The sequence below is a fragment of the Pseudoalteromonas rubra genome, from assembly GCF_000967655.1.
Lineage (GTDB): Bacteria > Pseudomonadota > Gammaproteobacteria > Enterobacterales > Alteromonadaceae > Pseudoalteromonas > Pseudoalteromonas rubra_A.
In genome coordinates this window covers 115,344-173,014 of the sequence record NZ_JXYA01000001.1, presented here as the reverse complement: position 1 = coordinate 173,014, position 57,671 = coordinate 115,344, and the positions used below count along the sequence as shown (strand labels likewise).

Below are 57,671 nucleotides of genomic sequence, written 5' to 3'. Positions count from 1 at the left end.
GCACCCAGACAGACCACTGACCATAGTAGTATCGGCGCACATTGTGAACGACTATGTGCACTTTTATTTTAAAGACGACGGACAGGGTATCGACAAGGAGTTGTTGCCAGTGATCTTTGAGCCTTTTGTGACGTCAAAACGGCACTCAGGTGGCACCGGGTTGGGTCTCAGCATTATTTACAACCTGGTGACGCAAAAATTAGGTGGGGAAATTAAAATACAAAGCCCCGCACATGGCGGGGCTTGCTTGCACATTATTCTGGCGAACACGCCGTTTAAGACAGTATCACCAGAGTAAAGTTACGGACGGTGGGTTAAGCTTTTTTGCTGGCAACCCACTCGTTCACGAACTGTTCCAGTACATTAAGTGGTACAGGACCATTCTTCAGCACTACGTCGTGGAACTGGCGGATATCGAACTTATCGCCCAGCTCTTTCTTCGCATCTTCACGCAACTTAAGAATTTCCAGCATACCAATCTTATAAGCCGTTGCCTGAGATGGGATAACAATGTGACGCTCTACCATTTTCACAGCATCGGACTTAGCGTTTGGCGTATTGTTTACATAGTAATCAATGCCTTCCTGACGCGTCCACTTCATGGCATGGATACCGGTATCGACGACCAGGCGACAAGCACGCCACAGTTCCATCGCCAGGCGGCCAAAGTCAGAATACGGGTCTTCGTACAGGCCCATTTCTTTTGGTACCAGCTCAGAGTACAGTCCCCAGCCCTCGGTGTAAGCGGTATAGCGACCAAACTTACGGAACTTAGGCATGTTTTCTAATTCCATCGCAATGGCGATTTGCATGTGGTGGCCAGGAATACCTTCGTGGTAAGCCAGCGCTTCCATTTGATAGGTTGGCATGGCTTCCATGTCATAGAGGTTGGCATAGTAGATGCCAGGGCGCGAGCCATCCGGCGCAGGCTGTTGATAGAAAGCTTTACCCGCTGATTTTTCACGGAAGGCTTCTACGCGTTTAACTATCATGTCAGCCTTTGGCTTGACGATAAACAGCTCATCAAGGCGGCCTTTAAGGTTGTCTATCATGGCCGTTGCATCTGCCAGGTACTTAGCCTTACCTGCTTCGGTGTTAGGCAGATAGAACTGCTCGTCGGTGCGCATAAACTCCATAAAGGCTTTTAGGTCGCCCTTAAAGCCGACTTTTTCTTTGATTTCACGCATTTCGTCGTGAATACGCGCTACTTCAGACAAGCCAATTTTATGGATCTCGGCAGCTGTTAAGTCTGTGGTGGTAGTGCGAGCCAGGGCATTATTGAAGTATTTCTCACCGTCAGGGAACTTCCAGGCACCATCGCGGGTATCGGCACGCTTTTCAAGCTGCTGAAGGTAGCCGATCAGCATGCTGTAGGCTGGCTTAACCGCAGTTTTAAGGGCGTCAGTGGCTTCACCGATCAGTGCTTGTTTTTCGTTGTCTGCAATATCCAGCTTCTCGACTTTACGCTTAAAGTCAGCCATTAAGGTAGAATCTTCACCTTCAACGAATGGAGCACCTTTAATGATATTCTTGCTTGACTCAATCACGTGAGGGAAGACAAATTTAGGCGCAATGATGCCTTTGTCAGCACGGATCTCCAGGTCTTTTACCAGCTGATCGAATACCGCAGGCACACCATTGAGACGTGAAATATACGCTTTGGCGTCTTTAACGTCGGTGATTTGGTGCTGGTTGATCAAAAATGCCGGGACCATAGAGTGCGTACCGTACATCTGGTTAACCGGGTAGTTGTGGAAACGCCACTGGAAGTCGGCAATTTCATTTTCTATGCCTTGCTTAAACAAGTCGTAGCTGACCTGGGTCTGTGCATCCAGTTTGCTGCGATCAATGGCTTGCAGGGCAACCAGGTCTTTTTTAGCCAGTTCAAGATCTTCAATGGCGCGTGCTTCCGACTGGTCATCCCATTTGTCGTAGTCTTGTTTAATGCCAAGGTAAGTCTGATATACCGGGCTGCGCATCACACCTCGCATAAAGACTTCATCAAAAAAGGCGTTGGCCTTTTCAACTTCGCTTTGTACCACTTGTTGTGTTGTCGCCGTCTTGGCGGTGTTGTTTGGTTGTTCTGCTGTTTGCTGACAACCTGAGAGGAGCGCTGCTGCCACGGCTGCGGCAAGGAGTGTCATTTTACGCATGGGTTACCTTTTTTATTGTGTTCCACTTGGATTTGGGTGCTAGTGCAATGCCACCAACAAAAATAGTCTCCTGGCAGACGATTTTGCATCTGCCGGGGAGTTTTCCTGCACCATCTTAACTTATGAGCAGGTATCAAACGAACAATTCTAGCAGGTCATTGAGATATCTGTGGCCCTTAATTGTTACCAACCATGAATCGCCCTGATCTGTCAGGAGCTTTTTTGCAATCGCCTGGTTAATGGCAGGCTCAATATCATTCAGCGACAAGCCGGTATAATCACAAAAGTCCTGCTTTTTGCACGGCGTGTGCAATCGAAAGCAGTTCATAAAGAACTCAAACGGACGATCCGACGGCGCTACCTGCCAGCTGTCGTATAAGTACGATTTAGTCAGATCCATATAACCACGCGGGTGTTTGACCTTAACGGTACGCAGGATCTGATTGCTGTCTGGTTGGGTTATTTTGCCATGTGCGCCACAGCCAATGCCCAGGTAATCGCCGAACTGCCAGTAATTCAGGTTGTGTCGGCACTGATAGTCTGTTTTGGCATAACCTGAGATTTCATATTGCTGATAACCGTGTTTGGCAAGCAGTGCCTGGCCTTGCTCCTGAATGTCCCACAAGATTTCGTCCTGAGGCAGTGTTGGAGGCTTAGAGGCAAACTGGGTGTTTGGCTCAATGGTGAGCTGATACCAGGACAGATGCGGCGGATTGAGATCAATCACCTGTTGCAGGTCGCTCAGTGCGTCTGCAACGGATTGGTCTGGCAGCCCGTGCATCAGGTCCATGTTAAAGCTATTAAGACCTGCGTCATGGGCTTCCTGAGCTGCATGGCGGGCTTCTTGCTCACCATGAATGCGCCCCAGAGCCTTAAGTTTATCTGCCTGTAGACTCTGCACGCCGATGGAAATCCGGTTGATCCCCGCTGCGACATAGTGCTTAAACCGATCGGTTTCCACGGTCCCCGGATTGGCTTCCAGGGTGATTTCTATGTCTTCAGCAAAGCCAACCAGGGTTTCAATTTCGCCCAGCAGTTGCGTGTAAGCCGCGCCACTGAGCAAGCTGGGCGTGCCGCCACCAATAAAAATACTATGCAGTTTACGACCCTGTACCAGGTGCAAATCTGCGCGCAAGTCTGCGAGCAGGTGCTGAATGTATTCCTGCTCGGGGATCTCGCCCTTTTGACCATGACTGTTAAAGTCGCAGTAAGGGCATTTTTGCACGCACCAGGGGACGTGAATGTACAAACTTAATGGAGGGAGTTTCACAGCTGGCCTTTAAAATGTGCCAGCAGTTGCTGTAATGCCTGACCACGATGGCTGAGGGCATTTTTCTGCGCTTTGCTCAGTTGTGCTGAAGTGCACTGGTCGCTTTCAACCCAGAATACCGGGTCATAACCAAAGCCCTGCAAGCCTTGTTGATCTTCGGTAATACGTCCTTCCCAGCTGGCCTGACAAATAACAGGAGTAGGGTCGTCGGCGTGGCGCATATAAACCAAAACGCACCAAAAACGTGCCGTGCGCTGCGTTTCACCAGTCATCGCATCAAGCAGTTTGTCGATATTATCCTGATCGCTGGCATCTGCACCGGCAAAACGGGCAGAGTAGACGCCCGGTGCGCCCTTAAGCGCGTCAACCTCCAGGCCTGAGTCGTCCGCAATCGCCGGTAAACCTGTGATTTTCGCCGCGTGGCGCGCCTTGATAATGGCGTTTTCTACAAAAGTAGTGCCTGTTTCAGCCACTTCACCAACATTAAACTGGCTTTGTGGCAGGACTTCGATATTCAGGTCTTTAAGCATACTGCCAAGTTCGGCCACTTTGCCCTGGTTGCCGGTGGCAAGAACAATTTGTCTGGTCATATTAATCTACATAAAATTTTTGCTGAAATTTAAGCACGTGTCGGGTATTACCCTGGCGGATGGTCACTTCGAAACGGTAGGTGTCTTCATGATCTACGTCCATTTGCGCCAGGTAATACACCGCGTCACCCTCAACCACTTCTTTAAACGTTAAGTTGGTTTTGGTGCCGATAAGGCTGCGCGCATGTCCGCTTAATGTTGCGCGCTGTGCGGTGTTGCTGGCATCGTCTGCCAGCACAGAAATATTGATGATGGCTTTGCTATTGCTGCGCGTTAAACCATAGGCGCTGGCAATGTTGGGTTGAATAAAGGTCGACGGAAAGGCGATGTAATGCACCTGCCAGTCGCCCAGTTGCTTATACTGACCACCCTGCGGATTATTGGCATGTGCAGGCTGAGTGAACATCAGCACCGCCAGCAAAGACATCAGTGAGAATAACGTTTTCATTATGACTACTCCAAAGACTTAACGTAGCAGGTCCATCACCAGGATCTGCAAAAACTGCATGCCGATCAGCACGACTAGGATCGACAGATCCAGCCCGCCCAGCGGTGGAATAATTTTACGAATAGGGCGCAGCATAGGTTCAGTAAGCTGATCAAAGACTGCAGCGATGGGGTTATAACCCTGCGCGACCCAGCTCAAAATGGCACGGATAATCAGGATCCAGAACACCAGCGAAAAGGCTTCTTTGACCACAGTCAGGGCACCAGAAATGGCCGCACCCATGGCATCCCAGTAGCCGCCAAACATCAGCATCAGTACCGACATTTTGGCAAAGCCGACCAGCAGCGCTAATACCAGCGACGCCAAGTCAAACCCGCCAAAGCCCGGAATGATTTTACGCAGTGGGTTCACCGCGAAAGAAGTCGCTTTGATCACGGCCTGGCTCAGCGGGTTATAAAAGTCTGCTTTGACCAGCTGTAGCCAAAAGCGCAATAGTACGACCATTAAAAACAGGTCAAAAATAATCCCTACCAAAAATTGCATGGCGTTCATTGTGTGTCCTCTAGATTTGTTGTTCCATTTCCTGTGCCCGGGCAATGCAGGCATCCATGGCATCAGCCACGGTTTGTGGTAACTGGTTGGCTTTTAAATGTTCAACGGCTGCGTGGGTCGTGCCGCCTTTAGAGGTGACGTTGGCACGCAACTGTGCAATGCTGATATCCTGCTGAGACAGCGCCATTTCAGCGGCACCAAGCGCGGTTTGTTGTACCAGCGCACGGGCCTGCTCAGGTGAAAAGCCCAGTGCAACGGCTTTTTCTTCAATCGCTTCCATAAATAAGAAAAAATACGCTGGCGAGGAGCCCGTGACGGCAATAACATCGTTAATTTGTGACTCTTCGTCCAGCCAGATGGCGATGCCGGTTGATGAAAAGACCTGTTCAATATAAGCCTTTTCTTCTTCACTGATGTCTGCGGCAAACAAGCCAGACACACCACGTCCAAGCAATGACGGTGTGTTGGGCATACAACGTACCAGTTTGACATCCTGTGCTAGCATCTCGCGTAAGCGTTTTACTGTGATACCTGCGGCAACAGACACAAACAGCTTATCGCTGATATCCAGCCCAGCATCGACAAAGGTCTGGCACAACTCGGCCATCATCTGTGGTTTAACAGACAGTACGATGACATCGGCTTGTTGCACCGCTTTGAGGTTATCCTGCTCGGTAAGGACCCCGAAGTCGGCGTGAGCCTTAGCCAGCTTTTCAGCGTTGCGATTGGTTGCAATGATACTTTGCGGGGCAAATCCGTTTTTGATCATGCCGCCGATGATGGCATAGCTCATATTACCTGTGCCGATAAATGCAATCGTTTTATTAGCCATTGGGATTGTGTCACCTTATTGTCGTTTGCCAAAAATGTCCGTGCCGATGCGTACCATGGTTGCACCACCCTGAATGGCCATTTCCAGATCGCCACTCATACCCATCGACAAGGTATCCAGCTGTTGATATTGAGCCTTTAGTCTATCAAAGCAAGCCTTCATTTGGCGAAAATATTCCAGCTGCTGGTGTGGATCATCGGTTTGTGCGGTGATTGTCATCAGTCCTCGTAGCTCCAATTGGCGCGCATCATCGATATAAGCGGCCAGTTCGTCCAGTTCACTCAGGGCGCAGCCAGACTTTTGCTCGTCATCACTGATATTGACCTGGATCAGGACCTTGAGCGGCATCAGGTTATTGGGCCTTTGCTCATTCAAGCGGCGTGCAATTTTCAGGCGGTCGACGCTTTGTACCCAGGAAAAATGCTCGGCAATCTGACGTGATTTATTCGACTGAATGGGGCCGATGAAATGCCATTCAATGTCTTTTTGCTGGTTAAAGTGGCGGACCTTGTCGACCGCTTCCTGAACATAAGACTCACCAAATAACCGCTGACCCGCAGCATAAGCTTGTTCGATGAGTTCGACAGGTTTGGTTTTAGACACCGCCAGCAATGCAACCTCCTGCTCGGTGGCATACTTTTGCTGTGCTTTTGCAATGCGATCATAGGCGTTGTTCAGCCGTTCTGCTATTGTAACCATATTATTATTTGCTCGTTGTGGAGTCTGAGATGGATATTACTGAATTATTGGCCTTTAGTGTGCAACACAAAGCATCGGATTTACACCTTTCATCGGGCGTTTCGCCGATGATCCGCGTTGATGGCGATGTGCGCCGGGTAAACATTCCTGCACTGGAAGCGAAGGACGTTAACAGCCTCGTTTACGATATTATGAATGATAACCAGCGCAAGGACTATGAGCAAAATCTTGAGGTAGATTTTTCTTTTGAAGTACCAAACCTGGCCCGTTTTCGTGTTAATGCGTTCAATGCCAGTCGCGGTCCTGCGGCGGTGTTTCGAACCATCCCCAGCTCAGTGCTGACGTTGGAAGACTTGGGCGCACCGGAGATTTTCCGCAAAATCTCCGATTGCCCGCGTGGCTTAGTGCTGGTGACAGGCCCAACCGGGTCGGGTAAATCCACCACCCTGGCGGCCATGGTGGATTACATTAACAGTAATAAGCACCACCATATTCTGACCATCGAAGATCCCATCGAATTTGTCCACGATAACAAGTTGAGCCTGATCAATCAGCGTGAAGTACATCGCGATACCCATAGCTTTAACGCCGCGCTGCGCAGTGCTCTGCGTGAAGATCCCGACGTGATCCTGGTCGGTGAGTTGCGCGATCTGGAAACCATTCGCCTGGCCATGACCGCAGCCGAAACCGGTCATTTGGTGTTTGGCACACTGCACACCACCTCAGCGCCTAAGACCATCGACCGTATTATTGACGTTTTCCCGGGTGAGGAAAAAGACATGGTGCGCTCTATGTTGTCTGAGTCTCTGCAGGCGGTTATTTCACAAACTCTGGTGAAAAAAGTCGGTGGCGGCCGGGTGGCAGCCCATGAGATCATGATGGGGATCCCGGCCATCCGTAACCTCATTCGCGAAGATAAAATCGCGCAAATGTACTCGTCGATTCAGACCGGTGCAATGCATGGTATGCAGACCATGGATCAGTGCCTCACTAACCTGGTTAACCGCGGTTTGATCACCAACCAGGATGCACAGGCGAAAGCCCATGATAAGAACCAGTTTGGCACCTCATATTAAGTCCGGGAGCGCATGATGGAACTTGTACACTACCTGCAAACGATGAAAGACAAAGGCGCATCGGACTTGTTTGTGTCTGCCGGTTTGCCCGTCAGTGCCAAAATTGATGGTGAGCTGCGGGCGCTGGACGATGAGGTGCTGGATGCTGAGGCATCACTGGCCATGGTCGAGTCGGCCATGAGTGAGAAACAAAAACAGCAGTTTCATGGTGAGAAAGAATGTAACTTTGCGGTGGCGAACGAGATTGGTCGCTTCCGGGTATCGGCGTTCTGGCAGCGAGACTGTGCGGGCATGGTGATCCGTCGTATCGTGACGGATATCCCGGAAGTCACTGACCTGGGCCTGCCCTCTGTGCTGACCGACGTGATCATGTCTAAGCGTGGTCTGGTGTTATTCGTCGGTGGTACGGGCACGGGTAAGTCAACGTCACTGGCGGCGTTACTGGGTTATCGTAATCGCAATCAGCGTGGCCATATTCTGACCATAGAAGATCCGATTGAATTTGTGCATCAGCATCGCAAGAGTATTATCACTCAGCGAGAAGTCGGGCTGGATACGGAAAGCTTTGAGTCGGCGCTGAAAAGCTCGCTGCGCCAGGCACCGGATGTGATCCTGATCGGTGAAATTCGCTCGCGCGAAACCATGGAATATGCACTGAGCTTTGCCGAAACCGGCCACCTGTGTGTGGCAACTTTGCACGCCAACAATGCCAACCAGGCCATAGACCGGATTATGCACCTGGTGCCGAAAGAAAAGCACGATAAGCTGAAATACGACTTGGCGCTCAACCTCAGAGCCATTGTGGCGCAGCAACTGGTACCCTCGGCCAAAGGGGAAGGGCGTGTGGCGGCCATTGAGGTGATGCTGAATTCTCCAATGGTGGCGGAGCTGATTAAAAAAGGCGACATCGGCTCGATTAAAGAAACTATGTCTAAGTCGAAAGAAATGGGCATGCAAACCTTTGATCAGGCGTTGTTTGATTTGTATAAACAGCAAAGGATCAACTATGCCGATGCGCTGCATCACGCTGACTCTCCAAACGATCTGCGTTTGATGATCAAACTGCAGAATAACGAGCAAAAAGGCGCAGGCTTTTTGCAAGGGGTGACCGTTGACGGCCTGGATGATAAAAAGCGTTAATCGGGCTCTGCACCGGGCGCTATTGTGCCTGTGCTGCCTGGTGGCAAGCCCCGCTGCGCTGGCGGCGGAGGCTGCTGCTGAGCAATCGGTCGGCCATGATGTGGTGGATATGTATATCCGCGATGATGTTTATGCCGACTATCTGCGTTTTTTGAATGGTCGTGAGCCACTCGAAGTCACTCAGTTCTCGGGCGATTATGTGCGCAGAGATGTGGTTGATATGGTGCTGGTGCAGCAAGCGCTGGCGCTGGGAGGCTTCAGAAAATCCTTTACCTACCGGCCTGGTAATATCAATTTTCGTCATTCGAACTTGCTCGAGCAGGGTAAACTGTTATTAAGTTTCGACAGTTACTGGTATGCAGATGCCAAAGCCAAGGCAGATAAACTGTTTATCAGTGATGCGGTGATCCGCCGTGGCGAGTATTTTGCCGGCATATTCTATGCCCCGGATAATCTGGCGGTTGCACGCATCACCGGGCTCAGTGAGTTACGCGAGCTGAGCGCTGTCTCTACCAGTCGCTGGCGCACGGACTGGCAAACCCTGGCTAGTCTGGGTCTCAAACATGTGATGAATGAACCGGTCTGGGCGTCGCAGGCGCAAATGGTCAATCGCCAGTGGGTCGACTTTATGCTGATGCCGCTCATGCCGAGTCTGAATAACGAATTCAGGCTGGATGAGATTGTGCTGGTCGCGCACCCGAATTTAGTGGTGCAGTTTGATGGCAGCCGCCACTTTGTGGTGTCGCGCCTGCATCCGGATGGAGAAAGGGCATTTAAGGCATTGCAAAGTGGCTTAAAGCAGCTCAGGGCGCGGGGGACGATCCGCCTCGCCTATGAGCAGGCCGGATTTATCCCCGATCTGAAACGCTACCGGGTGCTTAACCCCATTGCGCCTCAAAAAAACTCTCCAGAATAATAATGGCTGACATGCCATCGACCTTATCTTTGGCCAAAGAGCGATAGCCGCCTTGCTCAAACAAGCGGGCTTTGGCATCTGCTGTGGTGAGGCGTTCATCCTGAGTTTCGACTGGTAATCTGAATTGGTTGTGTAGCCGGTTGGCAAACTTTCTGGCGCGAAAGGTCAGGTCCTGATTTGTACCGTCCATGTTCAGTGGCAGGCCAACAACCAGCAGATCAGGTTGCCACTGTTCGATATAGGGGGCGATATCCTGCCAGTCGGGGATACCGTCGCGGGCTTTGACTGCGCCCAGACTGCTGGCTGTGCCAGTCATTTCCTGTCCTACGGCCAGGCCAATGCTGCGGGTGCCAAAATCAAAGCCAATGACCGTACGCTGGCCTGGGGCTGCTTTTTCGTTATTACTCATGCTGTGTTTCTCGTTAGAATACAGGCGGCCACCAACATGTGTCGTGGCGACGCGCTGTTAATGGGGTTGGTTGGCTCAGGCGTGGCCCGCCTCGGTGCTTAGTTGTCCTGCGTCTATACCAAGCATTTCTACCGCTTTTTCCCAGCGTTTTTCTGGTGGCGTATTAAAAATAATGGCCGGATCGGCTTCAATGATCAGCCAGGAGTTTTCCAGGATCTCTTTTTCCAGCTGCCCCTGCTCCCACCCGGAATAACCTAACGTAATGATAAAGGCGTCCGGACAATTGTGTGAGGTCAGTGACGCCAGTACATCTTTTGAGGTGGTGATCATAATGTCTGAGCTGAGCTCGCGGCTGGATGCGTAGCCGGGTTTGGGCGTGTGCAAGACAAAGCCGCGGTCGGTATGAACGGGCCCGCCGGCAAACACTGACTGGCTGGCAGCCGTGCTGGATTTATCGTTGTCTATTTCTATCTGGTCGAGCAGCTCACCCACAGTAACGTTAATGGGATGATTGACGACCAGGCCCATTGCGCCTTCTTCGTTATGCTCACAAATGTAGGTGACTGTGTGCTTAAAGAAGGGATCTTGCAAATTTGGCATGGCGACCAAAAAATGATTGGCGAGTGATTGCATAGCGAGACCCCCTTTTAGTTACTCTTTAGTATGGTCGAGTTTTGCCGCAATGGCATCAAAAAACTTGTCCATAATCGAAATATCATAGGCCGCTTCGATTTCTTTCACACAGGTTGGTGCTGTGACATTAATCTCGGTGAGCTTGTCTCCTATGATGTCCAGGCCCACAAAGATCAGCCCTTTTTCTTTTAAAACCGGCGCAACAGCTTCGGCAATTTTACGGTCACTGTCGCTGATTGGGCGCGCTTCACCACGGCCACCTGCGGCCAGGTTACCGCGTGTTTCGCCCCCTTGTGGAATGCGTGCCAGACAGTAAGGCATAACCTCGCCATCGACCACCAGTACGCGCTTGTCGCCGTCTTTAATGGCAGGCACGTAGTTTTGTGCCATGGCAAAGCGGCTGCCATGTTCGGTGAGGGTTTCGCAGATCACGCCAATATTAGGGTCGTCCTGAGTCACCCGGAAAATCGAGGCGCCACCCATACCGTCCAGCGGCTTGAGGATGATGTCGCCATGCTTGGCCAGAAACTCACGGATCTGCGCACTTGAGCGCGTCACTAAGGTATCCGGCGTGTGCTCGCTAAACCAGGCCGTAAACAGTTTTTCGTTGGCATCACGTAAGCTTTGCGGCTTGTTGATCACCAAAGTGCCGGCTTGCTCAGCGCGCTCCAGAATGTAAGTCGCGTAAATGTACTCAGTATCAAACGGCGGATCTTTGCGCATCAGGATCACATCCAGCTCGCTCAGTGCAATGTCGTCTTTGTCGGCCAGCTCATACCAGTGATTTTCATCGTCAAACACGGTTGCCTTGGCGGCGGTGGCCCGGGCTTCACCTTGGTATAAATACAAGTCCTGCATTTCCATGTAGTAAAGCTCATAACCACGTGCCTGCGCTGCCAGCATCATGGCGAAGCCAGTATCTTTTTTGATATTAAAGCCACTGATTGGATCTGAGATGATCCCGAGTTTCGCTGCCATTGGGGTAACCTTATGTAAAGTGAATCAATTCAACTGCTAAGTGTCTGCTTAGGATATAAGGGCGAAACTGGCTTTTTAAAGGGCCAGATCGCCAAACTCAAGCTGCAATGCACTGAGTACGGTCAGGGCAGCGGTTTCTGTGCGTAATACGCGCGGGCCGAGGCGAATATCAACAAACCCCTGCTGTTTGGTGGCGGCCATTTCTTCATCGGTAAACCCCCCTTCAGGGCCCACCAGGAAACGTACGCCGTGCTCAGGCTTTGGCAGGGTTTTAATTGAGTGCTCTGCTCTGGGGTGCAGAGTCAGCTTAAGTGCTTCACTGCTTTGCACCAGCCACTCATCGAGTGAAATCGGCGGGTGGATAGTCGTAATGGTGTTGCGGCCAGACTGCTCAGCGGCCGCAATGGCGATTTTTTGCCATTGCTGATGTTTTTTTGCCAGTCGCTCACCACTGAGCTTAACGCCACAGCGAGTGGTGAATAGCGGCGTGATCTCAGTGATCCCAAGCTCTACGGACTTTTGAATGGTAAAGTCCATCTTGTCGCCTCGCGAGATCCCCTGACCAAGGTGAATGGACAGCGGCGATTCAACCTGTTTATCAATAAACTGCTCAGGGATGACCTGAACTTTCTTTTTACTGACGGCACTGATGGTGGCCAGATACTCGCCGCCCTGGCCATTAAACAGGCTGAGCTTATCTCCTTCACCCATACGCAGCACACGGGCAACATGGCCGGCAGCATCATCGCCAAGGTCGATAGCGTCGCCAATAACAAGGTCAGAAGGCTGGTAAATATGAGGTATGCGCATGGTGGACTATTCCGCTGTTAAATAGCCGTAATGGTAAGGGCTTATGTACAGCGAGTCCAGCACCTATTCGGCTTTGTCGGTGTGATGTTGGGCGAAGTCGAGGACAGAATCTTGCGTGGTTGCAGAGACGGTAGAGTGGCAGGTCAGGTGGTTGTTGTTAAAGGGATCTCGTAGCGGATGATAGACGTATCCCCGCTCACTTTGTTCAACGGTGATACGCTGGCGGTGCAGCGAGTTAAAAATAAACCGCTGAGCTTCGTCGGCCAGATGATAGTCGAGCGCGTAAATCAGCACGCCTTTCACTTTGTGATGTTCATGCAGGTAGGAAGCCAGCTCCGAGACGCTGATTTCATTGGCAAAATCGCAGTAACAGTAGTCTTTAACCTGCTCCTGAAACATCATTTTCAGCATCTGCTTGGTGTTGTCACCGGCTATTAATAACTCACTGGGCACATCAGGGCGTTGCGCCTTGAGGTGCGCAGCGAACTCTCTGCTGAACTCCCAGTTGCTGTCGACCAGCAAAAAGTTTTCTAGGTTTAAACGCACTAACAGACCTGGTTACATTGAGAACATGTTAATAAGTAAATAGCCTATTGCGCAGAAAACAGCAAACTCCAGACAGGCAATACCGATATTATCCTGATGGTCAACTTCCAGTCCAATGTCCACTCTGGGCAACGCCAGCTGGAGTAGTAAATGGCTGATCCCGTACAGCAGCAGCCACATCACGCCGCAGTGCATCACAATCACAAAGAGGTTTTCGACGACCTTGGCACCATGATAGGGCGCACTGTGCAGGCCCGCATAAATGGCCAGTGCCAGGCCAATACTTTTACCGGCATAGCGGATCCCGATGGAGGTGTTGGCCAGATTAAAGTTCTGCTGTAACGACGCGCCCTGGTTGTAACGGGCAAAGCGCCATTCACGAATTTTACTGTCCAGTGCGCACATTAACTGCACCACCAAAAAGCTGAGTGTCACAACCAGTAAGTTGCCAAAGCCCTGCGGGTGGATCCAGTGATACAGCCCCAGTACCAAAATGGTGTTGCCGATCAGCATGCCCGAGTCAACCACGGCGGCGCAGACATTTTGCTTCAAAATCGCTTGCTCCTCGTTGAACTGAGAGAGGATCCATTTACGATGAATATGCTGACCAAAATAGATATACACCAGGATCAGCAGCAGAATAATGCCGCTGCGCAGCGACTCGGCCTGTAACACCATCATGCCGGTGTCATTTAACACATACGCACAGCAGATCACAACCACGGCCAGATGTGTGGCGTAGCTGATCCCCAGTGCAAAGTTATCCCGCTTGGCCAGTTCATCCTGCAACATTTGTCGGGCGCTGAACTGAACGTATAAACGCAGAGCGATGGTGAACACGCAGATCACAACAAAACTCACTAAGATGGCGAAAAAGTTGATATTGGCTAAAGACAAATAACTCATGCTAAGTGTAAGGTGATGGCAATTACGTTTACTATAACACCGCTTTTTGCAATTGCACTGGAGATTTTTCTATGGATTTCGGTGGCTTGCCCCAGGCACTCGGGCAGCTGGCAGAGCAACGCTGTCAGGCACTGTTTGCCCAACACACAACTAATCCGGCCGTACTCAGACTGCTGGGATTGAGTGATTTTGCGTATCGTATTTTGCAGCGTCATCCACACTGGATTGATTGGCTGCTGGACAGCGAACAGATGCAACAAAGAACTTGTCCGGCACCGCTGACACAGCCGCTCTCGGAGCTGGATGAAGCGAGTTGCTTCAGGCAGCTGCGTGAGTATCGTCAGCGTTACTGGCTCAAGCTAATGTGGCTTGACTTGGTCGAGGGCAATCCGATTGCCGACAGCATCGCTTATCAGTCGCGTCTCAGTGAAGTGCTGATTGACTGGGCCAATCGCTGGGCACACGCCTGTGTGGCCAAAAGTAATGGTCAGGTCTGTGATGAACATCAGACGCCAGTGCCTATGCTGGTGTTGGGCATGGGTAAGCTGGGCGGCGGCGAGCTGAACTTTTCCTCGGACATCGACCTTATCTTTACCTATCCGTTTGCCAAACCCACCGAAGGCGGGCGGCGCAGCATAGAAGCGCAGGTGTTTTACACTAAGGTGGCACAAAAGCTCATTGCTGCGCTCGACCAGTGTACTGCCGATGGTCAGGTGTTTCGTGTTGATATGCGCCTGCGCCCCTTTGGCGACAGCGGCCCGCTGGTGATGAGTTTTGCCGCGATGGAAGATTATTATCAGGATCAGGGCCGGGAGTGGGAGCGTTATGCCATGCTGAAGGCGCGTCTGCTTGGAGAGGAAAATCGCTACTGGGATGAGTTTAAAACCTTGATCCGCCCCTTTGTGTTTCGCCGTTATATCGATTTTTCTGTGATTGAATCGCTGCGGAAAATGAAACATATGATCGCGCAGGAAGTCAGGCGCAAAGGGCTGACCAATAACATCAAGCTGGGCGCCGGCGGGATCCGCGAAGTCGAATTTATTGTCCAGGCATTGCAGATGATCCGCGGCGGCCGCGAGCCGGAATTGCAAACACCGTCGTTACTGTCGGCTTTAGCACAGTTGCAAAACTTGTCTTTGATCCCCGCAGAAGTCGGCGAGGTGTTGTCTATGCAATACCTGTTACTGCGCCGAACCGAGCAGTATTTACAGGCGTTTGACGACTGTCAGACGCAAACCCTGCCAGAGGATGAGCTGGGGCAGCAACGCCTGAGCGTGTTGCTGGAATGCGCCAACTACAGTGAAGTGCTGGCTTTGTTAGAGCAGGCGCAAAAGGCTGTACGGGCTGAATTTACTCAGGTGATAGGTGAAGAGCCCGAGCTGGGCGAGGCGCTGGCACCAGAATACGTCTCTGCCTGGGAGCAGCGTGATATCAGTTATCTGGAATCTCCGCTGCCAGAGGCCGTCAGTGCTGCCTGGCAGCAGTCTCTTGATGCGTTCCATCTGGGGTTGAGTAAAACCCAGATGGGCACGCGCGGCAGAGATGTACTGGACAAACTGATGCCAGCTTTGCTGAGTGAAATTACCCGTGCACCGGGCGCTGAAATTCTCGAGCGGGTGCTAAAAGTGATCCTGAAAATTGCCTCGCGCACCGCTTATCTCGAATTATTATTTGAAAATCGGGGAGCGCTGCAACAACTGATCAAGTTGTGTGCGCACAGTGTCTGGATTGCAGAGCAGGTGGCCCGTTACCCTATCTTGCTGGATGAGCTGATCGACCCTGCGGTGCTGTATCGGCCACTGCCACTGAGTGCCTATTACAGCGAAGTACAACAGTATTTCTTGCGTATCGACAGCGAAGACCTGGAGCTACAGATGGAAGCGCTACGCCAGTTTAAGCAAACGCAGGCACTGCGCATTGCCGCAGCGGATGCCACCGGCGTGCTGGATATTATGAAAGTAAGCGACCACCTGACCGCACTGGCCGAAGCCATTATTGCTAAAGCCGTCGACATTGCCTGGCAGCAAATGGTGAGCCGCTACGGGGCACCTGAGGGGGCCGATGCCGAGCATAAAGGCTTTGCCGTGGTGGCGTATGGTAAAGCGGGTGGGCTGGAGCTAGGCTATAACTCAGATCTTGATTTGGTATTTGTTCACAACCGCGATGGTAACAGTGTTACCACCGGGGAGAAGTCGATTTCATCCCGCCAGTTTTACCTGAAGCTGGCACAACGGCTGATGCATCTGTTTAACACCCGTACCAACTCCGGCATTTTGTACGAGCTGGATACCCGATTGCGACCGGAAGGCAATTCTGGGCTGCTGGCCATTAATATCGAAAGTTTTTACCAATATCAGCAGCAGCAGGCCTGGACCTGGGAGCATCAGGCATTGGTGCGCTCGCGCATGGTACTGGGAGAACCTGACCTGGTAGCGCGCTTTAATGATATTCGCCACGAGATACTCAGCCTGCGCCGTGACAGCACTGAGCTGTGTAAAGACATTGTGGCAATGCGCCAGAAGATGCGCGGGCACCTGGATCAGAGCAACGAGGTGGAGTTTGATTTAAAACAGGGCGTGGGCGGGATGACAGATATTGAGTTTATTGCCCAGTATCTGGTGCTTAACTATGCCCTGGCTCACCCAGAACTGGTGCGCTTTCCCGACAATATTCGGATCTTCGAAATGGCCCATCACGCCGGTGTGATAGACAACGCCACTCAGGCGGCGCTGACCGAGGCATATTGCGAGTTCCGCGACCGTTATCATTTGCACAGTCTTAATGCAGGCGGGCGCTGTGTGGCAATGCATGAGGTGGCAGAACTGGTGAATTCAGTGAAAGTCGCCTGGCAAAATTTACTGGGTTAACAGTATCGGAGCAAGGTGACTTGCTCCGGCTGACGCTATTACTTGGTCAGGCGTCGACAGTTTTCACGGACAAAACGCGAAGGTTTTTGGGTGATGACTGCAGCGCGCTGGCGATGACAAAAGAAGGTGTAGACCTCGAATTCAAAGTCATCATTAATGGCGGTGCCAACCTGATACAAGGTAGATACAAAGTTAGTGTCGACACGGAAGTTGTGTTTCACCACATAATCTTTGTCCAGATACCAGAACAGCTCGACGTCTTCTTGCTTGGCATAGTTAGTCAGTACACCACGCAGGGTCTCGCCGCTGTCAAAGCGCCGAGGTTGGATCTCTCCGGTCCAGCGCTGCGGTGCGGGTTTGACCACCAGGCCGCGTTGTGCGATGGCATCGTCCAGGGGGTAAGTGGGCTTGCCCAGATCCAGGACGTATTTTTCTCGCTCGGTGTTACGCTCTGTATAATTACGTTTAAACCCTTCGTAAAATTGGGTAAACCCGCGAGCGGCGGCATTGGTGGTATCACGAAACTCCATCGACGGAATGTTGCCATACAAAAAGTAATATGCGGCCCACACCAACAACACACCTAAAGATAAGTGCTTGGCCCAGAACCACAGGTTTGATAAGCGTTTTGAACGTTTTTTAGCCATACTGTCACGACACACTTTATACTAACGATTGCTAATTCTACTTGTAATACGATGGCGCGTGCTCATCCGGACGTGTTTTAAAGCGCCGGTGCAACCACATATACTGTTCCGGGGCCTGCTCAATGGCTTGCTCCATACGCTGATTGACCCGGGTGACATCGCTACGCGGATCGTCACTCGGGAAGTCTGCCAGCGCCGGTTGGATCTCAATATGGTATTTACCACGGGCATCCCGGACGCCATGTAAGCTTAATGTCTCACAATTTTTGCTTCCTGCAAAGAGCAGCGTACCGGTTGTAGAGGCAGCGTCGGGCACCGCAAAGAAAGGCACAAATTCGCAGCGGTTGCGGCCATAGTCCTGATCGGGCAGGTAATAGCAGAGTTTTTTGTTCTTCAATGCCTGTAACAAGCCTTTGACATCGCGTTTGCCAATCAGATACTCATTGGAGCGCAACCGGCCTTTGGTCATAAAATATTCCATCAGCGGGTTGTTATGCGGGCGATAAAACCCGATCCCCATTTGTTCAGTACCCAGTACGCGACTTAGCATTTCCAGGTGCAGCATGTGGGGCACCAGTAAAAGTACGCCTTTGCCATTGGCCTGCGCCTGTTCAATGTGCTCTATCCCTTTAACTGAGCCGACAACCCGGTTCAGGCGCCACTGAGGCCACCACCAGGCCATAGAGGTTTCGAAGGTAGCGATGCCGGTATTTTCCATGTTTTTTAACACCATATCGGCACGTTGCTGTGCGTCCATGTCGGGAAAACACAAGCGTAAATTGACCTCAGCAATGTGGCGGCGCTTTTTTAACAGGCGGTGCACCAGGCGGCCGAGCATTTTCCCCAGCCACAGCTGAATACCTTGTGGCAGCCAGGACAGGGCATACAGAAAAAATACACTCAGCCAGGTTGGCCAGAATTTTGGGGCTAAAAATGCCAGCTTAAAGGTGGGGTTGTTAACCAAAGGTGCGCTCTCGTTCAAACTTCAAAGGGTTAGTTTAGCGATATCGGCTGAGCAGCTCAAGAGAGCGATGATGAGTGCAGACCTGGTGCGACCTATCTGCCGGGGTAAATTACAGGCAGAAAAAAACCGGTTTGCACCGGTTTTTTGTTCGAGCGAAATTGGGGTTAACCTGCGACCAGGCCTTTGTTGATGGCCTCCAGGTCGCTGCGGCTTAGTGTACCCGCTGCTTGTTTCAGCTTCAGTGTTGATAACACATACTGATAACGCAGGTCAGCCAGGTTACGCTTAGCACTGTAGAGGTTTTGGGTGCTTATTAGTACGTCAACAATGGTACGAGTACCCACTTCAAAGCCTGCTTCTGTTGCCTGTAGGGCGCTTTCTGCTGAAACAACCGCTTGCTCCAGTGCGCGGTAAGTTGCCACGTCAGACATCACCTGGTTATAAGAGGTGATCACCGAGCGGGTAACGTTACGCATAGACGCTTCTAAGTCTTCGCTGGCGGCAACATAAAGAGCGCGTGCTTGGTCGGTTGCTGCAACCGTTTTACCACCTGAATAGATAGGCACATTGAGTGACAGGCCGATGCTGGTGCCATCGGTACGAGGCGACAATTCTGCGCCTTCAGTGTTACCCAAAGAATCAGAATACGACGCTTGTAAACTCAGCGTTGGATAGTGCCCTGCCTGTGCCAGGTCAATCTGGTCTTGTGCAATGTCCAGCGCAGATTTAGCGACCTGTAGCGACAGGTTTTTCTCTTTCGCTAAGGTGATAAAGTCGTTGGACTGTCTGCTCGGCTTCACGGTTGAGAAGCTGTCGGTGTTGAGCTTATCCAGTTTGGCATGGTACTTACCTGTGATGGTACGCAGGGTTTCACGGGCCGTCTCAACGTTGTTCTGTGCCACAATTTCGTTGGCCACAGATTGGTCAAACTGCGCCTGAGCTTCGTGTACGTCTGTGATGGCGGTCAGGCCCACTTCGTAGCGCTGCTTGGTTTGCTCCAGCTGACGCTCGATAGCGCGTTTTTCTGCCTGCACAAACTCCAGGTTGTCCAGGGCACTTAGTACATCAAAGTAGCCTTGTGCAACACGAACAATCAGGTCTTGCTGCTGCTGCTCATAGCTGGTCAGCGCCTGCATCGCTTGTTTCTCGGCGATGGTCAGGTTTTGCCAGGTCGCCATGCTAAAAATAGTCTGGTTCAGTGTGATACTGCGAGACAGTGAATCGCTCCAGGTATCAACAACAGTGTAGCCTGATGCATCGTTCTGACCGGGTAATGTAGACTCACCGTCGTTATCGGTGTAGCTCATTGAAAAACCCAATGAAGGCAATAGATCGCCTAATGCAGAATCCTGGGCATACTTTTGTGCGTCAGCCTGGGCCTTAGCTTTTAATACCGTTGGGTCGTTTGCGGTGGCAATTTCGTACACTTGCAACAGATCTTCTGCCTGTGAGGCTGTGCTGGACAGGGCGCAGGCAACACCGATAAACAGAGATAGAATGCTTTTTTTCATTTTTTGCTCAGTCCTTAGACAATTTTTATTGTCGGCATGTTACCTTGTTTTCGTCAATTCCCATATAAGGAAAGGGGTAAATCAATCAGAACAAGTGTAACAGAATATAAAACTGTGCCACCTGACGCTTGAGGCAGGTAACGAGCAGTAAAATAAGATAAAATTCGAGAACACTTATGATGGGGGTTTAGGGTTAAAAATTAAACCCCGATCGCGAAAAAAATGAGATGAACTATGAAACCGGTTGCACAATTTAATCATCAGGACGTGGTGTTAGATGAGCCTGAACGCTGCTATAACAAATTCTTTAAGATTGACTTGTATCGCTTTAAACATGCGCTGTTTGCCGGTGGTCAGTCGCAGACTATCCAGCGTGAGATTTTAGAGCGCGGCCATGCTGTGGCTGTATTGCCTTACGACCCTGCCACCGATCAGGTTTTACTGATTGAGCAGATCCGTATCGGGGCGCTGGCAACCAAAGATTCGCCCTGGTTGCTGGAGTGCATTGCAGGTATGGCTGAGGGTAGCGAGGATTACGAAGGGGTGGTGCGCAAAGAAGCGATGGAAGAGGCCGGTCTGGCACTGGATGAGTTGCATTACATGACGTCGTATTTATCCAGCCCGGGCGGCTCAACGGAGCGTTTATACCTTTACCTTGCTAAAGCCGATCTGAGCCAGGCGGGAGGGATCTATGGTTTGCCCGAAGAAGGCGAAGACATTAAAGTACATGTAATGCCGTTTCGCGATGCCTTGGCGCGGCTCGAAAATGAGGAAATTGATAACGCTGCGACGGTGATTAGTCTACAATGGTTGGCGTTACACAAAGCCAAAATGCTGGCGCAGTGGCACGCTCAGCCGATTTAAAGTGAGGTTGTTTTACACCCGGTTATGCAAAAAGAGTACATCCAGTCATTACCCAAATATATCACCCTGTGCGAGCGCAATTATTTGCGAGCGCTAAAACTGCTACCTGAGGAATCATTGGGTAACAGTCGTGAGCTGCACCTTGGCGCGGCCAGTTACCAGATCCGCATTGATGGTATTGCCCGCTACACCACAGATATTGCCGTGGTCCAAAAGCAACAGATCAGTGCCCATCTGGATGATTTTGCTTTGTCTGTACGCTTGTATCACGATGCCAAAGTGGCAGAAGTGATCCACCACGATTTTCATCAGCGCATCAAACCGTCTTATCGCTATCCAAATCCGGATATGCACCACAAAGACGAAAAATATCAGCTCAACGCCTTTTTGGCCGACTGGTTAATGGCTTGCCTGGAAAGCGGCCGGGTGCCACTCAACTGGGACGTCAATAATGGCCTGGTTTAAGCAATCACATCAGTTTAGCGCTGCACAGTTACGCCTGGCGCACATCACAGACAGCCACCTGTTTGGCAGCCGTGAGGGCTGTTATTTTGAGGTCAATACCGCCGCACACTTTGTCAGCGTGCTCGATGCACTCGCCGGGGAAGGGCTTGATGGTGTGGTGTTTGGTGGCGACTTAACTCAGGACCACAGTGCTGAGTCTTATGCGCTGTTTGCCGAGCTGGTGGCGCAATCGGCGCTCGACTGCCCACTGTTTTGGGTGCCGGGTAATCACGATGACCTGACCTTGCTGGCGCAGATCAGCGAGGGACAGATCAGTGCCGCTAAGCATTTACGGTGCGAGCAGGGCGACATATTACTGCTTAACAGCAAAGGCCCTACGCCCGCGGGCTGGTGCGAGGCTGCGCATCTGGCTGAGCTTGAGGCTGTGCTCTGCGCAGCATCAAGACCGGTACTGGCGTTTTGTCATCATCATCCGCTCCCGATTGACGGCTACCTCGATAAACATATGCTGGAAAACGGCCCTCAGCTGCTCAATACACTGGTCGACAGTCAGCGTGTTGAGGCACTCATTCATGGCCATGTGCACCATGCCTATGCGCAGTCGTTTCGTACTCTGCCTGTGTATGCCACACCGGCGACGTCTATCCAGTTTGCTAAACACACCGCAGACTGGCAGCAGCATAATTTAGGGCCTGCCTATCGGCTTATTCACTGGAGCGCAAAAGGCTTGCACACTGAGGTAAAATGGCTCGCAAATTAATCTATATTCATGGCTTTAACAGCTCAGAGCAATCCTTTAAGGCGCAACAATTAGGCCAATGGCTTGCGCAACATTCGTTTGAATGTACTTACCTTACGCCTCGTTTACATTACGATCCGGCCATTGCCATTATACAGCTTGAACACCTGCTGGATGCAGACACTGCGCTGGTTGGCAGCTCTTTGGGTGGCTACTACGCCACTTACTTGTCGCAACAACATGGTTTGCGCGCTGTGGTGGTGAACCCGGCAGTGCGCCCGTTTGAATTGTTGCATGATTATCTCGGACCTCAGTATAATCCCTATCAGCAACAGCATTACACGCTGACACACCAGCATGTAAACACTTTGCGTCAGCTCTACGTTGAGTCGCTGCACGCACCAGAAAATATATTATTGCTACAACAAAGCGGCGATGAAGTGTTACCCTATCAACAGGCAGTGAACTACTTCAGCGCCAGCCCCGGCCATATTGAGTTTGGCGGGGATCATAGTTTTATGGGTTTTGAGCGTTACTTTGACACCCTAGTCAGGTTTCTTGAAATCACCAACACAAACGAAGAAAATCAGATCCAATTATGAGTCAGCAGAATTATAATGCCGAAGCCATTGAGGTGTTGAATGGCCTGGAGCCGGTGAAACGCCGCCCTGGCATGTATACCGACACCACGCGGCCAAACCACCTGGGTCAGGAAGTCATAGACAACAGTGTCGACGAAGCCCTGGCCGGCCATGCCAGCAAGATCGATGTGATCCTGCATGAAGACAATTCGCTACAGGTGATTGACGACGGACGCGGCATGCCGGTGGATATTCACCCTGAAGAAGGGATCCCAGGGGTTGAGCTGATCCTGACCAAGCTGCACGCGGGTGGTAAATTCTCCAATAAAAACTATCAGTTTTCCGGTGGTCTGCACGGGGTCGGTATCTCGGTAGTGAATGCCTTATCAACCCGGGTTGAAATCACGGTTAAGCGCGATGCCCAGGTCTATCAGATGGCATTCGAGCATGGCGACAAGGTCGAAGACTTAGAAGTCACGGGCACGGTTGGTAAACGCAATACCGGTACCTCAGTGCAGTTTTGGCCCGATCCCAGCTATTTTGATTCCGCCAACTTCTCGCTTAGCAAGCTTAACTACCTGCTCAAAGCCAAGGCCGTATTGTGCCCGGGCCTGCGCATTCGTTTCATCAATAAACAAACTAAAGAAACGCAGGAGTGGTGCTACGAGTCGGGCCTGGAAGATTACTTAAAAGACAGCTCTAAAGGTTTTGAGACCTTGCCGCAAAGCCCGTTCGTGGGCAGCTTCAGTGGCTCCACCGAAGGCGTTGACTGGGCATTGCACTGGCTGCCAGAGGGTGGCGAGTCGATCACCGAAAGTTATGTGAACCTGATCCCAACTGCGCAAGGCGGCACGCACGTCAATGGCCTGCGCCAGGGCTTGCTGGAAGCCATGCGCGAGTTTTGTGAATTCCGTAACCTGTTACCACGTGGCGTAAAGCTGACCCCCGACGATGTCTGGGATAAGTGTAGCTATGTGTTATCGGTGAAAATGCAGGATCCGCAGTTTGCCGGTCAGACCAAAGAAAAACTGTCATCGCGCTCTTGCGCGACGTTTGTCTCGGGGATTGTCAAAGATGCTTTCAGCCTGTGGCTGAATGAACACACCGACACCGCCGAAGCCTTGGCAGAGCTGTGTATTAGCAATGCACAAAAACGTATGCGTGCGGCCAAGAAAGTGGTGCGTAAAAAGGTCACCAGTGGCCCAGCGCTACCCGGTAAACTCACCGATTGCTCGGGCTCAGAAACCGAACGTTCTGAGCTGTTTTTGGTGGAAGGGGACTCGGCGGGCGGCTCTGCCAAACAGGCGCGCGACCGTGAGTTTCAGGCCATCATGCCGCTGCGGGGTAAAATTTTAAATACCTGGGAGGTCGACTCCGGGCAGATTTTGGCCTCGCAGGAAGTCCACGATATTTCAGTGGCGCTGGGCATTGACCCGGACTCCGAAGACCTGTCGGCGCTGCGCTACGGTAAAGTCTGTATTCTTGCCGATGCTGACTCCGACGGACTGCACATTGCCACTTTATTGTGTGCCTTGTTTGTAAAGCACTTCCCTGAGCTGGTGCGCCGTGGTCATGTGTATGTGGCCATGCCGCCGTTGTTCCGTATCGACGTGGGTAAAGAAGTGTATTATGCGCTGGATGAAGACGAAAAACGCGGCATTTTAGATCGCATTGAAGCTGAGAAAAAGCGCGGCAAAGTCAACGTACAGCGCTTTAAAGGTTTGGGTGAAATGAACCCAATGCAGCTGCGCGAAACCACCATGGACCCCAACACCCGCCGTCTGGTGCAACTGACCCTGGATGAGCCAGAGGAGACGCTTGAAGTGATGGACATGCTACTGGCCAAGAAGCGTGCCGGCGACCGAAAGACCTGGCTGGAACAACATGGTGATAAGGCAGAAGTGTGAGCTTGCTGCCGACAACTGAATTCGGATGATTACGCCAACGCGATAACTCGTGTGCGGTACAACAAACAATAAGGTGTATCATGACAGATCCGCAAACCCTGTCCTTACAGGGGATTGAACAACTGGCGATGGGCCGCTTCACAGAAGACGCCTATCTCAATTACTCCATGTATGTGATCATGGACCGGGCCCTGCCACACATTGGCGACGGCCTGAAGCCAGTGCAACGGCGTATTGTGTATGCCATGAGCGAGCTGGGCCTGTCGGCCGCAGCCAAATATAAAAAATCTGCCCGTACTGTGGGTGACGTGCTGGGTAAATACCACCCGCACGGCGACAGCGCTTGTTACGAAGCCATGGTACTGATGGCCCAGCCATTCTCCTACCGCTACCCGCTGATAGATGGTCAGGGTAACTGGGGTGCGGCTGACGATCCTAAGTCGTTCGCTGCGATGCGTTATACCGAAGCGCGCTTGTCTAAATTTTCAGAAGTACTACTCAAAGAATTAGGCCAGGGCACGGTTGACTGGATCCCCAACTTTGATGGCACCATGAATGAGCCTATGGTGCTGCCGGCACGATTGCCGCACATCCTGCTTAACGGTGTGACCGGGATTGCCGTGGGCATGGCCACAGACATCCCGCCGCATAACGTGCGTGAGCTGGCTGAAGCTTGCTGTACCTTGCTGGACAAGCCGAAAACCACACTGGAAGAAGTGCTGGAGATGGTGCAGGCGCCGGACTATCCAACTGAAGCCGAGATCATCACACCGAAAGCCGAGATCCAGAAGATTTACACCACCGGACGCGGCTCGATTAAAATGCGTGCGGTGTATGAAGAAGATCAGGGCGAAGTGGTGATCACCGCGCTGCCTCATCAGGTATCCGGTGCTAAGGTGCTGGAACAAATTGCGGCGCAGATGACGGCCAAAAAGCTGCCTATGGTCGCTGACTTGCGTGATGAATCGGATCACGAAAACCCAACCCGCATCGTGGTGGTACCGCGCTCTAACCGGGTCAAAGTTGAGCCACTGATGGCCCACTTGTTTGCCACCACAGATCTGGAAAAGAACTACCGGGTTAACCTCAACATGATTGGCCTGGATGGGCGTCCTCAGGTCAAAGACCTTCGTACTATCCTGGCCGAGTGGCTGGTGTTCCGTCGCGATACGGTGCGCCGTCGCTTGCAGTATCGCCTCGATAAGGTGCTGGCGCGTTTGCATATTCTTGAAGGTTTAATGATTGCCTTTTTGAATATCGACGAAGTGATTGAAATCATCCGCACCGAAGACAAGCCCAAAGACGAGTTAATGAGCCGCTTTGGACTGTCGGACAAACAAGCCGAAGCCATTTTAGACTTAAAGCTGCGCCACCTGGCGAAGCTTGAAGAAATGAAGATCCGTGGCGAGCAGGATGAACTGAGCGCCGAGCGCGACAAGTTGGAGCAAACGCTGGGCTCAGAGCGCAGAATGTCGACGCTGCTGAAAAAAGAAATCCGCGAAGCCGCCGAATTGTACGGTGATGAGCGCCGCTCACCGGTTGTTGAGCGCCTTGAAGCCAAAGCGCTGAGCGAGAAAGACCTTATTCCATCGGAATCCGTCACTGTGGTGCTGTCTGAAAAAGGCTGGGCCCGGGTTGCCAAAGGCCACGACATTGATGCCGAAGGGCTCAATTATCGCGCCGGAGACAGTTACAAGGCATCGGCCAAAGGCCGTAGTAATCAGCCGGCGGTGTTCCTCGACAGCTCTGGCCGGGCATTTGCCACCGATGCGCATAGCCTGCCATCGGCGCGTAGTCAGGGGGAGCCCATGACCGGGCGCTTTAACCTGGCCGCGGGCACCAACTTTGAACATGTAGTGATGGGTGAAGAGCAGTCGCTTTACCTGATGGCCACCGATGGCGGCTACGGTTTTATTGCCGAGTTTAACGACCTGGTCAGTAAAAACAAAAACGGTAAGGCCCTGGTCAGCATCCCGAAAGGGGCTGAGCTGATGGCCCCCATCACAGTGGGTGATGTGGCGACCGACCGGTGTATGGCCATTTCTAATGAAGGCCGGATGCTGATATTCCCATTGCGCGACCTGCCAAAGCTGGCCAAAGGTAAAGGTAACAAGATCATCTCTATCCCGAGTGCCAAAGTACAGGCCCGCGAGGAGTTTGTAAAAGTGCTCGCCGCAATCCCGGATGGCTGTGCCGTGACCTTACATGCCGGTAAGCGCAAACTGACGCTCAAACCCGGTGACCTTGAACACTACTATGGTGAACGCGGTCGTCGCGGTAACAAGCTGCCCAGAGGCCTGCAACGGGTTGATGGGTTTGAGATTGAGCATAACGGCAATGACGTCGCTGAAGCTGACGACAGCGAGCAGCCAGCAGACGAGTCTTAATGCTCCAGCAAGCAGGCATAATGCTTACTATGCCTGCTTGTTTGCTTATTAACGTTCACGCCTATTCAGGTAAGACTTAAGCACAGCGACGCTGAAAACCGGTGAAGCAGAATGATGGCCCTGCGTCACTGTCGTGTGTTATTACTATTCAGGTGGTTGACAGTTAGCGAATGAGACGGATTCTGTCACACTAAGTTCGCCTTCTCGTTCAATAACAAAGAAGTAGTAGGGGCGGTGCGCCTCATAGACTTCAACACAGGCTTCTTGATCGGGCAGACACTGTCGCGTTTCAATGTTCACTCGAGTGGTTTTAGTTGCCAAAGGGGTGCCCGTGCTTGACTCATAACTGGCCGTTAATATTTCTGCATTAACGGCATCGAATTGGTATTCGCGTCCACAGCTATTTTTATCACGTGTTCCCATATCAAAAAGCACCACACTGTGCGTTTTAAAGTCGATTTCCGCAAGCTGCTCAATGGTGTATTCATCGAACTTTTCCTGAAAATCAGTGGCATTATTTAACACACTAATGTGTTTGGGCGCACTTTGCCAGGGATCGATATACTCGCTGCTGAAGAGTATTTCCGCCGAGGCCTCGCGCATTGTGATATCAGGTTGACTCTGCCTGGGGGAGCTCTGTTGTGCATGCGTTGCTTTGGCCTGCACTGTGTTTGCTGCCGGTGAATGGCTTACTTTGCTGCTTGCATTACTGTCCTGAATACAGCCTGTAAGTAACAATGAGAACCCTGTGAGTGTAACGAGCTTAGTTAGCATGATATTTCCTTTGCGTTTTTAATTTAAAAATACAGTAATCAATATCCCAGTTAACGTGTCTGCGTTATTTGTTATTGGTTGTAATTATTTTGCGGTGTTTGTGTCCCGACATCATATACGCACCACACATCCCAAAAAACACTTATGAGTTTGCAGGAGCGTCACCGGGGTATGTGAAAGCATCAAGGAATAGAACTTCATTGATGCTTTGAGTTTTAAGCAACTCATTGTATTTTTTGATTAAACTGGCTATGTTTCAATCATGGCATCTAAACAGAGCAAGGGAAATACGCATGCAGAAGTTAAAGGCGAGACTAAAACCAATATGTTTGACATTGATGGGCACTTTATTGACTGGATGCAGCTACTTTTTTAATTACGACATCCAGCTAAAGGGGTGTTTTCCAGCGCTTGAATATTCTATCTCGGAAGCAGATATGCCTATTTACCGGGTGTCATTTTCTGATCCCAATAACTCATTCACAACCGCAGGGTATGACTTTGATGTGTTGAACTTTTACTTTCCATCATCAAGCACCGCAGAAAATGGTGAGTTAGTATTTGAACGCCCAGCACCTATGTCAGGACGTTATAGCTTGAATGGCGATATAGTGATATCTGTACCTGGTTGGGGTGAGAGGTATCTGGGTGGGAGCGCAATATCTGTAAACTTTCCCGTGCTATATAAAGGGGAAAAAGGCATTTTTAGTGCCTATATGATGGGAGACAGTGGCATTGCATTGCCGCAAGGGATAAGTGCGCACTGCAAGCAGGAGATTGCCGATGTATGCGAAGGCAGGTATTGCCGGTTTTTGCAGTATCTGGATTTAGAGCCGTAAATCAATAAGTGCTGGAACCAGACTACTCAGCCTTATCATAGTTGGTAAAAGTAGCTGTTGAGCAGATAAATAGCCAATTCGAAGTTACCTGCCAAAGGTGAGTGATTTCTCAACTGTAACCCACAAATAAATACAGTGAACAGAGCACAATTTAAACTCAAGGAGGAGCCTTGACTGCAAAACTCCACTTGAAATCTATAATGAAAAAGTAGGTATATTTCCACGTTGAACCAGCATTCCCATTCAAGCTCTAATTGTGAATGTCCTCGATATCAATGCCATTGAAGGGTAAGTGGACACTACCAACTTATTTCGAAGTTTATTCAGGCTCAGACCCGCAAATACCCCCTACCACTTCATTGGTATCTGTATTTTCAACCCAGAATGTTACGGCATAGTTTACAAGCTTTCTTCTGATCAGATAAGTGTTGCCTGCTATAGCATCAACCCAAACACAGCCGTCTGCGTATGAGTTTTGGTGGCGATACTGAACTTCTATCTTGTGGACACCGCTTGTAACTTTTAAAACGTCTGGAGCAGGGTAAATATTCCCAGGAAGCGCTAACATTTCTCCATTAAGAGACTTAATTACAACACGTTGGTCGAGTCCGGTTAAGAACGTATGTTCTTTTTCTGTCTCTGTTTGTATCACCGCGAAGCTGCTTTCTTTCGAGGCATCAACTCCCTTTTGAATGTGTGTGCTAGCACAACCAGATAAACCAATAATAAGTACTGCCCCAAATAATTTCTTCATAAGACCTCTAAATACATATTAATAACCTACACTTCGTGCCGGCGATACAAAGCAATTAAATCATGGATAAACTTATCCAGTTGCTTTTATGGACCAACTGTTTCAACGTTAATTGCATTTTTCAGAGTGCAAACTCAGGACGCATGCAGGCGTCACTTACGTTAAGCCCTTTATTAATTCCTTAACAAAGCCAACAAAACAAATCTATCATAAATATAACAAATGTTGTCCCCGCCATATGGATTTAGGTACAAGTTTACGGATGAAGGAAGCCATCCAAAGAAAGAGTTTGGAAGAAACATATGGATGTACCAGTAGGTGTAAAGCCGAGTAGGCTCACGGAATAGCAGGTGCAAGCCTTCTCGTCCGTGCTTTTTCTGCTTCGGCAATACTGATGTATAGTCCGGCAAGAACTTTGTAAGGCATCTACCTAACAGCTAAATAATAGGGTTTTGCCCATCCAGGTATCTGGGTGCTCTTGCAGGAAATCAAGCAAGCCACTGGCTCGAAATGTGGCGTGCTATGGTATGCCAGCTGCGCTTAGGCTTCACTTACAGGGTTGAGGATATAAAGTGATGGCTGTAGCAAGGAAGAGCCAAATAAGTTTAACTGCTCCCCTTTACTATCACTGTACTTCCCGCAGAGTAAAGTGCGCATTTTCGCGTGATGAAAGCAAGTGTAGATGCCAGTCATTTAAGTGGGCGCAGGGGAAGGTCGCTTGTCTCACAGTACCTGAGTAACCTTTCCCGAAGGAAGGGGGGGAGCATGTATTTAAAAGTGACTGCCTTTTTCTTGGCTTGCTATTTCTTTTTTTGAGAGACTTCGTTTAAGTGTTTGATAAAAATAGCTGTATATTCAAAATGATTGTTATAAACAGGATGAGGAAGGCGATTGTGCAGAGCTTAAAGGCACGGCTAAAACCGATGTGCCTGGCCATTATGAGCACTTTATTGGCCGGGTGCAGCTACTTTTTTGATTACGATATCCAGCTAAAGGGGTGTTTTCCTGCGATGGAATATCATATCTCGGCAGCAGATAAGCCTACTTATAATCTACCTTTTTATGACACTAATAATCCATTGATTGCCGCTGGATATAACTTCAATGTTGTTAACTATTACTTTTCGTCATCGAGCATTGCCGAAAATGGTGAGTTAGTATTTGAGCGCCCGGCACCCATGTCAGGGCGTTTTAGTATGAACGGAAATATGGTTATCTCAGTGCCAGGCTGGGCGCATAAATATCTGGGTGGGAGCACAATTGCCGTATACTTTCCCATCATCTATCAAGAGGAATATGGTGTATTTGATGCTGAGACAATGGGAGACAGTGGTTTTGCCTTGCCGCAGGGGATAAGTGCGCACTGCAAGCAGGAGATTGCCGAGGTGTGCGAGGACAGGCATTGCCGGTTTTTGCAGTACCTGGATATAGGGCCTTAGCTTAAAAACGTTTAGGGACCAGGCTTCTTACTTTTTAACGACACGTAAAATGCCTGGTCGCGACCTGGATTTATCCCAGTAGCGCGCGATAGCTATTGATGGCACTGGTCTTTTCTTCTCGGATCAGGGGGAGCAGTGTGCTGAAATTCAGGCGCAAGAAGCGCAGCCAGGCTGGTATTACAGCGACAACCAATGCCAGCATGCAATTGCGTATAAAAATGAAAGTGACATTAGCTATTGTCTTCGGGAGTTCGACCACCAGGCAGAAAAATATGGCAGCAGCGATGATTTAAATGCCGCAAGTGATGCCTGGATGCCAGGGCTGGGCGCGACACTGCCTGCCACAACACGCACTCAGTCGTTCACTGAGATCCCACTTATGCAAAGGGCGACGTACAAACAGACTCAGAGCGAGCTGGGGACTTGTCATCTTGAGATGCGTGTTTATAAAAATATCAACCACCATACCGCTACCCCCGTTATGATGATCCACGGTGGTGGCTGGTTAGAGCGGCTTAAAACAGCACGAGTCATGGAAGCGCAAATCGCTCAGCTGACTGAGGCTGGCTTTGTTGTCTACATGCCTTTTTATCGATTGGCACAAGACAGAGAAGCCGGGCCTGCATGTAATCAGGTGACAATAGAAGAGAGTAAAAAAGATATCCGGGATGCTTATTTTTGGGTGCTGTTCAACAACCACAAGTATACGCACAGCGATAAATCAATTCGCCTGATCGGGCAATCAGCAGGCGGACACATGGCAGTGTGGTTGTCACAGCAGTTGCCATTTTTTATTGAAAAAATAGCCCCTATGTTCCCGGTGGCTGATTTTGCCCATCAGTTGCAGGAAGTGCAGGACGGAAGTTATAACCATGGTTACATTAAACGTATGCTGGCGACTTTGGCGGGTAAAGATGACTGGCAGGCGTTGACAGGTAATGAGCCGCTCATCGTAAATAACAGCCTGCTGGAGTACATTGAGCAGTACCCGGGCATCGCACCCGAGATGTTTATCAGCCACGGCATGGCAGATGCCATCGTCTCACCGAGTCAGTCATTAAGGCTGTGTAATGCACTCGCAGGTGATATTGATGCAGGTCCTGCGCAGGTCGATATGCTCAGTTTTGACAACCAGTATGCGCGGGTACACTGTCGCAACGGCAGTGAATTACACTTACTGGAGCAAGCAGGCCATCACTTTGATGGCTGCGGTCTGGGCTTATGCGATGTTGGCGGAGAAGCGGGCATCGCTGCGACCTCTAAGCTGATGGAAAACATGGTTAACTGGCTGAAGTAAGTGCGTTGATTTAACCATTCAATAAGTACCAACAGCAAGCCTGGCTTCAGCCGGAGTCGGGCGTGTTAATCGCTTGCGTGTCTTGCTCACTCAACCCCGTTTGCAGATGCGCGATAAGCGCGGTGACTTTTTTCTGTGGGTATTTACGGCCCGAGTAAAAAGCATACAGCACCAGATCTTCCGGTTCATGCTCTAGTTTGACCTCAACTAACGTGCCAGCCTTTAGTTCCGCCTGGCACATATGCCTGGGCAAAATGGCAAATCCCAGCCCCTGGATGGCGGCGGCTTTGGCCATGTGGCCACTGTTAACTTTATAGCTGGATTGCACATGCAGGGTTTTATTGTGCTTAAATCGCCAGGGCGTGCCTTGTAGTGCGGTCAGGCTGGTAATGCAGGGCACTTTGCTCAGTGTTTCCAGTGTGTGCAGATTGGCATGGTCGGCAAGCAAAGCCGGTGCCCCGACAACGCAGCTTGGCAGTGTCAGAAGGGGTTGTGCGACCCAGCCCGAATCAATCAAGGTGCCGCGGCCAAAGCGGATCACCAAGTCTAAGCCCTCCATAATACCTTCCGAGGGATTGAGCTGGGTATCGCAACTGAGCGTGATATCGGGGTGCTGATGGCAGAAGTCGGCGATAAGCGTTGCCAGGACAGGCACATCTGGCATAACCAGATTAAGGTGCCCGGATAACGCATCACTGTGCTCACAGACCTCTGTCAGTGCATCATCCATTCTTTGTAGCAGTGGTTTTATGGTCTCATAAAGCTGTGTACCTGATGCTGTCGGGTGCATTTTCCGGGTTGTGCGCTCCAGCAGTCGGGTGTTTAAGTGGTGCTCCAGTTGGGCAACATGACGGCTGATATTAGAGGTGGGCAACAGACGTTGCTCTGCTGCCAGTTTGAAGCTCAACTTTTCATACACAGCCACAAAGCTCAGTAACCATTGAATATCGGTCCGTTCAATCATTAATTGTCTCATTTGGTGGGATTTATAAAGCCATATTAGCATGTTTATCCCGCTTTGCTGCTTTGTCACACTGCGCTCATCTATTTAAGGAAGTGAACAATGCAAAAGAAACGTATAGCGATAATTGGCGCGGGTGTCGCGGGCATGGCGTTGGCAATACTGGCAAGAAAACAAGGGCATGAGGTGCAAGTTTATGAGCGAGCTGCGACTCTCACAACCATGGGGGCAGGCGTTACATTGTGGCCCAATGCCATGTATGTGCTACATAAAATGGGACTGGCACAGCAAGTGATTCGTGCAGGGGGCACACCTGAGTCACTGTGTCAGTATGACCGCAGCGGCAACAGACAAACTACCCTGGATATTGGCGAGCTAAACCGGCACTGTGGCTATGCCAGCGTGACCATACTGCGTCGCGACTTGATACGGATACTGGGTGAGGCGCTGGCAGAGCAGGGGGTAGCCATTAAATTTGCAACCTCCGTAACCTGTAAAGAAGTAAACAGCCTCAGGCAAGCGAACGATCTGGTCGTTGGCGCTGATGGCAGAATGCAGTCGGTGGTGCGCCAAATGTTATTCGCCGAGGCGGGCACACCTTGCTACCAGGGGTTTATTAATGTGATAGGGGTAAGCAAGCTCAGGCCTGGTACCCTTGCCAATCATATTGGCGACTTTCGCCACCCCACAGAGCGCTTTGGCATAGTGCCCGTAAGGCCGGATATATGTTACTGGGCCGGGGCCTGGCGCACATCACTCGATGAAAGTCGTACTCAGCATGACTGGCTGGGAGAGCTAAGGCAGCGCTTTGGCGGCTGGGCTGAAGCGGTTCAGGCCGTACTGAAGCACCCGGAACCTGAGTCGGTCCGGCCTATTTTTGTCCATGATTTGGATCCTCTCCCATACTGGCATCAAGACAATATGGTGCTGATTGGAGATGCAGCGCACGCGTCATTACCCACCTCAGGACAAGGGGCGTGTCAGGCATTGGAAGACGCCTGGCAGCTGGCCTGCCTGATGTCTCAGCGAGACCCGCTCAGCGCCGTGTTAAGCCAGTTTTACCGACTGCGGATAGAGAAAACCACCATGGCCCAGCATGTCGGCCGACAATTAGCGCAGCAGCTTTTTTCCGGGCAAAGTGATGAATCGGCCACTCACTCTGCAATGTCTCTGGCGCAGCTGAGCCGGCTATGGATGCAGGGGCTTGATGGATAAAATGGGCTGTTGAGCCCAGCTGCTGATGTGCTTAACCTAAACCGAGTTTTAGCTGCTTGTCAGGGTTCTGTTACTCGGGAGGATCTCCCGGGGCTTCCTTACGTTTACGTTGTTCCTGTTTTGCTTTCGCCACATTCTTAAATACGGGGGGCGGGATAGGAAACAAAGACAGTAGGGGAAAAATCGCCATTACCAGGTAGGCTGCTTTGGGCATACCTTTGGCCCATTTCACTATCCTGACCAGGCACCACAGGCTGGTCACTATCAGGGCGAGAATAAGGCCAGCCTTTAACAATACGGGTACAAGAGCTATGTCGGTGTGATCCATCATCGTCATTTCCTTTTGCTGAATAAAAGTACTTAATAGGAACGATGCGAGCAAAATTCAAGCGATCCGTATAATGCTGAGATTATTCAGAAAAGCAGCTCTTTAGATGGTTTTTATTAAATTCTAATCCAATTTTCTTATTTTTATGTTGCTTTGTTGTATATTTGCGCGCATCATAGCTGCAGATTGCAAAGATAATAATGGAAGCACTCACTCCTAATGGAATAGGAAATCGCATCGTACAGTGGATGTAGATGTGTCATTACTTTGTGTTGTATTAGCCTGAATTTGGATGAACCACACGAGTTTATTACCATGCTAAAAACATCACTTTCTTTGATTGCCCTGGTGGCATCTTCCGTTTCCTACGCAAATACCTGTACCGGTCAGCTGTATGGCATTAATGCTGGCCGTGGCGATGTCGGTATTTTATTTGGCCTGAACGAACAAGATGACAGCGCATTTGCACACACGCTGGCAGAGTTTAGTGCCTCTGCGCTGGCGTATGATCAAACCAGTAAGCGCATGTATTATGTGTCAGCGCCGAGACCGTTTGAATATCAGGTTGATGTGAGCCACCTGAACCTCAGCGCGGAGCAGTTAACTCATCTGCCCATAGAGGGCAAACGCTTTAAATACCTGCGCCTGGCCTACTATGATTTTGCCACCGATACCCACACGCTGGTGGGCAGAACCTCGCAGGTGCTGAGTATGGTGTATGACCCCGAGCGCGACGCGCTGTTGGGCACCGATTTTAAAAAGCTGTATGAAATCAACAAAGCTACCGGTGAAGCAACCGAGTTAGGGGCACTGGGGTCACTGAAAGGTAAGTTCCGTGGCGATCTGGTTATCCAAAATGGTAACTGGTATCTGGTTACCAGTCGCAGTGTTTATCAGCTAGATAAAACCACCTTTAAAGCAACAAAGCTGGCAAATCATAGTCTTACCGCGGCCACTGGTGCGGCGTTGAATCAGGCGGGTGAAATCGTTGTCAGCCGTACTCTGATCAACGACTATGGTCATGTTAATCGCTCTAAACTCTATAAACTCAACCCTCAGTCGGGTAATACCTGTTTGCTGGCCACGGTACCGGTGCGGCTGAACGACTTAGCAGTGAACACCGATCAGCCCGTGGCCTGTTACACCACACCCAGTTGCGAGACCGATCCTGAACCCACTTTCACCCTTGAAGCAATCACAGATGTGGTGTCTGAAGGGGGACAACTCGAATATCAGATTACCCTGAACAACGCTTACTATCAGGATGTGACGCTGGATGTCAGTGTGCTGGACGATACCACGTCTGCGGGTGATTACACGCCGCCGCCTGCCAGTATTACGATAGCTGCGGGACAAGTAAGTGCAACACTCAATATTGCAACTGTGGATGATGACGAGCATGAAGCCAGCGAGGCTTTCACCTTGCTGGTTGAAGGTGCAACACATACCAGCGGCTCTGCGTCTGTTACCGGCACCATAGAAGATAATGACCCTGCGTGTATACCAGATAACTACACCCGCATTCATTATCAGTTTGTCAGTGAAAGCGCAGGCTACAACAATGACTGGGGTGTGCGGGTCAATGGCAGCTATGTGAAGTTGCTGGATGAATACGGTGGCTCGGGCAGTTATGATGTCATTGAAGGCGCCAGCTACGACTATGTGTTGTCGATTAACGGTAACCCTGGCCAGCTGACCACTAACTATCGTGTGTATGGCGACAAGCAGTACTGGGAAGACCAAAACGACCGCGATTACAACGACTTTGTCCTGAAAGTCTGGACATCGAGCATCCAAAAAGGGTGTGAGTAACCTCTGCTAAAGTGGCCTCCAACAGGAGGCCATTTCCTTATACGTCATCAATTAACAGCAAAAGATCGGTGGCCCCGACGTCCACACCCGCCTGACTGAGTAATGTCGATACCTGACCACGGTGATGAGTCTGGTGATTGAATAAATGCGTCAGTAAACTGGCAAAGGGTTTATGATACGTCACACCCTTGCTGTTGCGATAGGTCAACACGCTTGTCAAATCACTGTCCTGTAAATGCTGTAGTAAACCTAAGATCTGCCCATCCAGCCACTGACGATAGTCAGTTAACTGCGCCAAATCGTCAAATAAACACTGATCCAGGCTGGTGGGGTCGTCCTGTGCCACCACAGCGGCCAGCACATCGGCGCAGGCTTCACAGGCGGCATAGCGTTTTAGCCAGATAAGATCTGCCACAACCAGGTGGTTTAAAGTGCCCAGTATCGAGCCAAAAAATGCACCCCGATCCTGTTTTAGGGCAGCATCGCTCAGCTGTGCGGCGGCGGTATACACTTTTTGATTCATCCACTGATTGTAATTTGCCAGTAGTCTGAACTGGGTAAGTTGGCTCATGGGCGTGTCCTTTCGGGTGTGTTTAGTTGCGCTGATAATGGCGGTGATTGTGGCAATAATACTAATACAAGTAGCTGATAATTATTCATAAATATAAACAAAAAAGGCAAGGGGTGATGAATATATTCATAGATGTCTACAGCCCTTCGCAATTCAGTTGTTGCTGCAGTTAACTTGTGGTAATTATCTGTTTACAATTTTAACCCATGGAAAAGAGAATGAAGCATAGCCCAAGGAAGCGACAGCAGGAAATTGACCGGTTTAACCGGCTGATCCAGCGCTCCATTCGCCAGATGCGCAATGAGCTTGGTTTAAGCCAAAAAGATCTGGCCGCGAAAATGTCGTCAGCGGTTGACCAGTCAACGGTCAGCAACTGGGAAAGTGGCAAAACGGATATGACCAGTGCCCAGCTGCTGGATATTTTTATGATTTTTGGCAAGGACCTGGTTGCCTTGTATTTTAATTTTTTAAGTGACAAGCCACCTGCCAGCCCGGAAGAACAAAACGAAGAAGAGGAGTCGTGAGATGGATTTTTATACAATTTTTAGTTTTATCGAGATCCCATTCCTGTTAACTGCCTTGGTTTATACCTGGAAATATGAATGCTCACGATATTTTCTGATTTTATTGACTGGTATCGAAATCGTTGACGCAGCTCTTTATAAGGTTAGCTATACATGGACGACGCACATGCCTTTGTACAATATGGTGATGTGTTTGTTGTTTTTAGTGCCCATTATTTATAGAAACCGCATTGCGTTTGCTCTACACCAGCTCACGGGGGCATCGTTTTTCTTTCGTGTGTATAAGAATCATCATTTCTCGGTGCAAGAGATTGGATTAATTTTTTTGAGCGCAATAGACTTTGCCTTGGCGGCGTTTAATTACCTGGAAGTTTGGCTATACAAATTTTATGTCATAGATGGCTGGATCATGGGCAATGGCGTGCGCAATTTTATATTGATCACTCTGAACTTACTGACGTGCTTTGGCTTGCTAACCTACGCAGTTAAAACCCCAGAGCGGGAACGGTTTTACAAGGTGCACGGCGATAATAGTTATGCGCCGGATTCACTTAAATAGCCAGTGATAGTTAAACAGATGTGCGCTTATGAGAGCGCATACCTGGCGACTCGAGGTCAACTATTGTAGTTTGCCATTGTGCACAAAAGTGTGTATTAATAATTTCATCATGCGGTGATTAACCGGGTGAGATATGCAAACAAAAGCGAGGAAGCATTGGTATGAAAACAATCAGTAAAACAGAATTATTACAAGTACATGGAGGCAGTCCGACAAAGCCCGGTGAGCGAGATCTACCACTCAGAACGCAACCGATTGAAAAGCCGACAAAATCTTAAATTTTATGGTTGGAGAGTAGCGCTTCGCTTAAGGCTTCATTGGGCAAAAGTAGCGTTAATTATTTGAATAGGGTGGAAGGAAGCATAGGAATGAAAAACATCAGCAAATCAGATTTGTTAAAAGTTCAGGGTGGGGTTAACAAGCCAGATGATCGAGGGTTGCCAGTCAGAATACAGCCAATTGAGAAGCCCCCCAAGTCTTAAACCCGGTAAAGCCCACGTTGAGCTCGCACTCGTCGTACACTTTGGGCGGCGCTCAGGTGTCAGGCTCATTTAATTGCCATCTTCGGGGCTATTCGGTTACCGGCTAATGCACGAGTATCAGACTGGCGGTAAAAGTGTTTTACTGCCAGTCGTTCATTCACGCTCAGGTTAAGCAGTCAGCGTTCCAATTCCATTCAGTCATCATCCTGTAAAAAAACTGCGCTAGCGCAAGCAATTTTTTTTCTACTCAGCTAAAATACTCGGTTATACGTTATTCTCAGCCGTGCTGTCTGATGGGGTGCTTGTATTGGTGCCTTTTACTCAGGTTTGTGCGGTGTTCTTTGCTCAATGACACGGGGTTTGTATGTCTGACAAGTGCTATATCACGGCGCAACAATTACTTGAAGATTCATTTCGACTGGCGGCTCAGGTTTATGAAGACGGCTTTCGTCCTGACTTTATTATCGGCATCTGGCGTGGTGGTGCGCCTATCGGGATTGCGGTTCAGGAATACTATGATTACAAGGGCATAGAAACAGACCACATTGCGGTGCGTACGTCGTCTTACTATGGTATTGGCAAGCAGTCGAAAGAGATCAAAGTACACGGTTTGCATTACATTGTTGAGAACGCCAATGCGGGCGACTCTTTGCTGATTGTGGACGACGTGTTTGATTCGGGCCGCAGTATTTATGCGCTGCGTGAAAAACTCGAAGAGCTGATGCGCCTGAACCTGCCAAAAGACATTCGTGTTGCCTGTCCTTACTACAAACCAACCAATAAAAAAGTGCCGATGACGCCGGATTACTTTATCCATGAGTCGGACGAGTGGCTGGTCTTCCCCCATGAGTTATCTGGATTAACGCCGGATGAGCTGATAGCGGGCAAATCTGACCTGGCTAATATCAAAGAGCTGTTTACTAAGTAAACAGACGCCAGTTGCATTGTGACAGCCGCACCGGCAAACGCCCGTGCGGCTTTTTTGTGGGTGTAAATCTGTTACACTCGCGCTATTGTGCTTTTTGATATGATGTTTGCTCTCTATGACTAACGCTACGCCCGATTATCAGGCTATTTTGCAACAGGTTGCACAGCAGATGCAGCCCCTGTCTCACCGGGGAAAAGTGGCCGATTACATCCCCGCGCTTGCCGAGCAGTCACTGGGTCAGTTTGCCATTGCATTACATACCGCCGACGGGCAAACCTTTAGTGCCGGTCACTGTGACAGCCGCTTTACCATTCAGTCTGTGTCTAAGGTGATGACCCTGACGCTGGCATTGCAGCGTTATGGCGATGAGCTGTGGCAGCGGGTGGGCAAAGAGCCGTCGGGCACCGCATTTAACTCCCTGACTCAGCTGGAGTTTGAAAATGGTATTCCCCGCAATCCCTTTATCAATGCCGGTGCCATTGTAACCTGCGATGCCTTATTCAGCCGCCTGAGTGCGCCTATCCACACTATGCTGGAGAGCTACCGCAGCCATACCGCTAATCCTAAGGTGGGCATTAACAAGGTGGTGGCACAGTCTGAGTACGACCATCGCTATCGTAATGCCGCCATGGCCTATCTGATGAAATCATTCGGCAACTTTGATAATCAGGTTGAAGAAGTGCTGTGGTCGTATTTTAACTTTTGCGCCATTGAGCTGAATGTGTGTGAACTGGCGCAGGCGTTTTCTTATCTTTCAACCGGCGGCATCTGTCAACAAAGCGGTCAGCGGGTACTGAGTGCTCGGCAGACCCAGCAGCTTAATTCTTTGTTGTTCACCAGTGGCTTGTACGACGCCGCCGGAGACTTTGCCTATCGGGTAGGCATGCCGGGTAAATCCGGGGTGTCGGGCACCATCATCGCGGTGGCACCAGAGCGCTTTACGGTAGCGGTGTGGTCGCCGGGGTTAGATAAAGTGGGTAATTCCGTGGCCGGTATAGCGGCGCTGGAGTTGCTGGCTGAAAAGCTGGGCACCGCGTTGTTTTAACCGAGCGCAGAGACATAAAAAATGGGAGCCTCGGCTCCCATTTTTTATTGTTTACTGATCCCAGTAGGTTTGTTCCAGTGAGTCTTCTCGCTCTGGCAACCCACGCGACAGGCGTGGCGAATGCTGAACTAAGACTTCGTAGCTGGCACGGTTAGCGTATTTGCTGATCTGCGCCAGTGAGGAATAGGTAATGGCATGCTGCTCATGCTTGGCCGAATTGGGTACATTTATCTTGTGATACACATTGGCTGATAAGTCGTGTAGTACTGCAGCCAGCGCACAATCTCCGGCACCATTGGTGTTTTTGATGGTGTCTGGTCCACCCATGTAAGGGGCGGTGTGGCTGTATGCTTTGATTGGCTGTTTACAGGCACTGCGGCGCATGGCGCGGGAGAACTCATACTGGTTGAATTCGGGAATGGCCCCTGGCAGCAGCGGATATTCGGTTTCGCGTTTTTTCTCGTCGTCCACGTAACCGGCCATAAACAGGCCCTTTGGTCCGGCGGTACAGATCACTAAGTCTACCCAGTCCAGCGCTTTGTCGGCGGCCAGTAGCGGATCGTCAAAACCTGTGATGGCTTCGCCTTCTTCCTCGTTCATGGCCAGAATATCGACGTGTTTTTCAACGAATTCTGCCCACCACGCGGGGTCTTGTTCAATCAGGAACTTAGTGCCTAACGTCAATACCACAGGCACACCGGCATCATTGGCATACTTCACTGCCTGCATGGTTGCCTGAGTCATGGTTTCTTCGCCTGAGGTACGCATCAGATAGGCGCTGATCACCAAAGCGGAGGCGTTTTCAATCAACGACTTGTCGATAGACTCTGGTTTCAGATGGTTCATCATACCGGCGCTGATCGCGAAAGTACGTTCGCCACTGTCGTCAATCAGGGTAAAGCAACGGCCGATGGGACCGGGCACAGGTTGCAGGTAATCAAGATCGACGCGGCTGGAGGTGTTACACAAAAACTTATAGGCGTAGCTGCCTATTTGAATGTTTTCGCTCATTACGCCCAACAACACCGAGCGGCTATCCGCCAGCACGGAGTAGTTGTGCATGGTATTGCCTATGGTGCCGCCAGCAAATTCATAGTCAATCATGTCATCACGTTTCAGGCGGTCATAGAGCGCGTTGGTGACATCATTGTCTATCACTTGAGACATACCGCGTTGCAGCCCAAACTCATCAAGGAAGGCCTGATCAACCTTAGCTTCGATATCTACTACGATTTGGTCAATACCACAAATGTAGTTGCGTTTAAGTCGATCAACGACATGTAACTGGTTAATTATGGGGTCTTTATCTTCAACTGGAAAATAATGTTTATGTCTTCTGCGGCCCGGAAATTTCATGTTTTACCCGTGTGTGTTGAGCTCGTCAAATAAAAAAAGCGGCGAATTATAGCTTAAATTGATATCAATGAGCCATGGCAATTTGCTAATTTTAGCAATATAACTGTCACAGTGCGCAGTTCGCGACAATACGCTAGAATATCCTCCATTTTGTACCCAGGAGCACACAGGTGGACGAACAACAGCAAGATCTTTATTGGATGCAGCAGGCACTGGAGTATGCCGACAAGGCTGAGCAGGAAAATGAGATCCCGGTTGGCGCCGTGGTGGTCAAAGACGGCGAGCTGATTGGCGCAGGCTGGAACCGCTCGATTTGTTGTCATGACCCTTCCGCGCATGCCGAGATGCTGGCGATTAGAGATGCCGGTCAGCGCGTCGAAAATTATCGGCTGGTGGATTGCACTCTGTATGTGACGTTAGAGCCGTGCCCTATGTGTGCCGGTTTGCTGGTGCACAGCCGTATTAAGCGGGTGGTGTTTGGCGCAGCGGATGCCAAAACGGGTGCTGCGGGATCCATCATGAACCTGCTGCAAGAGCCGAAACTGAATCATCAGGTTGAGGTATTAGGTGGGGTATTGGCGGAGCAGTGTGGCGAAAAGTTGTCGGCGTTTTTCCGTCGTCGCCGTAAAGAGATCAAGGCGCAGAAAAAAGCGCGTCAGGCGGGGTTAAACGACGAGGCGGCTCAGGACTGAGCCGCTCTTTCGTCTGCCGCGATTTGGATTAACGCATAAATGCGGCGGCGTAATAAAATTTTACGGTGAATGTTGCGTAACATAACACGGCGACGATTTGGGTTGGTGTTGCGCGTATTACGTTTAAATTGATGAGTACGACGTCTTCTTAGCATCGTAACCTCCATTTTTAGTGAGAGAACAACTACGCGCGACAGCTATATCGTAATAGTGTGTCAGCCTGATGACAGGCGCTGAAATTCACACCGGATACCTAACTGGACGCCTTGCAGATCAGTGAGCGGGTTGCTCTGAGTCCGTATTGGCTTGAAGGGCCCCATTTTCGTCTAACCAGATCAGGGCGTCGTAGTACCGGCGAATATTATCTACATAAGTTACTGCCACATCGCCGCGCGCATATCCATATTTAGTCTTTCGATAGTAGCGCTTTTTAGTCAGCAGTGGTAGTCGTTTTTTCACCTCTGCCCAGCTGGTTGCATCGCCGCCCTGACGCAGGGTCAGCTTACGCGCGTCATTCACATGACCCCACCCGACGTTATACGCAGCCAGGGCAAACCAGGTTCTGTCTGGTGCACTGATCTGTTTGGGAATGCGGTTAATGAGCTTACGCAGATAGCGTGCGCCGCCACGAATGTTTTGCTCGGGTTTCAGTCGATGGGTTACGCCCACCTGCTTGGCTGTGCGTTGGGTCAGCATCATGATCCCGCGTACGCCGGTGGGCGATTTAGCCCTGGGGTTCCACATCGATTCCTGATAGCTCAGCGCGGCCAGTAATCGCCAGTCGAGCTGATGTTGCTGTGCGTACTGCATAAACCAGTCCTGATATTTGGGTAGCGTGGTTTTGCTTGCCTCAACAAACGCCAGGGTATTGACGTAATTAAAGCGCTGAACATGGCCAAAGTACTTTTCTTCGAGCGCCGCCAGCTGTGCAGACTGTTGCATTCTGGCAAAGAATGGTGGCAGCAGAGCATACAAAGAGTCGTCCTGGTCGTTGCGCAGGACCCAGGCGACCGGATCGGATTGAGTGACAGAAAAGGCAATACTGACATTGGGGTGATAGCGCCGAAACAGCGCCAGTGAGTGAGAGTCGACCACAGTGTATTGTATGTTGCCGTCGATGATCCCTTGCAGCAGCTCTTCCTGATCCCGGTCATCCACACTTTGCCAGCTGAGTTCGGGATACTGCTGCTGTGCCACCTGCAACGAGATCACATGGTGGCTGTTAGCCAGCACGGTGACCGGGCCGGTTAACTGGGCAAAGTTACGTGGCCGGGTATTGCCTTGCTTAAATACCAGCTTTTGGCTGATCTCCCGATAGCTGGGACCAAACCGAAAATGCTCGGCACGCTGTGGGTGGTAAGTGAGTCCGGCTGCGGCAATGTCCAGGTCGCCACTTTGCAGCCGCTCAAACAGTTTTTTCAGGCTGAAAAAGGGCACTATCTGTAGCTCAACCCCCAGCTCATCAGCAAACTGCTCTGCCAGCTCGTATTCAAATCCCTGTTCACCGCCAATGCCCTGATAAAAGGTGGCGGGCCCAACTAAGGTGCCAATGCGGATCGCTTGTTGCGCTTTGATCTTTTGTAGTTGTGTGGCAGGCATTTTTTCGCAGCTGCTTAACAACAGCAGCATGCACAGTACCAGCACAGAGGAAAGCAAACGCATAAGTGACTTTTGACTCCGGGTTAAACTAGGGTGACAGAGGCTTCCATGCTCGCAATTAACGGCGCTTTTGTGAAGGGGCTTTTTTTCGATAATTGCTAAATTTGAGTTAAATAAGGAGGCCAAATCGACTATAATGGCGGCCCAAAATATCGTTCAATCCTTAACCCCGGATGAAAATACCTATGTTGATCCTACGTGGTGCACCTGCACTTTCTGATTTCAAAGTTCAAAAAATCCTTAAAAGCTGTAACGATGCGCAATTGCCAGTCACTGGCGTGTATGCCGAGTTCATGCATTTTGCCGATCTGACAGCGGAACTTTCTGAGTCTGAACTGGACAAGCTGAGCAAGCTTTTAAAGTACGGCCCGACCATTGCCGAACATGCGCCTGAAGGAACCCTGATCTTAGTGACGCCGCGAATTGGCACGATTTCGCCCTGGGCTTCTAAAGCCACAGACATTGCCAACAACTGTGGTCTGGATAAAGTACACCGCGTAGAGCGTGGTATTGCCTACTATGTTGAGGGCGCGCTAAGCGCAGAGCAGACAGCTGAGGTAGCTAAGCTATTGCACGACCGTATGACCGAGTCAGTGCACAGCAAACTGGAAGACGCGGGTCAGTTATTCCGCGTAGAAGAGCCGCGCCCAATGTCATCTGTAGACATTCTTGGCGGTGGCCGTGAAGCGCTTGTTACGGCAAACGTTGAACAAGGTTTCGCATTAGCAGACGACGAAATTGACTACCTGGTTGAAAACTTCACCAAGCTGGGTCGCAACCCGAACGACATCGAGCTATTTATGTTCGCACAGGCGAACTCTGAGCACTGTCGTCACAAAATTTTTAACGCCGACTGGACAATCGACGGCAAAGAGCAGCCAAAGTCGCTGTTCAAAATGATCAAAAACACCTTTGAGACGCACCCGGAAAATGTCCTGTCTGCTTATAAAGATAACGCAGCGGTTATGAAGGGGTCTAAAGCGGGTCGTTTCTTCCCAAATAAAGACGGTGAGTACAGCTACAATCAAGAGAATATTGAAATCTTGATGAAAGTAGAAACCCACAACCACCCAACGGCGATTGCGCCATTCTCAGGCGCATCAACCGGTTCTGGTGGTGAAATTCGCGACGAAGGCGCAACCGGTCGTGGTTCTAAGCCAAAAGCGGGTTTGGTTGGTTTTACCGTCTCTAACCTGCGCATTCCGGGCTTTGAGCAGCCGTGGGAAAGCAACTTCGGCAAGCCTGGCCGTATCGTTGATGCACTCGACATCATGATTGACGGTCCTCTGGGTGGCGCGGCGTTTAACAACGAATTTGGTCGTCCAAACCTGCTGGGTTACTTCCGTACATACGAAGAAAAAGTAAACAGCCACAATGGCGAAGAGGTACGTGGTTACCACAAGCCAATTATGCTGGCAGGTGGTCTGGGTAACATCCGTACTGAGCACGTGCAAAAAGGTGAAATCCCGGTTGGCGCTAAGCTAGTAGCCCTTGGTGGTCCGGCGATGAACATTGGTCTGGGTGGTGGTGCTGCCTCATCCATGGCTTCTGGTCAGTCAAACGAAGATTTAGATTTCGCTTCTGTACAGCGTGAAAACCCAGAGATGGAACGTCGTTGTCAGGAAGTGATCGACAAGTGCTGGCAGCTTGGCGACGAAAATCCCATTGCGTTTATCCACGATGTGGGCGCGGGTGGTCTTTCAAACGCATTCCCTGAGCTTGTAGACGACGGTGGCCGTGGTGGTAAATTCCAGCTGCGTAACATCCCGAACGATGAGCCGGGCATGGCACCGCACGAGATCTGGTGTAATGAATCACAAGAGCGTTACGTACTGGCTGTTGCGGCAGAAGACTTTGCGCGTTTTGAAGAAATCTGTAAGCGAGAGCGTGCACAATACGCCGTTATCGGTGAAGCAACTGAAGAGCGTCATCTGACCGTTGCGGATAGCCACTTTGATAACAACCCGGTAGACCTTCCGCTTGAAGTACTACTTGGTAAAGCACCTAAGATGCACCGTGACGTTGAGTCAAAGCAAGTTGAAGGCCAAGCCCTGAACACTGACAGCATCGACGTTGAAGAAGCAGCTAAGCGTTTACTTCGTCTGCCGACCATTGCTGAGAAAACATTCCTTATCACCATTGGTGACCGTACGGTAACAGGCCTGGTGGCACGTGACCAGATGGTTGGTCCCTGGCAGGTACCAGTTGCAAACTGTGCGGTAACCGCAGCGGCGTTTGATACTTACCACGGTGAAGCCATGTCAATGGGTGAGCGCACACCAGCGGCACTGCTAAACTATGGTGCATCGGCACGTTTAGCCGTCGCAGAAGCGTTAACGAACATTGCTGGCGCAAACATTGGTGGTCTTGATAACATCAAGCTGTCTGCAAACTGGATGGCAGCAGCGGGTCACCCGGGTGAAGACGCAGGTCTTTACGAAGCGGTTAAAGCGGTCGGTGAAGAGCTGTGTCCAGCACTTGGCCTGACTATCCCTGTGGGTAAAGACTCCATGTCAATGAAGACAACATGGCAAGACGAGGGTGAAGACAAGGCGGTCACTGCACCACTTTCTTTGATCATCACTGCATTTGGCCGTGTCGAAGACATTCGTAAAACAGTCACACCTCAGCTTCGCACTGATAAAGGTGACTCAAGCCTGATCTTAGTTGATTTGGGTGCAGGTCAAAACCGTATGGGTGCATCAAGCCTGGCACAGGTTTACAAGCAACTGGGTGACAAGACGCCAGACGTTGATAGCCCAGAGCTGTTAAAAGGCTTTTACAACGCGATGCAGGCGCTGGTTGCTGACGAGAAGCTACTGGCTTACCACGACCGTTCAGACGGTGGTTTATTCACAACGGTAGCGGAAATGGCCTTCGCAGGTCACACCGGTGTGACAGTAAACCTGGATAGCCTGACAGGCTCTGACATCGAAGCGCTTTATAACGAAGAGCTGGGTGCTGTGATCCAGGTTCGAAATTCCGACCTTGCAGCAGTTGAAGCCGTGTTAGCTGATAACGGCCTTGCGGCAATCAGCCACACTATCGGTGCACTAAACACAGAAGATAAAGTGATCTTCAACCGTGGCGGTGAAGCAGTACTTGCCAATACCCGTACTGAACTACGTACTATCTGGGCAGAAACGACGTACAAGATGCAGGCACTGCGTGATAACCCTGAGTGTGCTAAGCAAGAATTTGATGCCAAGTTTGACGAAAAAGACCCTGGTCTGAACGTAAAACTGAGCTTCGATTTAAACGAAGACGTAGCAGCACCTTACATTGCAACCGGTGCTAAACCTAAGATGGCAATCTTGCGTGAGCAAGGCGTTAACTCGCACGTTGAAATGGCAGCCGCCTTTAACCGTGCAGGCTTCGCCGCAGTCGACGTACACATGAGTGACATCCTGGAAGGTCGCCTGACACTGGAGCAGTTCAAAGGCCTTGTAGCCTGTGGTGGCTTCTCGTACGGTGACGTACTGGGCGCGGGTGAAGGTTGGGCTAAGTCAATCCTGTTCAATGATATGGCACGTGACCAGTTCCAAACCTTCTTTGAGCGCCAGGATACGTTCAGCTTAGGTGTGTGTAATGGTTGTCAGATGCTATCAACACTGAAAGAGCTGATCCCAGGCACTGAGCACTGGCCACGTTTTGTAACCAACAAGTCAGAGCGTTTTGAAGCACGCTTCAGCCTGGTTGAAGTACAAGAAAGCCCGTCAGTATTCTTCCAGGGTATGGCGGGCTCTCGTATGCCAATCGCAGTCTCACACGGTGAAGGCCATGCTGAGTTTGCCAACGACGCAGCGGTGAAAACCGCCCTTGAGTCTGGCACAGTAGCCGTTCAGTACGTGGATAACTTTGGTAAGCCAACCACGCAATACCCGAACAACCCGAATGGTTCACCAGAAGGTATTACAGGTATTACCTCAACGGATGGCCGTGCAACCGTGATGATGCCACACCCAGAGCGTGTATTCCGTGCTGTGGCTAACTCTTGGCACCCGGACGAGTGGAAAGAGGACAGCCCGTGGATGCGCATGTTCCGTAACGCACGTAAGAATGTTGGGTGAGACTGAACCGAAACGAAGTTTCGCAGTTAGTCGAACGCTTTTCAGGGACGAAAAGCCGGGCCGCCGCTTCAGGACGAATCAATATGCAGTGCCTCAACTAGCTTAAAAGGAAAGGTCACTTCGGTGACCTTTTTTTATTGCTCACAAATTCACCCTGTTCATGGTTTAGTATTATTTGCCCCTTATACTTTCTGTCCTTAAGTTTTTTATGTAAATACCGATACAATGGTTGAATTAGAGGTACTCCGGTCGCAAGAAACCGGTGTCCGATAATGGCAATCAAGGAGTGAGTATGGACATACAAATACACCCAGGCAGTGCTTTAGCACACAAGCCGGCATCGCATGCACCAGTTCACAGTAACAGCGATGAGGCGTTGAATGTGAATGCTCAACAAGAGACTCAGGATAGCAAAAAAGCTGAGGTCACCCCCCCACTGCTGTCAAAAGAGCTAGACGAAGAAGCGGGGCAGTACAAAGAAGATAACCCGGTATTCAAAGAGGATTATGAGGACCTGGAAAAAGCTATGGAAGTTATCCAGGCGTTGATCCGTAAACTACAGGCACAGCTCAGTAAGCTGATACAATCCGTGCAGCAGCGCCCTTTGCAAATACGACAAAACGAAGAAACAGAAGCGTCAACAGACTCAGTACCGGTTGAGCACATAGGATTAAAGCAGTACCGTGACAGCGCTAAAGTGGACGAAATCGCATTACTTGAACAGCAGTTGTCTGAATACAAGCAGCTGGAAGCAGATATTCGCGTCAATATGATCAAAATGATCCTCGCGGAGCGAGAGCGACTCGAAGAACTAAAGGAACAGGGCCAGTTGTAAGCGAATTTACTGACCAGCAGGTAACAAACCTGTAAGGGACTTTTGCAAACTTTACATCTTCTTACTGTGGCAGACATTACATCGCCACCAAGATCCCTTACACTTATGCAAGTTTTCAATAAGTACCTGATAGCGATGCGGCGTTTTTTTCTTATTCTGTTATTTGCCCTGTTTACGATAGGGATCACTGTTTATTATTTTCGCGTGCCACTGACACTCACCATTGGCAAGCAAATACTGACTGAAGAACAGGGCTTGCTGGAGTGCTTAGACTGGTCTGTCGATAGCTGGGACAGACTGGCAATCGAGCGGCTGTGCTGGCGCAGTGATGGCATAACGGTGGAGCTGAGTAATGCCACTTTTGACGGCGACCATTTGCAGGTGGGCAGTATGAGTGTGGTCCATCGTGCGGTTGAGACTGCAAGCGACACTGAGGTGGCGCACACGCCTGCGCCTTTACAGCTTGATTTGCCAGAGGGCATGCCGACACTCCAGATTGAGGCACTCACCGTATCGAGTTTCTTGTTACCAGCGCCGCTGAACCTGAGCGTAACCCAGCGCGATGACTTTGCGTTTACTATCAGCGGGGATGTAGAAGCCGATATCGACTTGTATGATACTGAACTGCTCAGTGCGTTGAAACTATCTAGCCCCGCTGTACAGAATGTGTTGCGTCAGGCCAACTTGCCTGTGGAAGTGTCGGCTTTGACAGGGGTTGTTGAAACCCGTTTTGATGGCCTGACGGTCAACGCAGATATTCAGTTACAGAGCACATTGAGCTATGCCTTGCCTCAGTGCCAGCCTGAGATTCAGGTCAATGGTGTGATCTCCGGACGGTGGGATCTGAGCAGTCAAAGTGGCAAGGTGGATCTGAGCCAGTTGCCTGCCGATGTGAGCGTGCCTGAGTGTGAGTCGTTGCTTGCAAAGCTCCCACAGTCCTGGCAAAACAGCCTTTGGTCGGCACAGTGGCGAGCCCAAGTCACTGAGCCGGTGACGCTGAATGCGGATAAGGTACGTTTGCCTGAATTGCGTGTGTCTGATGGCAATGGCGTAACGTCAGTCACACTCAGTGATCTGACATATCAGGTTACCGGGCAGCAGGTACGCAGTAAACTGATGCTCTCACATCAAAGCGACGCGCTTAATCTGCTGAAGGCACAAGTCGATATGTTGCTTGCCGGTACACAGTTGGATAGCAAAGGCACAGTCACCCTTGAGGTGGCGCAGGCGCCGGCTGAGCTGCCTGTTAACTGGCAGGACTTAACTTTACGCAGCGAGTTTGCGTTGCTGGGCACAGTCACAGAGCAGTTAAATTTAACCTTTGCAGTACAACCCCAGGCACAGACTGTGACGGCAGAAAACCTGAGCCTGGAGGCGCTTTCGACCAGGTTGTCTGGTCAAGCCACATTCGATGTGGCTAAGCAAGATGTTTCAGCGACAAAAGCCCCGTTTGCATTGCTGCAATGGCAGCTCAATTCTGATGTAGAGCGCTATCTGATCAGTGGCGTACAGGGGCGCAATCTGAGCATCACAGGACATGGTGATATCAATGCCATGCTGGCAGCCACGGTCCATAGCGATATTCGGGTTGGCTCATTCAAACGCCAGGAAGTAAGAGGCAAAGACTTGCATCAGCAGCTTGAGTTCCGTGGTCAATTACACAGCGAGGGCCCGGTTGGCAAGCTAACGGGCAACTCGGTGATTGAGTTGCTGGCGCACCCTCAATTGGTGCTCAGAGATGTCGAGATGCGAACGAGCGGCAGTATTGCAGGAAGTGAACAACTGGCACTGAATCATACACTGACCCTGGATAACCTGGAGTTACAACTGGCGCATCGTCTGGAAGCTGGGTTAATGCCATTTACTCTGACACTGGCCGATCATGGTCTGGGGGCGCTGCAGTCATTAGCCAGCCAATTTGTGCCTAAACTTAAAATTGAGCAGGGTTTGATCAATGCTCAGGTTACGGGTGAGCTGACGCGGCAGGCTTTTGATTTTGAAATGAATGTGGATGACGCCGCGTTTTTATATGAGCACCATTATGTGTCGGAGCTGGACTTGCCAATGAAGGGAAAGTGGCATGCGGGTGAGCTGATGATTGAACCTGCGCCACTGAGTATCACCGAAGTGCGCTCGGGGGCTGTGCTGACAGACGTACAAGGTCAGATAACTTCAGACAGCAATATGCCGGTGTTACGTCAGTTCAGGGCCAATGTATTTGGCGGCCAGTTAGCGGCTGAGCAAATCTTACTGAGTAAGCAAGATCAGGAGATTTTAGTGACGGCCAGCGACCTGGACCTGATGCTGATCTCAGAAGCGGGCCGAGAGTCTGGCGTTGAGCTACATGGCCAGGTTTCCGGCAGACTGCCGGTGTTTATACGCAACGGGCAGGCCGAGATCCGTGATGGCTATCTCAGCAATGTGGTGGATAGTATGCTCAAGGTAGAGGATAATGCATCATTCAATGCCCTAAAGGCTCAGCGTCCGGAATTACAAACGGTGTTTGGTGTACTGGACGAGTTGAGTATTGAAACATTAAGTGCTGACGTGAACATGGCACAAGACGGGCAGCTGGAATTGGCTGTGAAAATAGCCGGTGAAAACAAGCAGCAAAAACAGCCCGTGAATTTTAATTATACGCACAGTGAAAATATTTATACCCTGTTCAGGGCATTGCGCCTGAGCGATGAAATTACTCAGGAAGTGGAAAAAGCTTTAAACTAATAGGAGCAACTCAGCATGAAATGGATGCTAACTTTGGTGTTCGCTGTTTTGGTATCGGCCTGTACACATAAAGTACAGGTAGAAACCAAAGAGCCAATCACCATCAACTTAAACGTCAAAGTTGACCATGAGATCCGTGTTAAGGTCGACAAAGAGCTGGACGATCTGTTCAGCGATGACAGTGAACTATTCTAAGGAGCCAGATCATGAACGCATCTAAGTTACTCACCACGATTGCCGCAGCTTGCATGAGCTTTTCGGTATTGGCCATTTCTCTGGATGATGCAAAATCCCAGGGCTTAGTTGGCGAAACCGCAACCGGCTATCTGGGTGTGATTAAGGGCAACAGCGAAGTGAACAAGCTGGTAGAGGAAGTAAACAGCAAGCGCAAAGCAAAGTATCAGCAGTTGGCCAAGAAAAACGGCATCAGCCTGAGCCAGGTTGAAGTGATGGCTGCCAAGAAAACCTTTGCCAAAACGGCACCCGGTCACTTTGTGAAAGTAGACGGTAAGTGGGTTAGAAAGTAACAGTGTGGGCGGTATAGTCCGCCCTGACTTTTATTTCTCTTGCAGACACTGGTGCAGTAACTGTTGCCAAAACGCGGCTCCTTTTCTGCGTGCCAGTCGGATATTGTTATCCGGAATTGACTCGGGATCATCATAGCTTTCCAGTGCTTCAGCCATGCTGGCTTCACGGATCACGTGCAAAGCCGGGTAGGGCGCACGATTTGTGTAGTTGGCTGGGTCGTCCTCTTCTGCATCTGCAAACACATAATCCGGGTGGAAATTGGCAAGCTGGAAAATCCCCTCATAACCCTGTGCAACCAGCAGCGCATTTGCCAGGTCAACCAAATCTAAAAATGCGTCAAAATCAGCAAAGCCCTGAGTGAAAATAAGCAGGCTGGTTTCCCGTTCAGGTGTCTGCGTCAGCGCCTGGCACTCATCGAGCATGTCCATCACGGCATCTTCGGGGGATTGCGACTCACAGACTCGATAGTGAATCGCATTTTGCTCAACTTCCTTGCGGGCAAACGGACAAAAGTTATATTTGACGATCACTGAGCTGACCCAGTTTTGCATCGCTTTGACGGCAATATGGTGCATTTATTTTTCCAAAAGAGAGTTGATCATGGTAACACTGCGCGCAATGGCGCCCTGGTTGCGGGCCAGGCAAGCCTGTGCCTGTGCACCCAATTCTGTTGCACGTTGCGTTGAGCTTAAATACGCCAGTAAAGTATCGGCTAACTGGTGTGAGTCAGCCACTTCAATGGCACCTTGCAGTGCAAACAGTTCCGGATAGATGTGGGCAAAGTTATAAGTGTGAGGCCCGGTTAGCACACCGACCGAGCAGGCCGCAGCTTCAAGTGGGTTATGACCACCACGCTCAATCAGGCTGCCGCCAATGTAGGCGATTTTCCCACACCCGTATAATAGCTTTAGCTCGCCCAAAGTGTCTGCCAGCAAAACCTGGGATGGTATTGTGTATGATTGGCTGCGGCGGCTATAGCTGAACCCCTGAGCTTCAATTAATGCCGCGACTTTGTCGAACTGCTCCGGGTGCCTGGGCGCAATAATTAACAGCGCATCGGGCAGTTGAGTTAACAGTTGCTGATGCGCTGCCAGTACCTGCTCGTGTTCTGCGGGATGGGTGGAACCGGCGACCCAAACGGGACGTGCGCCAAGTTGTGCCTTAATTTCGTCAATTTTATCCTGCTGGCTATCATCCAGTGCGATATCAAACTTGATTGAGCCCGTCACCGTGACTTTGTCCTGAGCCAGTCCCAGCTTTACAAAGCGCGCTGCATCATCCTGGTTGTGGCTGGCCAGTCTGCTAATCTGACGCATTAAAAATCGACTCAAAGGGGCAACTTTTTGATATCCAGCGAAGGATTTCTCAGACAAACGGGCATTGATGAGGGCAACCGGACAGTGTGCCTGGTTGGCATAATAAAACAGATTTGGCCACAACTCAGTTTCCAGTACCAATAATGCCTTTGGCCGCAAGTGTCGAATAAAGCGTCGCGTCGCGAAGGCAAAATCGATTGGCAAATAGCAAATGGTGATATCTCGCGCACTGTTGCCAAATAGCTGATTGAGCTGTTCGCGGCCCGTTGGGGTATTACAGGTCAGTACAAATGCATCATTCGGATGTTCTTGCAGAAGCGCCTTGATAAGCGGCGTGGCGGCCAGCACTTCTCCTACCGAGGCGCAGTGGATAACGATTGCTTGCTCTGCACACTCTTTTGCCACTGAGCCGAAGCGCTCCGAGAAATGCGCTTTATAGTGCGGATTCTTTTTTCCCCTGATAACGTAGAGATACAATACAATGAGAGGGCACAATGCCAGCAGTAGCAGAGAATATAAATGTCGGATCATGGCAGCCATCAGTATAAAAACGCTTATTTTAACTTGTCGGCCTGAAAAAGCGATAACACACGTACAAATTATCACAGTTGCCTTGGTGCTCAGCGGGTGGGAATTTGCTAAAATCGGGCAAAATCTCCAACTTTAAAAGGTTTTACGTTGTCCTTTCGTACTATCACGCTTTCTTCATTGTGTCTGCTAGGTGCAGCGCAGGCTTTTGCAATGCCAACGGCATTCTTACCTTTGGGTAAAGACAACATCCTGGAATATCAGATTGACCAGATGTTTGCTTTGACCGGCACCACGCCAATGTCTAAGCCGTATCGGATCACCGAAATCAATAAAACCTTATCTGAGCTTGCGCATGTAGACCCAGTCTTACATCAAAATATTAAAACGCGATTGGCTCCGTACCTTGAAAGAGACGCAATTACTCGTCGTGGTATTAAGCTGAGAGTGGATTCTGGCGACGTACAACAGCTAGCGAATGACCGAGGAAATTATAGTAGCGAGTATGCTGAGCTCTCATTCGATGGGATCTGGCGTGGCAGTAACACAAGTTTGGTTCAAATCGGCGCAGAATATCGTGTCGATGTAGGCAAGGTTGTGCCTTACAATACATTCTACGCCATAGGTGGGGATAACTTACAACTTACTTTGGGCTACAAAGAGCACTGGTTCTCGCCGTTCAAGCATGCTGCTCAAGTGTATTCAAACAATGCCAAGACGCCATTGTCGGCCTCTTTGGGATTAAATCTGCCATTAGATAATTGGTGGAACTTTGATTTTGAACTTTTCTACTCGGAACTGGAACACGTCGAGGACGGAATTTTATATCAGGGTACATTTCATGATGGTACACCTAAGCTTGCAGGTACCCATCTTAGTTTTGAACCGCTGGATAATTGGAAAATTGGTATCAACCGGATGATGCAATTTGGCGGTGGTCCGCGTGAAGTGGGCTTCAAAGATGTTGTCAAAGCGTATTTTGATCCCGCTGGAAATGATAACTTCGAAAAAGTGGGGAGTTCCGATGCCGAACTGGGTGATCAATGGGCAAGTATTACATCGGTATTTAAAACAAACTGGTTTATGCCTGTTGAGTGGTACCTTGAATATGGTGGAGAAGACACCAAAGAGCATAAGAACTATCAGTTTGGAAATATAGCCTCTAATTTTGGTTTCTATCTGCCTGCATTGACAAAAAGTCTGACATTTAGGTATGAACACTCCAACATGCATAGTTTATGGTACCAAAATTACATTTATCCTGAGAAAGGGAACACGATAGATGGGTTTGTGGTTGGGCATGCCGTTGCCAATCAGCGCAGCTTTCTCGATGGTGTGCCGAGCAGAGCTCACTTAGTCGAAATGACTTATCGGGAAAGCACAGACTCAATGTGGCGTCTTGAGCTATCCACAGTTAAAAATAGCAATCAATTTGTGGCGTTTGGCATACAACATATCAGAAATTATGAGCAAGCCAGACAGCTTCAAATTGCCAATACCCGACGCCTCTATGACAAGCAGGTAGAGACAGTGCTGACCTATGGCAAAGATGTGTTTGGCGAAAACTACACTTGGCTATCTGTCAATGTATACTGGTAGCGACACACAGCGTTACCATTTAATTTAACACGGGTTAGTTTTGACTTTGTAACGAATACAGAGTCGCATTATTTATTAAGGATCACTATGTCAATCAATGATCACATCAAACAAAGCTATCAGGCCAGCTTAGAGCGACATATGGCGTTGTTCGCAAAAATGGCCGATTATCACTCCCAGTCTGTGGAACTATTGGCCGCCTGCAAGGCAACCTTAGATGCCGGCGGTAAGGTGATCTGGTTTGGTAATGGTGGCAGTGCGGCTGATGCACAGCATTTGGCTGCCGAGTTTGTGGTTCGTTACAAGCTTGAGCGTGGTCCGCTGGCGTCCATTGCTTTGACTACAGATACGTCAATTTTAACGGCGCACAGCAACGATTATCACTTTAATACCGTATTTGAGCGCCAGGTACAGGCGCTGTGTAAGCCTCAAGATCTGGTAATTGGCCTGACCACTTCAGGCACCAGTGAGAACATCAATCTGGCATTACAGGCAGCGAACGAGATTGGTGCCTATACGGTGGCACTGACTGGCCGTACTGGTGGCACAGTAAAAGACATCGCCAGATTGCCAATCATCATCGACTTTGACGAAACCGCACGTATTCAGGAAGCCCACATGTTTATCGGCCACTGGCTCTGTGAAGCGGTTGATATGGTGATTGCGGAGCAGACAGCATGAACCTGAGTGCATTGAGAAATTTAAACCAGGCAAAGGTTCTGGTGGTCGGTGATGTGATGCTCGACCGCTATTGGCATGGTGATACGGGTCGTATTTCACCTGAAGCGCCGGTGCCAGTGGTTAAGGTGAGTAGCCTGGAAGACAAAGCGGGCGGCGCGGCTAACGTAGCGAAAAATATCGCGCATTTGGATGGCCAGGTTGGACTGCTGGGTCTAATTGGTGAAGATGACAATGGCCGCCAGCTGGAATCGATTCTGGCAAAAGAGCAAATTGCCTCACAACTGGTCACTGTGGCTGAGCTGCCGACGATTGCCAAAATGCGCGTGATCAGTCGTCATCAGCAGGTGGTACGGCTGGACCTGGAAGAGCCCTTTGTCCATTCCCACAGTCAGCTGTTATTGACCCGTCTGGAGCAAGTGGTTAATCACTATGACTTTGTGCTTTTTTCAGACTATAACAAAGGCGCGTTAACGTGTATTGAAGAGATGATTAAAGTCGCTAAGGATGCCGGTAAAACGGTGCTTATCGACCCGAAATCGTCTGATCTGAGCCGCTATCGTGGCGCAGACTACATAACGCCAAACCTCAATGAGTTTCGTCTCGCCGGAGGAGACGCCAGCAACGAAGAGACACTGACGAGCAGTGCCCGGGCTTTGATAAAGCAAGCCGGCATTGGCGCTATGTTGCTGACGCGCTCTGAGCAGGGAATGTCGTTGATCACGCAAGATGAGAAGCATGATTTTGCCGCTCAGGTGCAGGAAGTCAGCGATGTCACCGGCGCGGGTGATACTGTGATTGCAACACTGACAACTATGCTGGGAGCCGGGTTTTCGCCCAGTGAAGCGGTGGAGCTGGCCAACTTAGCGGCGGGGATTGCCGTGGCTAAACTGGGCGCTGCGACCGTAACCCCGGAGGAGCTGAGCCGTAAACTGGGGCAGTATCTGCGTCAAACCGGTGAGCATTATCAAACGCCTTATGAAGAAGTGCTCAAGCACATCGAGTTTGCCAAACAAAACGGCGAGACCATAGTGTTTACCAATGGCTGCTTTGATATTCTGCATGCCGGACACGTACGTTATCTGGCGCAAGCTAAGGCCAGAGGCGACAGGCTGGTAGTTGGTCTCAATAACGATGACTCTATTTCAAGACTGAAAGGGCCAGAGCGGCCAATCAATCCGCTCAATGAGCGTGCTATGGTGCTGTCGGCGTTGGCGTCAGTAGACTGGGTGATCCCGTTTGGTAAAGAAAGTGAGGGCGATACACCG

The 57,671-nt window shown here is 50.3% G+C and carries 56 protein-coding genes (2 of these 56 cut by a window edge); 30 read left to right on the top strand and 26 right to left on the bottom strand.

Features of this window, described 5'->3' with window-relative positions:
* Nucleotides 1-298: the 3' portion of a sensor histidine kinase gene (locus tag TW77_RS00845; protein ID WP_046003066.1), read on the top strand. The gene continues 1,514 nt to the left of window position 1, outside the view; 298 of the gene's 1,812 nt are visible here — the last part of the coding sequence; its start codon lies beyond the left edge, outside the window; it ends in the stop codon at nt 296-298.
* A gap of 16 nt (nt 299-314) precedes the next feature.
* Here TW77_RS00845 and TW77_RS00840 read toward each other — a convergent pair whose 3' ends face one another.
* The 7 genes from TW77_RS00840 to TW77_RS00810 form a co-directional block, all read right to left on the bottom strand.
* Nucleotides 315-2,153 (bottom strand): DUF885 domain-containing protein, encoded by a 1,839-nt coding sequence (locus tag TW77_RS00840; RefSeq protein ID WP_046003065.1) that lies wholly within the window; start codon nt 2,151-2,153, stop codon nt 315-317.
* Nucleotides 2,154-2,286: 133 nt separating this feature from the next.
* Entirely contained in the window at nt 2,287-3,423 is a 1,137-nt protein-coding gene (hemW, locus tag TW77_RS00835; RefSeq protein ID WP_046003064.1) for a radical SAM family heme chaperone HemW, read from the bottom strand.
* Nucleotides 3,420-4,013, bottom strand: coding sequence for an RdgB/HAM1 family non-canonical purine NTP pyrophosphatase (gene rdgB / locus TW77_RS00830; protein ID WP_046003063.1), 594 nt, complete (start codon nt 4,011-4,013; stop codon nt 3,420-3,422). Before rdgB ends, hemW begins: the two co-directional genes overlap by 4 nt.
* A gap of 1 nt (nt 4,014) precedes the next feature.
* Nucleotides 4,015-4,461 (bottom strand): DUF4426 domain-containing protein, encoded by a 447-nt coding sequence (locus TW77_RS00825; RefSeq protein ID WP_046003062.1) that lies wholly within the window; start codon nt 4,459-4,461, stop codon nt 4,015-4,017.
* An 18-nt stretch (nt 4,462-4,479) separates the two neighbouring features.
* The gene (locus tag TW77_RS00820; protein WP_046003061.1) at nt 4,480-5,013 is read right to left on the bottom strand and encodes a YggT family protein; all 534 of its coding nucleotides are present in this window, start codon (nt 5,011-5,013) and stop codon (nt 4,480-4,482) included.
* A gap of 10 nt (nt 5,014-5,023) precedes the next feature.
* Entirely contained in the window at nt 5,024-5,845 is an 822-nt protein-coding gene (gene proC, locus TW77_RS00815) for a pyrroline-5-carboxylate reductase (protein ID WP_046003060.1), read from the bottom strand.
* Between the two features lie 15 nt (nt 5,846-5,860).
* Nucleotides 5,861-6,544 (bottom strand): YggS family pyridoxal phosphate-dependent enzyme, encoded by a 684-nt coding sequence (locus tag TW77_RS00810; RefSeq protein WP_046003059.1) that lies wholly within the window; start codon nt 6,542-6,544, stop codon nt 5,861-5,863.
* A gap of 29 nt (nt 6,545-6,573) precedes the next feature.
* Between TW77_RS00810 and TW77_RS00805 the strand changes: the two genes are divergently transcribed.
* Genes TW77_RS00805 through TW77_RS00795 form a run of 3 tightly spaced genes read left to right on the top strand, consistent with a single transcriptional unit; the run spans nt 6,574 to nt 9,676 of the window.
* On the top strand, nt 6,574-7,620 hold the full coding sequence (locus TW77_RS00805) for a type IV pilus twitching motility protein PilT (RefSeq protein WP_046003058.1): 1,047 nt from the start codon (nt 6,574-6,576) through the stop codon (nt 7,618-7,620).
* Nucleotides 7,621-7,635: 15 nt separating this feature from the next.
* On the top strand, nt 7,636-8,760 hold the full coding sequence (locus TW77_RS00800; RefSeq protein WP_046003057.1) for a PilT/PilU family type 4a pilus ATPase: 1,125 nt from the start codon (nt 7,636-7,638) through the stop codon (nt 8,758-8,760).
* Nucleotides 8,744-9,676 (top strand): hypothetical protein, encoded by a 933-nt coding sequence (locus TW77_RS00795; RefSeq protein ID WP_240479438.1) that lies wholly within the window; start codon nt 8,744-8,746, stop codon nt 9,674-9,676. The genes TW77_RS00800 and TW77_RS00795 overlap by 17 nt, the downstream gene beginning before the upstream one ends.
* Here TW77_RS00795 and ruvX read toward each other — a convergent pair.
* The 6 genes from ruvX to TW77_RS00765 all read right to left on the bottom strand — a co-directional run bounded on the left by ruvX (nt 9,639) and on the right by TW77_RS00765 (nt 13,958).
* Nucleotides 9,639-10,085, bottom strand: coding sequence for a Holliday junction resolvase RuvX (gene ruvX / locus TW77_RS00790; protein ID WP_046003056.1), 447 nt, complete (start codon nt 10,083-10,085; stop codon nt 9,639-9,641). The two genes, TW77_RS00795 and ruvX, sit on opposite strands and share 38 nt — an antisense overlap.
* A 75-nt stretch (nt 10,086-10,160) precedes the next feature.
* Nucleotides 10,161-10,718 carry a YqgE/AlgH family protein gene (locus TW77_RS00785; protein ID WP_046003055.1) on the bottom strand — a complete coding sequence of 186 codons (558 nt, stop codon included), beginning with the start codon at nt 10,716-10,718 and terminating at the stop codon, nt 10,161-10,163.
* Nucleotides 10,719-10,736: 18 nt separating this feature from the next.
* A complete protein-coding gene (gene gshB / locus TW77_RS00780) occupies nt 10,737-11,696 on the bottom strand; it encodes a glutathione synthase (protein ID WP_046003054.1) in 960 nt (319 codons plus the stop codon).
* A 75-nt stretch (nt 11,697-11,771) separates the two neighbouring features.
* Complete coding sequence (gene rsmE, locus TW77_RS00775; protein ID WP_046003053.1) at nt 11,772-12,506, bottom strand: 16S rRNA (uracil(1498)-N(3))-methyltransferase; 735 nt, start codon at nt 12,504-12,506, stop codon at nt 11,772-11,774.
* A gap of 63 nt (nt 12,507-12,569) precedes the next feature.
* The gene (locus TW77_RS00770) at nt 12,570-13,052 is read right to left on the bottom strand and encodes a hypothetical protein (RefSeq protein ID WP_046003052.1); all 483 of its coding nucleotides are present in this window, start codon (nt 13,050-13,052) and stop codon (nt 12,570-12,572) included.
* Nucleotides 13,053-13,064: 12 nt separating this feature from the next.
* A complete protein-coding gene (locus TW77_RS00765) occupies nt 13,065-13,958 on the bottom strand; it encodes a hypothetical protein (protein ID WP_046003051.1) in 894 nt (297 codons plus the stop codon).
* A 71-nt stretch (nt 13,959-14,029) separates the two neighbouring features.
* On the opposite strand from TW77_RS00765, the gene glnE reads away from it, so the two are divergent.
* Complete coding sequence (gene glnE / locus TW77_RS00760; protein WP_046003050.1) at nt 14,030-16,825, top strand: bifunctional [glutamate--ammonia ligase]-adenylyl-L-tyrosine phosphorylase/[glutamate--ammonia-ligase] adenylyltransferase; 2,796 nt, start codon at nt 14,030-14,032, stop codon at nt 16,823-16,825.
* A 38-nt stretch (nt 16,826-16,863) separates the two neighbouring features.
* Here the strand turns inward: glnE and TW77_RS00755 are convergent, their stop codons facing one another.
* The 3 genes from TW77_RS00755 to tolC form a co-directional block, all read right to left on the bottom strand.
* Nucleotides 16,864-17,472, bottom strand: a complete 609-nt coding sequence (locus TW77_RS00755) for a TcpQ domain-containing protein (protein ID WP_046003049.1) — start codon at nt 17,470-17,472, stop codon at nt 16,864-16,866.
* A 37-nt stretch (nt 17,473-17,509) separates the two neighbouring features.
* Complete coding sequence (gene lpxL, locus TW77_RS00750) at nt 17,510-18,436, bottom strand: LpxL/LpxP family Kdo(2)-lipid IV(A) lauroyl/palmitoleoyl acyltransferase (protein WP_046003048.1); 927 nt, start codon at nt 18,434-18,436, stop codon at nt 17,510-17,512.
* A gap of 164 nt (nt 18,437-18,600) precedes the next feature.
* Nucleotides 18,601-19,947, bottom strand: a complete 1,347-nt coding sequence (tolC, locus tag TW77_RS00745) for an outer membrane channel protein TolC (RefSeq protein ID WP_046003047.1) — start codon at nt 19,945-19,947, stop codon at nt 18,601-18,603.
* 234 nt (nt 19,948-20,181) lie between these two features.
* Between tolC and TW77_RS00740 the strand changes: the two genes are divergently transcribed.
* The 6 genes from TW77_RS00740 (at nt 20,182) to parC (ending at nt 26,890) form a co-directional block, all read left to right on the top strand.
* Nucleotides 20,182-20,811 (top strand): NUDIX domain-containing protein, encoded by a 630-nt coding sequence (locus TW77_RS00740; protein WP_046003046.1) that lies wholly within the window; start codon nt 20,182-20,184, stop codon nt 20,809-20,811.
* A 24-nt stretch (nt 20,812-20,835) separates the two neighbouring features.
* Nucleotides 20,836-21,276 (top strand): DUF1249 domain-containing protein, encoded by a 441-nt coding sequence (locus TW77_RS00735; RefSeq protein ID WP_046003045.1) that lies wholly within the window; start codon nt 20,836-20,838, stop codon nt 21,274-21,276.
* On the top strand, nt 21,263-22,036 hold the full coding sequence (locus TW77_RS00730) for a metallophosphoesterase family protein (RefSeq protein WP_046003044.1): 774 nt from the start codon (nt 21,263-21,265) through the stop codon (nt 22,034-22,036). Before TW77_RS00735 ends, TW77_RS00730 begins: the two co-directional genes overlap by 14 nt.
* Nucleotides 22,021-22,617 (top strand): YqiA/YcfP family alpha/beta fold hydrolase, encoded by a 597-nt coding sequence (locus TW77_RS00725; RefSeq protein ID WP_046003043.1) that lies wholly within the window; start codon nt 22,021-22,023, stop codon nt 22,615-22,617. The genes TW77_RS00730 and TW77_RS00725 overlap by 16 nt, the downstream gene beginning before the upstream one ends.
* Nucleotides 22,614-24,503: a DNA topoisomerase IV subunit B gene (gene parE / locus TW77_RS00720; protein WP_046003042.1), complete on the top strand. Its 1,890-nt coding sequence runs from the start codon at nt 22,614-22,616 to the stop codon at nt 24,501-24,503. The genes TW77_RS00725 and parE overlap by 4 nt, the downstream gene beginning before the upstream one ends.
* Before the next feature lie 80 nt (nt 24,504-24,583).
* The gene (parC, locus tag TW77_RS00715; RefSeq protein WP_046003041.1) at nt 24,584-26,890 is read left to right on the top strand and encodes a DNA topoisomerase IV subunit A; all 2,307 of its coding nucleotides are present in this window, start codon (nt 24,584-24,586) and stop codon (nt 26,888-26,890) included.
* 144 nt (nt 26,891-27,034) lie between these two features.
* Here the strand turns inward: parC and TW77_RS00710 are convergent, their stop codons facing one another.
* Nucleotides 27,035-27,664 carry a hypothetical protein gene (locus TW77_RS00710; protein ID WP_046003040.1) on the bottom strand — a complete coding sequence of 210 codons (630 nt, stop codon included), beginning with the start codon at nt 27,662-27,664 and terminating at the stop codon, nt 27,035-27,037.
* Nucleotides 27,665-27,957: 293 nt separating this feature from the next.
* On the opposite strand from TW77_RS00710, the gene TW77_RS00705 reads away from it, so the two are divergent.
* Complete coding sequence (locus tag TW77_RS00705) at nt 27,958-28,503, top strand: hypothetical protein (RefSeq protein WP_156158565.1); 546 nt, start codon at nt 27,958-27,960, stop codon at nt 28,501-28,503.
* A 319-nt stretch (nt 28,504-28,822) separates the two neighbouring features.
* On the opposite strand, the gene TW77_RS00700 is transcribed toward TW77_RS00705, so the two are convergent.
* Nucleotides 28,823-29,257: a hypothetical protein gene (locus tag TW77_RS00700; RefSeq protein WP_046003038.1), complete on the bottom strand. Its 435-nt coding sequence runs from the start codon at nt 29,255-29,257 to the stop codon at nt 28,823-28,825.
* 893 nt (nt 29,258-30,150) lie between these two features.
* Here TW77_RS00700 and TW77_RS00695 point away from each other — a divergent pair.
* The 3 genes from TW77_RS00695 to TW77_RS00690 all read left to right on the top strand — a co-directional run bounded on the left by TW77_RS00695 (nt 30,151) and on the right by TW77_RS00690 (nt 31,993).
* A complete protein-coding gene (locus tag TW77_RS00695) occupies nt 30,151-30,696 on the top strand; it encodes a hypothetical protein (protein ID WP_156158564.1) in 546 nt (181 codons plus the stop codon).
* 98 nt (nt 30,697-30,794) lie between these two features.
* Nucleotides 30,795-30,989, top strand: coding sequence for a hypothetical protein (locus tag TW77_RS25010; RefSeq protein WP_156158563.1), 195 nt, complete (start codon nt 30,795-30,797; stop codon nt 30,987-30,989).
* A 20-nt stretch (nt 30,990-31,009) separates the two neighbouring features.
* Nucleotides 31,010-31,993, top strand: a complete 984-nt coding sequence (locus TW77_RS00690) for an alpha/beta hydrolase (protein WP_046003036.1) — start codon at nt 31,010-31,012, stop codon at nt 31,991-31,993.
* Nucleotides 31,994-32,039: 46 nt separating this feature from the next.
* Here the strand turns inward: TW77_RS00690 and TW77_RS00685 are convergent, their stop codons facing one another.
* Complete coding sequence (locus TW77_RS00685) at nt 32,040-32,957, bottom strand: LysR family transcriptional regulator (protein WP_046003035.1); 918 nt, start codon at nt 32,955-32,957, stop codon at nt 32,040-32,042.
* 99 nt (nt 32,958-33,056) lie between these two features.
* Between TW77_RS00685 and TW77_RS00680 the strand changes: the two genes are divergently transcribed.
* Complete coding sequence (locus tag TW77_RS00680; protein WP_046003034.1) at nt 33,057-34,169, top strand: FAD-dependent monooxygenase; 1,113 nt, start codon at nt 33,057-33,059, stop codon at nt 34,167-34,169.
* Nucleotides 34,170-34,239: 70 nt separating this feature from the next.
* Here TW77_RS00680 and TW77_RS00675 read toward each other — a convergent pair whose 3' ends face one another.
* A complete protein-coding gene (locus TW77_RS00675; RefSeq protein ID WP_205623835.1) occupies nt 34,240-34,500 on the bottom strand; it encodes a hypothetical protein in 261 nt (86 codons plus the stop codon).
* A gap of 312 nt (nt 34,501-34,812) precedes the next feature.
* Between TW77_RS00675 and TW77_RS00670 the strand changes: the two genes are divergently transcribed.
* Nucleotides 34,813-36,309: a Calx-beta domain-containing protein gene (locus TW77_RS00670; RefSeq protein WP_046003033.1), complete on the top strand. Its 1,497-nt coding sequence runs from the start codon at nt 34,813-34,815 to the stop codon at nt 36,307-36,309.
* A gap of 37 nt (nt 36,310-36,346) precedes the next feature.
* Here the strand turns inward: TW77_RS00670 and TW77_RS00665 are convergent, their stop codons facing one another.
* Nucleotides 36,347-36,880, bottom strand: a complete 534-nt coding sequence (locus TW77_RS00665) for a DinB family protein (RefSeq protein ID WP_046003032.1) — start codon at nt 36,878-36,880, stop codon at nt 36,347-36,349.
* Nucleotides 36,881-37,098: 218 nt separating this feature from the next.
* Between TW77_RS00665 and TW77_RS00660 the strand changes: the two genes are divergently transcribed.
* The 4 genes from TW77_RS00660 (at nt 37,099) to glsB (ending at nt 40,418) form a co-directional block, all read left to right on the top strand.
* Nucleotides 37,099-37,404: a helix-turn-helix transcriptional regulator gene (locus TW77_RS00660; protein WP_046003031.1), complete on the top strand. Its 306-nt coding sequence runs from the start codon at nt 37,099-37,101 to the stop codon at nt 37,402-37,404.
* 1 nt (nt 37,405) lies between these two features.
* Complete coding sequence (locus tag TW77_RS00655) at nt 37,406-37,963, top strand: hypothetical protein (RefSeq protein ID WP_046003030.1); 558 nt, start codon at nt 37,406-37,408, stop codon at nt 37,961-37,963.
* A gap of 846 nt (nt 37,964-38,809) precedes the next feature.
* On the top strand, nt 38,810-39,373 hold the full coding sequence (locus TW77_RS00650; RefSeq protein WP_046003029.1) for a phosphoribosyltransferase: 564 nt from the start codon (nt 38,810-38,812) through the stop codon (nt 39,371-39,373).
* A 115-nt stretch (nt 39,374-39,488) separates the two neighbouring features.
* A complete protein-coding gene (glsB, locus tag TW77_RS00645) occupies nt 39,489-40,418 on the top strand; it encodes a glutaminase B (RefSeq protein WP_046003028.1) in 930 nt (309 codons plus the stop codon).
* Nucleotides 40,419-40,469: 51 nt separating this feature from the next.
* On the opposite strand, the gene TW77_RS00640 is transcribed toward glsB, so the two are convergent.
* The gene (locus tag TW77_RS00640) at nt 40,470-41,774 is read right to left on the bottom strand and encodes an inosine/guanosine kinase (RefSeq protein ID WP_046003027.1); all 1,305 of its coding nucleotides are present in this window, start codon (nt 41,772-41,774) and stop codon (nt 40,470-40,472) included.
* A 170-nt stretch (nt 41,775-41,944) separates the two neighbouring features.
* On the opposite strand from TW77_RS00640, the gene tadA reads away from it, so the two are divergent.
* Nucleotides 41,945-42,466, top strand: coding sequence for a tRNA adenosine(34) deaminase TadA (gene tadA, locus TW77_RS00635; protein ID WP_082078775.1), 522 nt, complete (start codon nt 41,945-41,947; stop codon nt 42,464-42,466).
* On the opposite strand, the gene TW77_RS25570 is transcribed toward tadA, so the two are convergent.
* Both TW77_RS25570 and mltF read right to left on the bottom strand, forming a co-directional pair.
* Complete coding sequence (locus TW77_RS25570) at nt 42,457-42,621, bottom strand: hypothetical protein (protein WP_164488156.1); 165 nt, start codon at nt 42,619-42,621, stop codon at nt 42,457-42,459. The genes tadA and TW77_RS25570 overlap by 10 nt on opposite strands.
* Nucleotides 42,622-42,739: 118 nt before the next feature.
* Entirely contained in the window at nt 42,740-44,128 is a 1,389-nt protein-coding gene (mltF, locus tag TW77_RS00630; protein WP_046003026.1) for a membrane-bound lytic murein transglycosylase MltF, read from the bottom strand.
* Nucleotides 44,129-44,310: 182 nt separating this feature from the next.
* Here mltF and purL point away from each other — a divergent pair, with 182 nt between their 5' ends.
* From purL to TW77_RS00605, 5 genes are all read left to right on the top strand, one after another.
* Complete coding sequence (gene purL, locus TW77_RS00625; protein WP_046003025.1) at nt 44,311-48,195, top strand: phosphoribosylformylglycinamidine synthase; 3,885 nt, start codon at nt 44,311-44,313, stop codon at nt 48,193-48,195.
* A gap of 292 nt (nt 48,196-48,487) precedes the next feature.
* Nucleotides 48,488-49,030, top strand: coding sequence for a hypothetical protein (locus tag TW77_RS00620; RefSeq protein WP_046003024.1), 543 nt, complete (start codon nt 48,488-48,490; stop codon nt 49,028-49,030).
* 105 nt (nt 49,031-49,135) lie between these two features.
* On the top strand, nt 49,136-51,754 hold the full coding sequence (locus TW77_RS00615; RefSeq protein ID WP_046003023.1) for an intermembrane phospholipid transport protein YdbH family protein: 2,619 nt from the start codon (nt 49,136-49,138) through the stop codon (nt 51,752-51,754).
* Nucleotides 51,755-51,769: 15 nt separating this feature from the next.
* Complete coding sequence (locus TW77_RS00610; RefSeq protein WP_046003022.1) at nt 51,770-51,949, top strand: YnbE family lipoprotein; 180 nt, start codon at nt 51,770-51,772, stop codon at nt 51,947-51,949.
* Between the two features lie 11 nt (nt 51,950-51,960).
* Complete coding sequence (locus TW77_RS00605; RefSeq protein ID WP_046003021.1) at nt 51,961-52,281, top strand: YdbL family protein; 321 nt, start codon at nt 51,961-51,963, stop codon at nt 52,279-52,281.
* Between the two features lie 30 nt (nt 52,282-52,311).
* On the opposite strand, the gene TW77_RS00600 is transcribed toward TW77_RS00605, so the two are convergent.
* Together TW77_RS00600 and waaA are read right to left on the bottom strand one after the other, a co-directional pair.
* Nucleotides 52,312-52,857 (bottom strand): DUF1415 domain-containing protein, encoded by a 546-nt coding sequence (locus TW77_RS00600; RefSeq protein ID WP_046003020.1) that lies wholly within the window; start codon nt 52,855-52,857, stop codon nt 52,312-52,314.
* Complete coding sequence (waaA, locus tag TW77_RS00595) at nt 52,858-54,129, bottom strand: lipid IV(A) 3-deoxy-D-manno-octulosonic acid transferase (RefSeq protein ID WP_046003089.1); 1,272 nt, start codon at nt 54,127-54,129, stop codon at nt 52,858-52,860.
* Between the two features lie 147 nt (nt 54,130-54,276).
* Between waaA and TW77_RS00590 the strand changes: the two genes are divergently transcribed.
* From TW77_RS00590 to hldE, 3 genes are all read left to right on the top strand, one after another.
* Nucleotides 54,277-55,725 (top strand): capsule assembly Wzi family protein, encoded by a 1,449-nt coding sequence (locus TW77_RS00590; RefSeq protein WP_046003019.1) that lies wholly within the window; start codon nt 54,277-54,279, stop codon nt 55,723-55,725.
* Between the two features lie 87 nt (nt 55,726-55,812).
* A complete protein-coding gene (locus TW77_RS00585) occupies nt 55,813-56,406 on the top strand; it encodes a D-sedoheptulose-7-phosphate isomerase (RefSeq protein ID WP_046003018.1) in 594 nt (197 codons plus the stop codon).
* Nucleotides 56,403-57,671: the 5' portion of a bifunctional D-glycero-beta-D-manno-heptose-7-phosphate kinase/D-glycero-beta-D-manno-heptose 1-phosphate adenylyltransferase HldE gene (hldE, locus tag TW77_RS00580; RefSeq protein ID WP_046003017.1), read on the top strand. 177 nt of this gene lie beyond the right edge of the window; the window shows 1,269 of its 1,446 coding nt (coding positions 1-1,269); the start codon lies at nt 56,403-56,405; its stop codon lies beyond the right edge, outside the window. The genes TW77_RS00585 and hldE overlap by 4 nt, the downstream gene beginning before the upstream one ends.

Coding starts and splice junctions, on each gene's coding strand:
- TW77_RS00840 (WP_046003065.1), bottom strand. CDS start 2,153: ATGCGTAAAATGACACTCCTTGCCGCAGCCGTGGCAGCAGCGCTCCTC.
- rdgB (WP_046003063.1), bottom strand. CDS start 4,013: ATGACCAGACAAATTGTTCTTGCCACCGGCAACCAGGGCAAAGTGGCC.
- TW77_RS00825 (WP_046003062.1), bottom strand. CDS start 4,461: ATGAAAACGTTATTCTCACTGATGTCTTTGCTGGCGGTGCTGATGTTC.
- TW77_RS00820 (WP_046003061.1), bottom strand. CDS start 5,013: ATGAACGCCATGCAATTTTTGGTAGGGATTATTTTTGACCTGTTTTTA.
- proC (WP_046003060.1), bottom strand. CDS start 5,845: ATGGCTAATAAAACGATTGCATTTATCGGCACAGGTAATATGAGCTAT.
- TW77_RS00810 (WP_046003059.1), bottom strand. CDS start 6,544: ATGGTTACAATAGCAGAACGGCTGAACAACGCCTATGATCGCATTGCA.
- TW77_RS00805 (WP_046003058.1), top strand. CDS start 6,574: ATGGATATTACTGAATTATTGGCCTTTAGTGTGCAACACAAAGCATCG.
- TW77_RS00800 (WP_046003057.1), top strand. CDS start 7,636: ATGGAACTTGTACACTACCTGCAAACGATGAAAGACAAAGGCGCATCG.
- TW77_RS00795 (WP_240479438.1), top strand. CDS start 8,744: ATGATAAAAAGCGTTAATCGGGCTCTGCACCGGGCGCTATTGTGCCTG.
- ruvX (WP_046003056.1), bottom strand. CDS start 10,085: ATGAGTAATAACGAAAAAGCAGCCCCAGGCCAGCGTACGGTCATTGGC.
- TW77_RS00785 (WP_046003055.1), bottom strand. CDS start 10,718: ATGCAATCACTCGCCAATCATTTTTTGGTCGCCATGCCAAATTTGCAA.
- gshB (WP_046003054.1), bottom strand. CDS start 11,696: ATGGCAGCGAAACTCGGGATCATCTCAGATCCAATCAGTGGCTTTAAT.
- rsmE (WP_046003053.1), bottom strand. CDS start 12,506: ATGCGCATACCTCATATTTACCAGCCTTCTGACCTTGTTATTGGCGAC.
- TW77_RS00765 (WP_046003051.1), bottom strand. CDS start 13,958: ATGAGTTATTTGTCTTTAGCCAATATCAACTTTTTCGCCATCTTAGTG.
- glnE (WP_046003050.1), top strand. CDS start 14,030: ATGGATTTCGGTGGCTTGCCCCAGGCACTCGGGCAGCTGGCAGAGCAA.
- TW77_RS00755 (WP_046003049.1), bottom strand. CDS start 17,472: ATGGCTAAAAAACGTTCAAAACGCTTATCAAACCTGTGGTTCTGGGCC.
- tolC (WP_046003047.1), bottom strand. CDS start 19,947: ATGAAAAAAAGCATTCTATCTCTGTTTATCGGTGTTGCCTGCGCCCTG.
- TW77_RS00740 (WP_046003046.1), top strand. CDS start 20,182: ATGAAACCGGTTGCACAATTTAATCATCAGGACGTGGTGTTAGATGAG.
- TW77_RS00735 (WP_046003045.1), top strand. CDS start 20,836: ATGCAAAAAGAGTACATCCAGTCATTACCCAAATATATCACCCTGTGC.
- TW77_RS00730 (WP_046003044.1), top strand. CDS start 21,263: ATGGCCTGGTTTAAGCAATCACATCAGTTTAGCGCTGCACAGTTACGC.
- TW77_RS00725 (WP_046003043.1), top strand. CDS start 22,021: ATGGCTCGCAAATTAATCTATATTCATGGCTTTAACAGCTCAGAGCAA.
- parE (WP_046003042.1), top strand. CDS start 22,614: ATGAGTCAGCAGAATTATAATGCCGAAGCCATTGAGGTGTTGAATGGC.
- parC (WP_046003041.1), top strand. CDS start 24,584: ATGACAGATCCGCAAACCCTGTCCTTACAGGGGATTGAACAACTGGCG.
- TW77_RS00710 (WP_046003040.1), bottom strand. CDS start 27,664: ATGCTAACTAAGCTCGTTACACTCACAGGGTTCTCATTGTTACTTACA.
- TW77_RS00705 (WP_156158565.1), top strand. CDS start 27,958: ATGCAGAAGTTAAAGGCGAGACTAAAACCAATATGTTTGACATTGATG.
- TW77_RS00700 (WP_046003038.1), bottom strand. CDS start 29,257: ATGAAGAAATTATTTGGGGCAGTACTTATTATTGGTTTATCTGGTTGT.
- TW77_RS25010 (WP_156158563.1), top strand. CDS start 30,795: ATGGCACTGGTCTTTTCTTCTCGGATCAGGGGGAGCAGTGTGCTGAAA.
- TW77_RS00690 (WP_046003036.1), top strand. CDS start 31,010: ATGCCAGGGCTGGGCGCGACACTGCCTGCCACAACACGCACTCAGTCG.
- TW77_RS00685 (WP_046003035.1), bottom strand. CDS start 32,957: ATGATTGAACGGACCGATATTCAATGGTTACTGAGCTTTGTGGCTGTG.
- TW77_RS00680 (WP_046003034.1), top strand. CDS start 33,057: ATGCAAAAGAAACGTATAGCGATAATTGGCGCGGGTGTCGCGGGCATG.
- TW77_RS00675 (WP_205623835.1), bottom strand. CDS start 34,500: ATGATGGATCACACCGACATAGCTCTTGTACCCGTATTGTTAAAGGCT.
- TW77_RS00670 (WP_046003033.1), top strand. CDS start 34,813: ATGCTAAAAACATCACTTTCTTTGATTGCCCTGGTGGCATCTTCCGTT.
- TW77_RS00665 (WP_046003032.1), bottom strand. CDS start 36,880: ATGAGCCAACTTACCCAGTTCAGACTACTGGCAAATTACAATCAGTGG.
- TW77_RS00660 (WP_046003031.1), top strand. CDS start 37,099: ATGAAGCATAGCCCAAGGAAGCGACAGCAGGAAATTGACCGGTTTAAC.
- TW77_RS00655 (WP_046003030.1), top strand. CDS start 37,406: ATGGATTTTTATACAATTTTTAGTTTTATCGAGATCCCATTCCTGTTA.
- TW77_RS00650 (WP_046003029.1), top strand. CDS start 38,810: ATGTCTGACAAGTGCTATATCACGGCGCAACAATTACTTGAAGATTCA.
- glsB (WP_046003028.1), top strand. CDS start 39,489: ATGACTAACGCTACGCCCGATTATCAGGCTATTTTGCAACAGGTTGCA.
- TW77_RS00640 (WP_046003027.1), bottom strand. CDS start 41,774: ATGAAATTTCCGGGCCGCAGAAGACATAAACATTATTTTCCAGTTGAA.
- TW77_RS25570 (WP_164488156.1), bottom strand. CDS start 42,621: ATGCTAAGAAGACGTCGTACTCATCAATTTAAACGTAATACGCGCAAC.
- mltF (WP_046003026.1), bottom strand. CDS start 44,128: ATGCGTTTGCTTTCCTCTGTGCTGGTACTGTGCATGCTGCTGTTGTTA.
- purL (WP_046003025.1), top strand. CDS start 44,311: ATGTTGATCCTACGTGGTGCACCTGCACTTTCTGATTTCAAAGTTCAA.
- TW77_RS00620 (WP_046003024.1), top strand. CDS start 48,488: ATGGACATACAAATACACCCAGGCAGTGCTTTAGCACACAAGCCGGCA.
- TW77_RS00615 (WP_046003023.1), top strand. CDS start 49,136: ATGCAAGTTTTCAATAAGTACCTGATAGCGATGCGGCGTTTTTTTCTT.
- TW77_RS00610 (WP_046003022.1), top strand. CDS start 51,770: ATGAAATGGATGCTAACTTTGGTGTTCGCTGTTTTGGTATCGGCCTGT.
- TW77_RS00605 (WP_046003021.1), top strand. CDS start 51,961: ATGAACGCATCTAAGTTACTCACCACGATTGCCGCAGCTTGCATGAGC.
- TW77_RS00600 (WP_046003020.1), bottom strand. CDS start 52,857: ATGCACCATATTGCCGTCAAAGCGATGCAAAACTGGGTCAGCTCAGTG.
- waaA (WP_046003089.1), bottom strand. CDS start 54,129: ATGATCCGACATTTATATTCTCTGCTACTGCTGGCATTGTGCCCTCTC.
- TW77_RS00585 (WP_046003018.1), top strand. CDS start 55,813: ATGTCAATCAATGATCACATCAAACAAAGCTATCAGGCCAGCTTAGAG.